The organism is Rhodococcus ruber (assembly GCF_027270735.1).
Taxonomy (GTDB): domain Bacteria; phylum Actinomycetota; class Actinomycetes; order Mycobacteriales; family Mycobacteriaceae; genus Rhodococcoides; species Rhodococcoides rubrum_A.
Map to the genome: position 1 here is coordinate 288358 of NZ_JAPWIJ010000004.1, position 57172 is coordinate 345529.

Genomic DNA, 57172 nt, shown 5'->3' on the forward strand with positions numbered 1-57172 from the left:
CTACCGTCGTCAGGACGAGATCGGTACCCCGTTCTGCATCACCGTCGACTTCGACACTCTCGACGATCATGCCGTCACCATCCGCGAACGAGACACGATGGCGCAGGAGCGGGTAGCTCTCGATCAGGTCGAGGGATACATCGCGTCCCGACTGATCGGCGCATAGAACTCACCACACGACAGGGCCCGATCTCCTCGAGAGATCGGGCCCTGTGGCATATCGGGGTCGAATCAGAAGCGGCCGCCGCCACCGCCGAAGCCGCCGCCACCACCACCACCGCCGCCGAAGCCCCCGCCACCACCGAAGCCGCCGCCGAATCCTCCGCCACCTCCGCGCAGCACGCTGTTGATCAGGATTCCGCCGAGCACAGCGCCTGCTACGTTGCCGCCGCTACCGCCGCCGCGTGGTCCGTGACGGTTCTCCCAGTTCTGCACGTCGGACTGGGCGATCTGCGACGCGCGCGAGGCCAACTGGCTGGCGGCATGCGCGTGCTTGAGAGCCTCGTCGGGATTCTCCGGCTCGAGCTGACGAGCCGCACCGAGGTGCCGTTCCGCTTCGGACAAACGCGTTCGAGCATCGGCACCCACGCCGCCTCGCCGCGTCGAGATGTAGTCCGCAGCAGCGGTGATCTGCGCCTGAGCAGCCGCGATATCGCGTTCCAGACGCGCCCGCAGCTGGTCCTCGGCCGCCTTCTCCGCCGACGCTTCGTCGACGATCTTCTCGAGTTCGGAATCTGCTGCGGCAAGGGCGGTGTAACTACCGAGCGGATCGCTCGACTGCGCCGTCTCCGCATTCTTCAACGCCGTCTGTGCCGCGGCCATCGCCGCCTGCAGTTCGGCACCGCCGTGTTCGGCCAGTCCGCGGGCCTGCTCGATGTCGCGCCGGACGTCGGCGATGGCGTCGGGCAGGGTGGCTATTGCGTGCCCGATGTCGTCGCGGGCGTGGTCGACTCCATCGAGCAGAGACTTCGCCTGATCGAGGGCTCGTTCTGCGGTCCGAATGGCGGTGACGGCCGGCCCCTGCTTTCCTGGCGGAAGTGCTGCGGCCTTGCGGCCGGCTTCGATGTTCTCCTCGGCCAGCGCAACTCGATCCTTGGCCATCGTGACGTTGTCGGCTATCGACTTCAGTGCGGTCTCGGAGAATTCCGAATGCAGCTGAGCGAGTACGGTTTCGGACTGCGGAATGCGCACTGTCAAGCCGATGATGGCTTGGGTGAGCTCGTCGAGATGCGAGTCTGCATTCATGACGAGGTCGCGAAATCCGTCGAATTCCTCGACCCGAGAATCGAGCTCGCGATCCGCCTGGCCGCACGAGGAGATGATCTCGACGAGCATCGCTCGCCGCTGATCGGGGGTTTCGGGAATGGCGTCGTCGAGGCGCTGGCGGATCTCGAAGGCAGAGGCCAGAGCGTTCTTTGCGTTGTCGTACGCGGTGATGAACGGAGCGGCTGCCGAATCGCCGAATTCGCCTCGGGCGAGGGTCAATTCTTCCTCGCTCGCCCGCACGGCGTTGTCGGTCTCGATAAGAATTTCCTTGGCGCGGGTGTCGAGAACGTCGATCGGGAAGCCAGCCAGTGCGGCCGGGTCGCTCGGGTCGATCTTCGCCACGGCTTCCACCTCCGCGGCCACCCTGGCCTTCTTGCGCCGCGAGGAGTAGACGACAGCGCCGCCGCCTGCAACCGCCAGCACACCGACCCCGATCAGCAGCGGTGCCGACGATCCACCGTCGCCGCTCGACGCATAGGCCTCGCCGAGCGCACCGGCAGCCGCGATGGCAGCTCCCGACCAATCTTCTTCGCCCAGTGCGGGTTCGACGTCGTTGACGCGAATGTCGTCCTGCTCGGACGTGGTGATCTGCGAGAGACCAGTGTTGACAGCGAGGTAGTAGGAGCGGTCGACGGTAGCCACGGCGAGTAGGACGTCACGCTGACCGAGGTCGCTCCTCACGGCCGTCTGCTCGGCCCAGCTCGCGGCCGACATGTTGTCGAAATCCGCAACGTAGGTGACCCACAGCCTGAGCTGGCTGCTGCCGTAGAGATCGTCGATGGAGGTCTGCACCTCGGCCAGCGAATCGGGGTCGAGAGCCTGGACGTTGTCGGTGATCTGGGTGGCCAGCCGCGAGGGAGCCTCGGCGGATGCAACCCCCGGCGCGAGCAGAACCGCGGCGAACAGGGTCAGAGCACCCGTAGCGGCGAGACGACGAAATCGATGAACCGACCTACGGACTGCGGCGCTGGAGTGCCGCCGGTGCTGGACTGCCATGCGGTGAAATCTACCGGCTGGGTCGTGTCCGAATCGAGCAGGTCGATCCATGACAGTTGTCATCGTGCAATCGTGACGCTCGGTCGAGGTGGATGTGCTCGGACCGCAGCAGAGTAACTGTCATGACCACAACGAAGGCAGTCGAACTGCGAGGCGTCACCAAGACATACGGATCGGTCCGTGCGGTGGACGGGATCGACCTGTCGATCGAACCCGGCGAGGTCGTCGCATTCCTCGGGCCCAACGGAGCCGGAAAGACGACGACCATCGACATGATGCTCGGCCTGGCAACACCCACCACCGGGACGGTGTCGGTGTTCGGAGGAACGCCCGCCGACGCCATCGCCCAGGGGCGAATCTCGGCCGTCATGCAGACCGGTGGGTTGCTCCGCGACCTGACCGTTCGCGAAACCGTCGAGCTGACGTCGGCACTGTTCGCCCACACGCGGTCGGTGAAGGAAGTGCTGACCCGGGCCGGCATCGCCGACATCGGCGACCGGCGAGTGGCGAAATGCTCCGGCGGCCAGCAACAGCGACTGCGATTCGCACTCGCACTGCTGCCCGACCCGGACTTGTTGGTGCTGGACGAGCCGACCACCGGCATGGACGTCGAGGGCCGTCGCGACTTCTGGAACGCCATTCGCCAGGACGCGAGCACCGGCCGAACGGTGCTGTTCGCAACGCACTACCTCGACGAGGCCGATGCCTACGCCGACCGGATCGTGCTGGTGCGGCACGGCAAGATCGTCGCCGACGGCAGCGCCGCCGAGGTGAAGAACCTGGCTGCAGGACGCACCGTCACCGCCACGCTGCCCGGCGTCGACCGGTCCATGTTGCTCGCTCTGCCCGGAGTCGACCGCGTCGAAACTCGCGGCGACCGGGTGATCGTGCACGGCCGAGATTCCGATGCGGTGGCTCGATACCTGCTCAACGACGCGCATGCGACCGATCTGGAGATCGTCTCGCGGAACCTCGAGGACGCATTCCTCGCCCTGACCACCGATTCTGAAAACGACCCAGCCGAAAACGACCTCGCCGGGAGCATCCGATGACCACGACCACGCCGTCCGCAACCGCCCGCACATCCGCCAGAGCCGTTGCCTGGGGCGGATTCTCGCCCACCTTCCTCGGACTCGAAATCCGCAGACTGTTCCGAAACAAGCGGACGCTGATCTTCACGTTGGTGATGCCGCCGGTGTTCTTCGTCATTTTCGGTACGCAGTCGGACTTCAAGACCGACTACTCCTTCGCGCACGGCAACGTCACGGGCTACATCGCCATCAGCATGGCCGTCTACGGAGCGATGCTCGCCACGACCAGCGGGGGAGCGATGGTATCGGTCGAGCGGGCGCAGGGGTGGAGCAGGCAGCTGCGGTTGACCCCGCTCAAGCCCGTGGCCTACATCATCACCAAGGTCCTCGTGGCCATGACGATGGGTGCCGCTGCGATCGTCGTGGTGTTCGTCGTCGCCAAATTCTTCGGAGCCGATATGCCGATCTGGGTGTGGCTCGCCTGCGGTGTGATCGCGTGGCTCGGATCAGCGGTGTTCGCCGCATTCGGGTTGTTCATGGGGTACCTGCTGCCCTCGGAGAACGTCATGCAGATCCTCGGACCTGTACTGGCCTTCCTCGCCTTGGCCGGCGGATTGTTCGTCCCGCTCGGCGACAGCGGCTGGTTCCCGATGCTGGCCAAGTTCACCCCGCTCTACGGCCTGGCCACGGTGGCCAGAGCGCCGTTCACGTCCGCCGACGCGGGCACTCTGGTGATCGCCGTGGTGAACCTGGTGGTGTGGGCCGCGGTGTTCGTAGCCGGAGCGGCCCTGCTGTTCCGAAAAGACACCAAGCGTGCCTGACGCGGAAACCACCGATCATGTCGCCCACGGAGATACCGTGGGCGACATGACCACGTTCACCGCCGATCTGCCGGAGGGGCGGGTCTGGCGATACGGCTGGATGTTCGGAGCCATCTGGCTGATCTACCTGATCTATCCGTTGAACGACATTCTCGGTCTGCCGTCGGTGGCGGCTCGGTCCGCCGGAGTCCTGACGATCGTCGGTTTCTGTGTCGTGTTCACGACCACCTTCTGGCGGTTCCGCAACGGTCACCGCCGCGGAAACCCGCTGCCCACGTCCCAGGCGTGGATGGCACTCGGTGCGATGGTCGCCCTGACCGTCGCGATGAGTGCATTGGTCGGAACAACCGGGTTCGGCGCGACCGTCTACATCGCGGTCCTGGCGATGATGACGTTGCCAGTCCGCCAAGCATGGTCGTTGGTTGCGGTGATGGTGGTGATCGTCGAATTCGTACCCCGCGCCGTTTCGTCCTGGGAGCCCGACAACTTCTTTGCGTTTCAGTTGCTGATCAGCTCGGCCGCCGCGTGGGGCATCACTCAGGTATTCCAGCGCAACCACGAATTGGCCGTGGCCAGGCAACAATTGGCTGATCTGGCGATCGTCGCCGAACGTGAGCGGATGAGCCGGGACGTACACGACATTCTCGGTCACTCGTTGACCGTCATCACCGTCAAGAGCGAACTGGCCGGACGGCTGCTCGAGATCGATGCCGCCCGAGCGGCAGTCGAGATCGCGGAAGTGGAAACCCTTGCCCGGCAAGCACTCGCAGATGTTCGTAGCACCGTCGGCGGCATGCGGCAGATCGATATCGGAACCGAATTGGCCAGTGCACGAACAGCACTGGTGGCCGCAGCCATCGATGTCGAGCTGCCTGCGGATGCCGACGTCGTTCCACTGAGACACCGCGAACTGTTCGGTTGGGTCCTACGTGAAGCGGTGACCAACGTGGTTCGACACTCGCACGCGCAACACTGCCGAGTGACGCTGACGTCGTCGAGCATTGCCATAGTCGACGACGGACGCGGACCTGCCGAGGACACCTGCGGGGGAAACGGGCTTCGCGGGTTGGGTGAACGGGTGAGCGCCGCTGGTGGTTCATTGACGGTCGCCCGGGTTCCGACCGGCGGATTCAAGGTGGAGGTCGCGGCGCCATGAGTATCAGACTGTTGCTGGCAGACGATCAAGCTCTGGTGCGTGGAGCCCTCGCGGCACTGCTCGGTCTCGAGCACGATCTCGACGTCGTGGCGGAGGTGGGGCGAGGGGACGAAGTGGTTGCGGCTGTGCTGGAGCATCGACCCGACGTCGTATTGCTCGACGTCGAGATGCCGGGCAAGAACGGAATCGACGTGGCCGCCGAGCTGACCTTGGTGGCACCCGAGTCGAGAGTGCTGATCGTCACCACGTTCGGCCGTCCCGGATACCTACGCCGCGCGATCGATGCAGGTGCGTCGGGTTTCGTGGTCAAGGACACTCCAGCCAAGCAGCTGGCCGATGCAGTTCGGCGGGTGCACATGGGGCTTCGGGTGGTCGATCCGACGCTGGCGACCGAGACCCTGACCGACGGCGTCTCGCCTCTGACGGCCCGTGAGCAGGAAGTCCTTCGGGCAGCAGCGCAGGGTGGAACGGCAGGATCCATCGCGGCCCAGGTGCACCTGTCGGAGGGGACCGTGCGCAACCACCTGTCGTCCGCGATAGGCAAGACCGGTACCACTACTCGGGCGGAAGCGGTGCGAGTGGCCGAGGACCGTGGGTGGCTGTAGCTCCCATGGGGCGCGCCGTGACCGAGCCGATGCACGGGCCTGGCAAACTCGAGGGGTGAATTCAACTCTCGACCGAGACCCGTACGGCGACCCGTACGACGATCGGTATGCCTCGGACCCCGGTCCCGAGCGCCTCGGCTTCTTCGGAACGCTGGGACGTTGGACCGGTCGGCTGGTCGCGGGAGTGGTCCTGATGGCGGTGGTGCTGGTTGCAGGTACTGCGGTCCGGGTGTGGCAGGTCGCTCGTATCGACGATTACTCCAGGGCCGACGCCATCGTCGTGCTGGGTGCGGCGCAGTACAGCGGGACGCCCTCGACGGTGTTCGAGGCCCGACTGTCCCAGGCCGCGTCGCTGTACGAGCGGGGCATCGCCCCCGAGATCGTCACCGTCGGCGGCAAGCAGGAAGGCGACCTCTTCACCGAGGCCGCGTCGGGTCGCAACTATCTGATCGAGCAGGGAGTGCCGGCGGACGCCATCGTGGCCGTCGAGACCGGCTCGGACACTCTCGAAAGCATCGAGGCCGTGAGCGACACACTCCGCAACGAGGGCAAGTCGTCGGTGGTGCTGGTCAGTGACCCGTGGCATTCGTTGCGCACTCGAACCATGGCGCGTGACGCCGGGCTCGATGCATGGACGTCACCGACGCGTACCGGCCCGGCCGTCTACACCAGAGAATCCCAGGCACACGGAATTGCCAGGGAGACAGGCGCACTGCTGTGGTACCAGCTGACTCATTTCACGGCAGACTTCTCCTACACGGCAGGCCAGTGACATGACCGGCACCTACTCGGCGCACGACGTCGAACGATTCGTCACCGAACCCCCGAAGACCGCAGGCCTGAAACCGGGAACGAACAACGCCTCGCATCGAAGTGCCTTCGCACGCGACCGGGCGCGGGTGCTGCACTGCGCTGCACTGCGCCGACTCGCAGACAAGACCCAGGTGACCGGGCCTCGGGACGGAGACACGCCGCGGACTCGGCTGACGCACTCGCTCGAAGTCGCGCAGATCGGACGCAGCATCGCCGAAGGCCTCGGCAGCGACCCCGATCTGGTCGATCTTGCGGGATTGGCCCACGACATCGGCCATCCGCCGTACGGCCACAACGGGGAACGGGCCCTCGACGAAGTGGCCGCGGACTGTGGTGGGTTCGAGGGCAACGCGCAGAACCTACGCATTCTCACCGGCCTCGAGCCGAAGATCCTCGACGCCGACGGGCGCAGCGCGGGATTGAACCTGACCCGAGCATCTCTCGATGCTGCGACCAAGTATCCATGGATCCGGCCGGCACCAGGCGCGAAATTCGGTGCCTACGACGACGACTCCGCGATTCTGGGCTGGGTACGTGACGGTGCACCGGACAAGCACAAGTGCCTCGAAGCGCAGACCATGGATTGGTCCGACGACGTGGCCTACTCGGTGCACGATGTGGAGGACGGGGTCATCGACGCCCGCATCGATCTCCGCGCGCTGTCCGACCCGATCGAGCAACGCGCCCTCGCCGAACTCGGCGTCTCGGAATTTCGCGGACTCGATGTCGACGAGTTGATCGACGCTGCGAGCCGGTTGTCGAGGATGCCCGTCGTGATCGCCGTCGGACGCTACGACGGCACCCTCGAAGCATCCGTCGCACTCAAGCACATGACGAGCGAACTGGTCGGGCGCTTCGCGACAGCCGCCATCGAGGGGACCCACGAGAGATACGGCACCGCGCCGTTGAGCCGGTACGACGCGGACCTCGTGGTGCCGTCGATCGTCGGCTCGGAAGTTGCCTTGCTCAAGACCATGGCGCTGCGGTACGTGATGTCCGACGCCGGCCACAAGATCCGCCAGGAGCGCCAGCGTGATCGAATCCACCGCGTCGCCGAGTGGTTGCTGCGCTCGGCTCCAGGAGAGTTGGACCCCATCCTGGTCCCGGCCTGGCAGCGTGCAGACAGCGACGCCGAACGAACCCGAGTGGTCGTCGATCAGATTGCCTCGTACACCGAAAGTCGACTCGAACTGATCGACAAACGTTCTCTGGGAGCGCAGGCCAGCTGGGGCTGATCGCTCCGTCGATGATTCGCTACTAGACTGCCGTTCGTGGCCGGCCGAATCCCTGAACGCGACATTGCCGCCATTCGCGAACGCACACGGATCGAAGACATAGTCGGCGACTACGTCTCCCTCAAGCGCGCGGGCGGCGACTCCATGAAGGGTCTGTGCCCCTTCCACGACGAGAAGTCCCCCTCCTTCCATGTTCGGCCCAACCACGGTCACTATCACTGCTTCGGTTGCGGCGAGGGAGGTGACGCCTATTCCTTCCTCCAGAAGATTGAGCACATCTCCTTCGTGGAGGCCGTCGAGCAACTCGCCGATCGCCTGAACTACTCGATCTCCTACGAGGGTGGCGGACCGTCGGTTCAACGTGACCGTGGCACCCGTGCACGCCTGATCGCCGCGAACGCCGCAGCGCAGGAGTTCTACGCAGGCAGGCTCAGCGGCCCCGACGCCCAGACCGCACGTGACTATCTCACCGAACGCAACTTCGACGGCCATGCCGCACTGGCCTACGGCTGCGGATACGCACCCGACGGCTGGGACACCCTCACCAAACACCTGCTGGGCAAGGGGTTCGAGGCCAAGGAGATAGTCGACGCGGGCCTGGCGACACCCGGCAAGCGCGGCACACCCATCGACCGTTTCCGGCGTCGACTGGTGTGGCCCATTCGCAGTCAGAGCGGCGACGTCATCGGTTTCGGCGCCCGCAAGCTGTTCGACGACGACACGATGCCGGGTAAGTACATCAACACCCCGGAAACCATGCTGTACAAGAAGTCTCAGGTGTTGTTCGGTCTCGACCTGGCGCGCAAGGAAATCGCGAAATCGCATCAGGCCGTCATCGTCGAGGGCTACACCGACGTCATGGCCATGCATCTGGCCGGGGTCAAGACGGCGGTGGCGTCCTGCGGTACCGCATTCGGCGAGGACCACCTGGCCATGCTGCGCCGTTTGATGATGGACGACAGCTACTTTCGCGGCGAAGTGATCTACACCTTCGACGGAGACGATGCCGGGCAGGCCGCCGCCATGAAGGCATTCGAGGGTGATCAGAAGATTGCCGGACAGACCTTCGTCGCCGTCGCGCCCGACGGAATGGACCCGTGCGACCTGCGTTTGAAGTCCGGCGACAACGCGGTTCGCGATCTGGTCGCCCGGCGTACCCCGATGTTTGCCTTCGTAGTCAAATCACTACTGCGAGAACATGATCTGGACACGCCCGAGGGGCGCGTCGAGGCGTTGAAGCGAACCGTGCCCGTGGTTGCCCGCATCAAAGACGCGTCGCTTCGGGACGAGTACGCACGGCAATTGGCCGGGTGGACCGGGTGGGACGACACCGCCATGGTCCTCGCACGCGTGCGCGACGAAGCGAAGAAGGGGGCTCGGGGCGACACCAGCGGCAAGCGTGTGCCGTTCGAGAAGCGTCAGGCGACGCCGACCGAGGCCCCGGCCGGGCCGCCGCGTCCGAACCCCACCGATCCGTCTCTGTGGCCGCAGCGGGAGGCTCTCAAGGCGGTACTGCAGATGCCTGCCATGGCAGGCACGGTGTTCGATTCACTCCCGCCGGAGAGCTTCCATCACCCGGCGTACTCGGCCGTGCGCGACGCGGTGGCTGCTGCTGGAGGCACCGCCGCAGGACTGGGCGGAGGGGAATGGGTCGATGCCGTGGCCAAGCAGGCCAAGGACGCGGTAGTGGTGTCGTTGGTGACCGAGCTGGCTGTCGACCCGATGCGTGTGGCCGACGACGCACTGACGCGCTACATCTCGGGCGTACTTGCGAGGTTGCAGGAAGTGTGGGTCGGCCAACAGGTGGCCGAACTCAAGTCGAAGCTGCAGCGCATGTCGCCGGTGGAGAAACCCGACGACTACAACGCGCTGTTCGGCGATCTCATCGCCCTCGAGCAGTACCGCCGGAGTCTGCTCGAGCTCGCCGTCGGAAGTGTCGCCGAGGTCGGTTAGCGACGCAGCTGATCGCGCGGAACGTAGACCTGGGTCTCGTCGTCGATCGGCTGCATCGGCTCCAGCCGCGGCTGGGTGTTGAGGGAATCGGAGAGCTTCTGACGGCCGACTTCGATGGCCTTCTTGGTAGCCGGAGACGACGCAACAGCGCTTGCCGTCTTGCGAATCTGCTCGTACCGGCCCCGGCCGGCCTTGGCACCGAGCACATATGCAGCTCCAGCCGCCAGTACCAAACGAATCATCAGTGGGTCCTTCCGTAGAGCGTGCGGCTGTACCTCCATCTTGCCCGACGAAGCTTCGATGAAGCTCGAGCAGGGCGATTTGGTACTCACCAGGGTGTGTGCGCTATTGTTTCCAACGGCTCGCACGAGAGTGTGAAGCCGCGAGGTAATCCCCCATAGCTCAATTGGCAGAGCATTCGACTGTTAATCGAAGGGTTCCTGGTTCGAGTCCAGGTGGGGGAGCGCAATCCCCGTCCGGTTCTCCGGGCGGGGATTTTTGTCGTCATGGTCGGTGGTACCACCGGTCCCGGTCAGTTATCAGATCGTGACGCTGTTGGCTGTATATCGATTGAATGAATCCCTCCGACGGATGCCGGTTTTGTCGGTCGGCCGCGACATACTGAACGAGCGGTCCGGGAGGCTCAACAGTGCTATAAAAAACCGGATCGGTCGGTTTTAAGGGGCTTCATGAGTTTGAGTTACGCAGCAACCGTTCCTCGTCACCTCGTGCATCGGCGTTCGCCGGCCGACGTGCTGTTGACCGATTACGAAACGGTGGACGGAACCCATCGCGCGGCTGTTCAGCTTCCGACTTCCCATCGGATGTTCGCTCCGGTTCGTCGAACCCACGACTCGCTGATGGTGGCCGAGGCTCTGCGCCAAGCGATCAGCCTGTTCTGCCACGTCAATCACGGAGTGCCACTCGACCATGTCGTCTTCATCGAGCACTCTCGCTTCGAGATTCTCGATCCGCTGTCGGTCGACGAGATCGACGATTCGCTCGTCGCCGAGTCGATCACGACAGACGTGACGTTCGACGACGTTTCGATGGACAACATGAAGTTGTCGGCCAAGCTGTTGAACGGCAACCGACTCGTTGCGTTCGGAACGGCGTCGGTACGATCGCTCGGCCCCGAGGTCTACTCGCAATTTCGCACCTCCTCGATGGCCGACCCCCACTTCCGGTATCTGCCGGCCGGCACCGAAGTGGTCGAGGCCCCCGCCGTAGGACGGCTCGATCCATCCGACGTCGTGCTGGCACGGCACACCTCGGACGGGACGATCGTCGTCGCACCCGATCCTCGTAACCTGGCGATGTTCGACCATTCCGTCGAATATCTTCCCGGCGTGACCATGCTCGAAGCCGCCCGTCAGGCATTGCGTCTGGCGACCGGAACGCCGATGCTGGACTTCACTTCGTGCGAGGTGCGCTTCATGGGGTTCGCCGAGTGGGCGAATCCGTGCTCGGTCATCGTCGACACCGACCCAACGGACGGCGTTCACCGCATCCAGTTCGAGCACGACGGTTCCGTGCTGTCGGCCATCTCCGTCACGGCGACATCGGAACCGTGGCTGGTACCTAGTGAACGTTCCAGTCGATAAGCGGCCCGTCGACCACAGACCGGAGCCGGGGGAGCCGTCGGCGCGGTACCACCGAGGGCAGTAGTAAGTGCCACATCTCGGTCATGCGCAGCTGTAGGTCGGCGCGGCCGGTGAGCATCTCCGAGACGGTCTGCACTCCGGTGAACGACGCGACGATCAGCCTGGCGAGCGCCACGACATCCACATCGTCGGTCACGTCGCCTTCGTTCTGAGCGCGGCCGGTCAGTGTGGCGATCATCTCGATCCAATCGTCGAACGATCGAGCGTTCGGATTCTGCGCCGTTGTCGATTCCAATGTCAGCCGCATACCGCCACGCGCGATCGATTCCGTCTGCAGCTGACGCGCCAGTTCCTTGGTGATGAGGATCAACGCATCGAACGCCTTCGGTGTGTGTTCGATGATGGTGACGGTGGCGGCCGTCGCCAGGGCGAGCTGCGCGTCGATCACCGCCTGTGCGAGCTCCTCCTTGGAAGAGAAATGGAAGTACATCGCGCCCTTGCTGACCCCGGCATGGGCGATGATGGTGCTCAAACTTGCTGTGCCGTAACCGAACTTGTCGAAACTGGCAGCGGCTCCCTCGAGTACGGCCTGCCTGGTGGATGCTGCACGCTCTTGCATCGGTCGACAATAGCTGTTACGCGGGTTCACGGCACAGCGTGTGGAGTTACCGGCGATTCACCGGTAGTCGGTGTCGGAACCCATGGGGCGAACCTCGCGCACCCGATCGAGTCGATCCTGAAGGTAGGTCTCGATCCACTCGAACGACGTCGCCCCCAGCGGCAGGCGCAGTGGGGGAGCGTCCGAGGAAATTGCAGCCAGGACGGCATCGGCGCCGCGGCGCGGGTCGCCGGCCTGCTTGCCGTGGGTGGCCTCGAATGCGGTTCGGGCCGGTCCGATCAGCCCGGCGTAATCGTCCAGCGGCGTTCCCCACTGCATCGATCGGCCGCTTGCGTCGGTTCGGAACGGGCCGGGTTCGACGATGGTCACGCCGATACCGAGATGACGCACCTCGTCGGCAAGCGCTTCCGAAAATCCTTCCAGTGCAAATTTGCTCCCGGCATAAGCGGTTCCGCCGGGACCGGGTACCACGCCGATGACCGAGGACATCTGCACGATGTGGCCGCGTCGTCGCGCCCGCATCGAGGGCAGTACCGCCCGAGTGACAGCGAGCGGGCCGAAGAAGTTGACGTCGACGTTGTCGCGGAATTGCCGGTCGTCGATCTCCTCGAATGCGCCGAGCAGACCGTAACCCGCATTGTTGACCAGGACATCGATACGTCCGAACCGTCCGAGAGCGCGGGCGACGGCAGAATCGACCGATTCCTGGTCGGTCACGTCGAGTCGAGCGTGGAGCAACCGGTCGCCTTCCGGTCCCTCGAGGTCGGCAACGTCGCGGGCCGTCGCGACCACCCGGTCGCCTGCGTCGAGCGCGGCACGAACGAATTCGCGGCCGAAACCCGAGCTGGCTCCGGTGATCAACCAGACCCTGCTCGATAACGTCGTGTCCATCTCGGTATGCCTTCCGGGGGTGGTATCGATCGTGAGCCGCGATAACGGTAGTAACGGGAGACGATGGTGAGCAAGCGAATTGATGGCACCCTGTTTGCCATGGTCAATACGAGTGCAGGAATCCTGTTGTATCGCGTCGGTGCCGACGGTCCGGAGGTCCTGATCGCACACCCCGGCGGACCGTTCTGGGCGCGTAAGGACGACGGAGCGTGGTCGATCGTCAAAGGGCTACCGATCGAAGGCGAGGACATGTGGACTGCGGCCCGCAGAGAGTTCCGGGAGGAAGTCGGGATGGACGTGCCCGCCGGAGAACACGTGGAGCTCGGCACCGTCACACAGCGCGGTGGAAAGATCGTCACCGCCTTCGGCGTCGAAGCCGATCTGGACGTCTCGAATGCGGTGAGCAACACATTCGAGATCGAGTGGCCACCAAAATCCGGCGTAATGGCCTCGTTTCCCGAGGTAGACCGCGTCGAATGGTTCGGGCTCGCACAGGCGAGGGAGAAGCTGCTGGCGGCGCAGCACCCGTTTCTCGATGCTGTGGAGGCGGTTGTCTCAGCGCGATAGTTTCGGCATGCGGGCCCGGGGTATCCAGCGGCCGTAAAATGACGAGATTCGCAGATGCAGGGTGGGGAAGTGGATCATGATGCCGACGGATGCGTCCAGCGCACAGACCATGATGGAAACGTCTCCGGTGGAAACGGCTGTGGTGGACGCCTCGCTCCTGGAGACACGGTGGGGCGGACGCGTCGTCGCGTCGGCGTTCGTTGTGTTGACCGCGGGGCTGTCGTGGTTATTCGCGGCCACCGCCATGATCGGCTAGCCTCCATCGGTCGGTTGGCCGATACTGCTCAGCTACTACTACGAAGGGCAGCACAGTGACCGACCGCAGTGTCTCCGCAACTCCACCGGCGATCGAGGTGCCCAGGCGCGCCTGGCAGGCGCTGGTGGTTCTGTTGCTGGGCATGTTCATGGCACTGCTCGACACCACCATCGTGAATGTGGCTCTGCCGACTATCAGCACCACGTTGGACGCGTCGGAATCGGTTCTGTCGTGGATCATCTCGGGGTACGCACTGGCCTTCGGCCTGGCTCTGATTCCTGCGGGCAAGGTAGGCGACCGCGTCGGTCACAAGTGGGTGTTCTTCACCGGCCTCGCGCTGTTCACCGTCGCGAGCTTCGCGTGTGGTCTCGCTCAGGACGACCTGCAGTTGGTGGTTGCCAGGGTGGTACAAGGTCTGGCCGGCGGCATGTTCGTACCCGCGGTCACGGCATTCATACAGCTGCTGTTTCCGGGGCCTGTGCGAGGCAAGGCTTTTGCCATCATGGGTGCCGTCATCGGAGTGTCGACTGCGCTGGGACCCATCGTCGGAGGCCTGATCATTCAGGCGTTCGGCGACGAGAACGGCTGGCGATTGGTCTTCTGGGTCAATCTGCCCATCGGAATCGTCGGTCTGGTCGCTGCGGCTGTGTTGCTACCGGGCAAGGAAGATTCCGCTCCCACGTCCCGCCCCGGAATCGACTGGCTCGGACTGGTTCTCATCTCCGCAGGACTGATAGCCCTGCTCGTTCCGTTGATCGAGGGCCAAGAACTGGGCTGGCCGCTGTGGACCTACCTGACGATCGCTGCGGGTCTGGGGTTGATCGCAGCGTTCGGATGGTGGGAGGTGATCCACACCGGCCGTGGACGCAGTCCGCTGGTGCCACCGCGGCTGTTCACCCGTCCGGCGTTCACCGGAGGTGTGATTCTCGCCCTCGTCTACTTCGCGGCCTTCACCAGCATCTTCTTCACCATCTCGCTGCTGTGGCAGACCGGACTCGGCAATACGGCTCTGTCGTCGGGACTGGTGTCGATACCGTTCGCGATCGGCAGCATCATCGCATCGTCACAGAGCAACAAGTTGACCGTCCGTCTCGGTCGCACCGTTCTGATACTCGGAGCGTCACTCGTATCGATCGGGTTGATCTGGCTGTGGATCATCCTGGCGACCAGCTCGGCCGACACCATCTCGCACTGGACGCTGTTGGTTCCGCTGTTCATCGCGGGTCTCGGCAACGGTGCGTTCATCGCACCCAACGCACAGTTCATAGTGGCGACTGTCGATCGCGACGACGCAGGCGCAGCAAGCGGAGTCATCTCCACGATGCAGCGTGTCGGCTCCGCGATCGGTATTGCCGTGATCGGCAGCGTGCTGTTCGGGAGTTTGGACATCACCGGGCCCGACACCGTCGGATCGGGTTTTCTGCACGGGGCGGCCATGGCAATGGCGGTCAGTGCGGCGTTCAGTGTGGTGGCGCTGGCGCTGGTCTTCGCACTCCCCAAGAAGGTTCAGGGCGCGCGCTGAGCACACTTGCTCAGCTGTTCAAGCCTTTGCTGTGCCGATCGACGACAGACGCTGCGAGGTCGGCAATCTTGACGTTCAAGTCCTGGGAAGACTTACGCAGTAGGGCGAACGCCTCGTCGCCCGACACGTCGTGCAGAGCCATGATCAAACCGATGGCTTTGCCGATCTCCCTGTTGCTTTCGAGCCCGTCACGGAGCGTCGACGCTTCCTGTCCGTTCATGACCGCGGCAACGGTGACCGCTGTGAACGCAGTCAGAATGATCGCCTTGCTCGCGCTGTCGGTGTCGAAGACACCCGGCTGGTCGGTGAACAGGTTGAGCGCGCCCACCTTCTGATCGTCCACCTTGAGCCGAAATCCCATGGCACCTCGCACCGGCGTGCGGTTCAACACACCGCGAGCCATCGCAGGCCACTGGGTGGGGGTGCGAAAGTCGGCTTCGAGCTGGGCTGCCTCGCTGGTGATCGCGTCCAGACAGGGGCCTTCGCCGGTAGCGCGCTCGATGTCGTCGACAACGCGGGCGATGTCGTCCGAGGCTGCGACGGTGACGGGCTTTCCGTGGCGCATCAACATCAGGCTGGCGTGATCGCAATGCGGAACGATCAGTACGGCAGCGTTGCAGATCGCAGTGTAGATCTCCTCGGCGCTGCTGCCTCGGTACACGATGTCGGCCAGAGCGGCGAACACCGTGGCCGGATCGGTCGACGGGCTGTCGTGCTGCGAGACGTCGTTCACTTACAACTCCCGTCCTGTGTGATCGTTCGAGCAACCGATATTCGATGTGAAGCAACCGTACCGCCACGGCATGGGGTGTTCGAACGGGCGGGTACCGGCAGTAGCCTCAGGTCGTGAGCGATGCGCAGGAGTCCACGGGGTTCGAGTACGGCCACGACGGACCGAAATCGATCGTGGTGGGAATAGATGGGTCGGATTCGTCCTGGCGTGCCGCTGCCTACGCCGCAGGACTCGCCCGCAGACAACGATCGCTGCTCGTGCTGGTGTACGTGCAACCCATTGCGACGGCCTCGTGGGGCCAGGCCGGTATATCGCTGGTCGAAACCGGTCAGCAGATCGCCGACGAGTTGCTCGAGTACATCAGAACGTCGGCGGCCCGATTCGGGGATCGGGAGCACGTGCGGTGGGAGTTCCGCACCGCACAGGGTGATCCGTACAACGGGCTGATCGCCGTTGCGGAACAACTGCGTACCGACGCCGTTGTCGTAGGGGCGTCCGAGAACGCAGGACATCGAATTGCCGGCTCGGTTGCGGTGCGGTTGGTCAAAGCAGGCCGCTGGCCGGTGACCGTGGTGCCCTGAACGAGGCGAAATCGAGCCGATCCCCGGTCCGCACTGTAAAAATAGGCAGTCACCTCGTCGGATGCGAGGCGCACGTGGTGCAGATCTCGGATCCGAGGAGTTCCATGACCGGGCTTTCGCGTAGACAATTCGTGGCTCGCGTGGGGACTCTCGCGGCGGTGTGGGGAATAGCACCCCAGGTGCTCGGTCAGGCTTTGGTCGCCCGCGCCCAACCTGCGGACGCGGCCGCGACCGGAACTCTGGCGCAGACGATTCTGCGCTCCTCGACCGGGCCTGGGCAGTACCGCGTCCTCGGTGCCGGTCCCGGCGAGCCGTACGTGCCGCGATTGGACGTTCTCGGACGAGCGCCGAGTCCGGCTCGCATGCAGTCGCGGCGGTCGTTGCTCTACCTCGGGCACCTGTCGGACCTGCACGTCATCGATGCGCAATCGCCCGGCCGGATCGAGCCCATGATCGTCTCCGATCATGCTGCGTGGGGTTCGGCCTTCCACCCGCAGGATCCGCTCACCGTGCACGTCACCGCCGCGATGGTGAAGGCTTTCGCCGACGCTCGGATCAGCCCGGTCACCGGCGCACCGATGGGAGCTGCGGTGGTCACCGGAGACAGCGCCGACATGCATTCCCATCTCGAACTGCGCTGGTACATCGATGTTCTCGACGGGGTCCCGGTGAGGCCGACGAGCGGCGCGGCGGACGTATTCGAGGGTGTTCAGGCGTGGCCGGAGGCGCAGTGGGCCTACCGGCCGGGGGATCCGTCGGGAGGGTCGTTCGGTGATTACGGATTCCCGACGCTTCCCGAGCTTCTCACCCAGGCAATGACGGGAACCGTCGAGTCGGTGGGGCTACCCGTGCCGTGGTACTCGGTCTACGGAAATCACGACACTCTCTTGCTCGGCACGTTCGATCTGTCCTCGCAACTGCACGCCCTCGCCGTCGGTGGTCGCAAGGCGTACACCCTGGAGGCGACGGCCACCTCGGCACTCGCCGGCTATGCGTCGACTGCCAGTCCGTTGCAGCGAATGATCGATGCGCTCGGCGTCGGATCCGGTGCGCGACCGGGCTTTCGCGCGGTGTCGGCCGATCCGGCGCGCTACCTGTTCGAGCAACGCGAGTTCATGGAGGAGCACTTCGAGACCACTCCAACGCCGGGTCCGATCGGCCACGGCTTCACCCAACACAACCTCGACTCGGGCGAGACCTGGTGGACGGCTGACCCCACCCCGAACATCCGCACGTTCGGACTCGACACCTGCAACGCGGTCGCCGGGCCCGACGGCGCGGTCCCGGAACAGCAATTCGACTGGTTGGCAGAGCAATTGGAACGGGCGCAGGCCGAGAACAAGCTCGTGCTGATCTACACCCACCACAACAGCCTGACTCTGGAGAACCGGGCGCAGCGGCCAGGGCAATCGGTGAAGCTCTACGGCGCAGACGAATTCGTCGATCTGCTGTTGAAATACCCGGTGGTGATCGGCTGGCTCAACGGCCACACTCACCAGAACCAGATCCTGGCGCATTCGAGTGAAGGTCGCGGATTATGGGAGATCACCACCGCGTCGTGCATCGACTTCCCTCAACAGCAGCAGGTGGTCGAGATCGTCGACAACCGGGACGGGACTCTCTCGTTGTTCACTACTGTGCTCGATCATGCGTCGCCGATCACGCCCGGAAGCAGTGGCAGCTACCTGGATCTCGCGTCGCGCAGCCGTGAACTGGCGGCCAACGACTGGGCCGAGAATCCGCTGATGCGACGAGGTTCGCGACTGGATCGCAACACCGAACTGCTTCTGCCGGCCCCGTTCGATCTGAGCACCATCACCGATGCGGCGCTCGAGCAACAGCACCTCGACGAGCACGCGAGACTGATCGCCTACGAGACGAGGCAGGGCCGATGAACAGTGTTCGCAGGAAGATCTTGCTCATGTCTGCGGTGGTGGCGTGCGCTGGGTGCTCACAGACCGCAGCGCTTGCGCCGGTAGGCGGGGCCGAGCTCGGCAATCTGCGCTACGCAGTCAACGACGTCCTGCTCGAGCAGGGTATCGAGATACTGGTCGCGCCTGTGTGTTCCGGTACCGGTGCCGATATCGAATGTGCCGGGGAGACAACCGGTAACGAGGCGATTACCGGTTCGGCTACCTCGGACGACGCGAGCACCGTCGAAATCAAGGTCGGTACGAAGGTTCTCTACTCGGGCTCCGTGCAGGACGTGCTCGATCGCAATTCGACGGTCGGTGCGCCGTGAGGGGGAGTGCGGTTCTGGCTGCCGTGGTGGTCGTGTCGGCACTGATTCAGGCGCTGACGGTGCTGGGTGATCCGGTCCCGACATCGTCTCTCGGTTTCGCGGCATTGGTTCTGGCTTCTGTTGCCGCGGTGGTACTTGCACTGTGGATCACCGCGTCGACGGCACTCGATGTGGTGGACGGCAATGCATCCGGTGCGCTGAGTCGGGCCTGGCGACGGCCGCGCGTCCTGGTGTGGTGCGTGGTGCTGACCGGGGTTGCCGTTGCACTCGCGATTGTTTTCCCGCTACTCCCGGCTATCGTGATTCTGGTTGCGTTGCTGATACTTCCGGCTGCGGTCGACGGTCATCGAAATCCGTTCGTCGCTGCGTGGCATGCAGTCCAACGGTCCCCGGGGCGTTGCGCAGTCGCGGCTGTCGTCACGGTTCTGGCCTATGTGGTCGCCTGGGTCGTGGCACTGGTCCTGGGCTTCTTCGTCACCGGTGTGGTGGCGGCGTTCGTGACGTGGTTGTTGTTCGGAGCCACTGCCGCTGCGCTGCTGGTGTACTGGTCGAGGCTGTACCGAAGGGCAGCACTGCTCTGACCGCCGGCACTCGGACGCTTCAGCCGCGAGCTCGTCGACCGGCCGCGGCCTCGGCGACGACCTGAGTGATTCGACCAGCGCGAGTGTCGTCTCGCACGGCGCTGACAATCCACCACAGCATCTGCTTGCGGGCACTGGGCGGAAAACCGTCCCAGGTGCTCCGAGCGGTCGGGTCTCTGTTCAGCGCCGTTGTCAGCTCGAGTGGTTCCTGGAGGTCTTCGACCTGATCGGCAATAGTCCACCAGCCGTTGGATTTTGCGGCAGCGATGGCCCGGCGACCTGCTTCGGTCATGAGGCCGCTGTCCTCCATATCGGCTGCGCGTTTACGGTTGAGGCGGGTCCACGGGCTCTTGGGCCTGCGCGGCGTGAACAGCTGCAGGCTGCGCTCCTCGTCGAAATTGCTGCCGGTGGAATCGATCCAACCGAAGCAGATGGCTTCCTCGACGGCGTCGGGGTACGGGCAGCGCGGTCGGTCGGTGGTGTTGCGCCACGAACACAGCCACACACCGCGGATCGAAGCGTGATTGCGATCCAGCCAGGTACGCCACTGCGCGCGAGTCTCGACGTGAACGATCGGGTAGTCGAACTTCCACGTCGCCGGGTGGTCGGATGCAGACGACGACGATCTATCAGCAGTCACTTGCGCGCTCCATCTACTCGTCGTGGTGTTGCACACTGCGATTTCGCATGTGTTCAGTGTGCCCACAATCGAGGACGTCGGACGTCCGCAATGGCGCCGAGATATCGATGGTTCGGCACGAACATCAGGGTTCGGCTGTCGACACCGTGGTGGGGCGGGCGGGGCTCGAACCCGCGACCAATGGATTATGAGTCCACGGCTCTAACCGACTGAGCTACCGCCCCATGCCCGTACTAGGTACGAGCCTGCAGAATCGTACAGAATCGCGTCGCCTCGACGGTGCATCGGGGGAGCTATTTGGCTCGGACCTGCACCGGGACACCGTTGAGGATCGCATTGGCCGAGACGGCGTCGACTCGGCCCGGGTCGGTGATGTCGTTGACACTCGGTCCTTGCACCGTCGTGGCGACCGACAATTGGACACCGGGGCGCTGGTGGCCGAAGCCGTGCGGCATGCTCACCACGCCCGGCATCATCTTCTCCGATGCAGCCACCTCGATATCGACGGTTCCGGCAGCGGAGGTGACCGACACCATCGACCCATCCTCGATACCGCGGTGCGCAAGATCGTCCGGATGCGCCAGAAGCTGATGTCGCGCTTTGCCTTTGGTGAGCCGGGCGGTGTTGTGCATCCACGAGTTGTTGCTGCGCAGGTGGCGCCGTCCGATCATCAACAATTCGTCACCACTCGGCACTGCGCTGGAATGCATCAGATCCACCAACGCGGGAAGTTCGGTGACCACCACGTCCTGAATCAACTGGACACGCTTGTCCCGCGTTTTCAACTTCTGCGGAAAGCCGGGACGTAGAGGACCGAGATCGATGCCGTGCGGATTGGCCCGAAGCTTGCGCAGCGACAACCCTTTTCGTCGGCTACGGAGCAGGATGTCCAGAGTGCGAGCAGGGGACAGGCGAAGGCGGGCCTCGCCGATGATGCTCTTCGGGCTCACTCGTGCTTTCAGCCGATCGACGGTCGAACCCGCCATGCGGTTCTTGTAGCGGAGCGAGAGGTCCCGGAAGATCTCCCAATCATGCTTGGCGTCAGCCTGCTTGGGCAGAACCGCGGGCATGTATTTCGCGGTGTTGTGTACCGCGAAGGAATTGAAGATCAGGTCGTAGTGGTCGCGTTCGAGCGACATCGTCGGCGGCAGAATCACGTGTGCGTGACGCGAGGTCTCGTTGATGTAGAAGTCGAACGACACCATGAAATCCAGGGCCGCGAACGCGTCGTTCAGGGTGGTGCCGCCGGGCATCGACAACACCGGATTTCCGGACAGCACCGCCATCGCGCGGATCTGGTCTTTTCCCTCGGTGGTGATCTCGTCGACAAGCGTCGAACAGGGGTATTCGCCTGCGAACTCGGGAAGATCCCGAACGCGGCTGCGCCACTTGTCGAAGTGGCCGCGGCCGACGATGCCCTGCGAGATCAGGTCGATCGCGGGATCGGTCACCATCGCGCCACCCGGGCGGTCGAGATTGCCCGTGATGATGTTGAGCACCTGAATGGCCCACTGACACACGGTGCCGAACTGTTGGGTCGACACCCCCATGCGGCCGTAGGCCACGGCAGATTTCGCTGAGGCGAAATCACGAGCGAGAGTCGAGATCTCGTCCGCCGAGATTCCGACCACGGGGGCGACGGCCTCCGGGGTGAACTCAGCGACGAGATCAGCGAGTCGATCGGCCCCGTCGACGTAATCGGCCACGTTCACCGCGCCGTCCGCGACGATGGTGTGAATCATCGCGAGCAGCAGCAGTGCATCGCTGCCGGGCCGAACGAAGAAGTGTGTATCGGCGATGTCGGCGGTCTCGGTCTTGCGCGGATCGACCACGACCAGGCGGCCTCCGCGTTTGCGCAGTGCCCGCGCCCTCTTGGCGAAATCGGGCACCGTCATCATGCTGCCGTTGGACGCCATCGGATTACCGCCGAGGACGAGAAAGAAATCGGTTCGATCGATGTCGGGGATCGGCAGCAGCAGCTGATGGCCGTACAGCAGATGGTCGACGAGCTGATGTGGGAGCTGATCGAGCGAGGTGGCGGAATAGCGATTGCGCGTCCGCAGCAGCGAGGTGAACGGAATTCCGTGCGTCATCGCGCCCATCGAATGGACGTTGGGGTTTCCCTGATAGACGCCGACCGCGTTGCGCCCGTACTTCTTGCGCGTCGAGACAAGACCCTCGATTACGAGGTCGTATGCCTCACTCCACCCGATCTTCTCCCACTTGTCGCCCACCCGCTTGACCGGTGTGGTGAGTCGATCGGTATCGGCATGAAGATCGATCAACGACAGTGCCTTGGGGCAGATGTGGCCGCGTGAGAGTGGATCCTTCTCGTCACCCCGGATCGACACCACTGCGTCGTTCTCCACGGTGAACTCGAGCCCGCAGATCGCCTCGCACAAATTGCACGATCCATACACAACCGACATCGCATCTCCCATTCCTGTGGACCGAGAGTAGCCCGGCGGGGGACCGGGGCACCGTCATCGGCCGACAATTAGGCTCTGGGGTGTGCCTACTCTCGATCTCACAGCCTCGTGGCCCGTCGATCATGTCAGTGCCGTGGTCGTCACCGAATCCGGTGTTCGGGAGGAAGTAGGCGACACCGATCGCGTCTACGAACTCGCCTCGGTGACCAAGCTGCTGAGTGCATACGCGGTCCTCGTTGCCGTCGAGGAAGGCGCAGTGGAACTCGATCAGCCCGCAGGGCCGCAAGGTTCGACGGTGCGTCACCTGCTGGCACACGCCTCGGGGTTGGCGTTCGGCGACCGCACAGTCCAGGCACCGGCCGGCACCAAGCGGATCTATTCGAGCGCCGGGTTCGAGGTGCTGGCCGAACTGATCGAAACCGAGGCAGGCATTACTTTCCCCGACTACCTGGACGAGGCCGTGTGCAGGCCGCTGCAGATGACGAACACGTCGCTGCCGGGATCGGCCGGTCACGGCGGCCGCTCCACACTCGCCGATCTGACGAGGTTCACGACCGAGTTGCTCGCGCCGACGCTCCTGGCGTCGCAGACACTGGCCTCGGCGACCGAGGTGCAGTTTCCCGGTCTGAACGGAATTGTGCCCGGCTACGGATCACACAAGCCCTGCGACTGGGGGCTCGGGTTCGAGCTGCGCGGCGACAAGTCTCCGCACTGGACCGGGAGCAACAACGCGTCGTCCACGTTCGGTCACTTCGGGCAAGCCGGAACGTTTCTGTGGGTGGATCCGGCGGTACGGACTGCATGCGTGGTGTTGACCGATCGGGCGTTCGGAGACTGGGCCAAGCCGCTGTGGCCGGAACTGTCCGACGCGGTGCTGGCAGGGTGAAACTCGTCTGTTCACAGATTGCACTGGCGCAACAGGGGCAACTCGGGGCACACTAGTACACATACGCATTGATTCACTGCAGCCAGTCGAAGCATGTCGAGGTCGTTGGGGAAGACGTCCCTCGTCGAAGCTGGAGGTAGTGCAATGCGTGGATCGAATCAGTTCGCAGAAGCGACGTCGGGTGTTGTGTACATCCACTCGTCGCCCGCTGCTCTGTGCCCGCACGTCGAATGGGCGTTGACCGACGCCCTCGATTGCCGTGCGAATTTGAAGTGGTCGGCGCAGCCTGCCTCCGACGGTCAGCTTCGCGCCACCACCGACTGGGTTGGCCCGGTCGGTACCGGAGCCAAGCTCGCCGGCATCCTGCGCTCGTGGCAGATGCTGCGGTTCGAGGTGACCGAGGACGCCAGCGAAGGCGTCGACGGCGAACGGTTCTCGCATGTGCCCGGTTTGGGCCTGTGGCGCGGTTCGACGAGCGCGAACGGTGACGTGGTACTCGGCGAGATGCGACTGCGCGCATTGATGGAAAACAACCAGGGGAATTTCACCGCAGCCGTGGAGCATGCCCTCGGCTCGGACTGGGACGCTGCCCTGGAGCCGTTCCGCACCGGTGGTGCCGGCGCGGAAGTGACGTGGTTGAGCCGCGACGTCGGCTAGCCGACAGGGTTGCTGGGGCCCGAGTGTCGCGGTAGTTTCGCGGGCGTGCCTGGGTAGGCATGTGGGAACGACCGTGGAGTGGTGAGTTCGATGTTGTCGACTGGAAAAGTGATTCGATTCGACGAGTTCAAGGGGTACGGATTCGTAGCGCCGGACGAGGGCGGCGAGGACGTGTTCATTCACGTCAACGATCTGGACTTCGACAAGAGACTGTTGGCACCGGGGGTTCGAGTCGAGTACGTCGCTGTCGAAGGCGACCGAGGCCTCAAGGCCACCCAGGTACAAATCATCGACGGCCCGGCGTCGACCGCACTGGTCACCCGACACAAGCCGGATGTGCCGTTCCACAACGTTGCGATCACCGAACACGAGCAACTCGAAGACGTCATCTGCGACGTTCTGTCCGAGGGGGACTTCACCGCGGAACTGACCGAGGTTCTCCTGACCGCCAACGGCACCTTGTCAGCGACGCAGATTCTCGACATTCGATCGGCAATTCTGCGTCTGGCTCACGACCACAAGTGGATCGAGAGCTGACCGACGCGTAGCCCGCTCCATCCCGTCCGGTTCCGGTGCCCGCTGGGTTCCGGATGAATGTGGCTTTGTTGCACTCAGAGCGCCTCGAAGTCGCATTGATCCCAACCGGGGCAGGGTATTGGATAGGGGCCGCAGGCAAAGCCCAACGATCAGCGCCGACCGATCAGAGCGGAATGTTCTTGTGGTTGCCCCGTGCCGCGGGAGCAGCCGCGAGTGCTTTGGTGACCGTGCTGCGAGTCTTGCTCGGCTCGATGACCTCGTCGACGACACCGATGGCCACGGCGCGCTCGACACCACCGGCGATGCTCTCGTGCTCGACGGTGAGGCGATCGTGCAGCGCCTCGCGCTCTTCTTCCGGCGCGGCGGCGAGGGCCTTCTTGTGCAGGATGCCGACGGCTGCCTTGGCACCCATCACAGCGACCTCGGAGCCGGGCCAGGCGTACACAGCAGTGGCACCGAGTGCGCGCGCATTCATGGCGATGTACGCACCGCCGTAGATCTTGCGCGTGACCAGGGTGACGCGAGGAACGGTCGCTTCGGCGAAGGCGTGCAACAGCTTTGCGCCGCGGCGGACGACGCCTTCCCATTCCATGCTGACACCGGGGAGGTATCCGGGAACGTCGACGACCACGATGAGGGGGATGCCGAATGCGTCGCACAGGCGCACGAAACGGGCTGCCTTCTCGGCACTTTCGGAGTTGAGGCAGCCGCCGAGACGAATGGGGTTGTTGGCGATGACGCCGACGGTGCGGCCGCTGATGCGTCCGAGACCGATGACGATGCTGCGGGCCCAGCCGCCCTGGAACTCCTCGAAGGTCGATTCGCCTTCGACGTTGTCGAGTAGCTCGTGGACGATCGGGTGCACATCGTAAGCGCGACGATTGGATTCGGGCATCAGAGCTCGGAGATCGGTGTCGCCGTGCTCGGCGGCGGCGATGTCGAATTCGCCCTGCTCGCAGAACATGGACACCAGACGGCGGGCGCGAGTGAACGCGTCCATCTCGCTGTCGGCGACGATGTGGCAGACACCGGACTTCTTGTGGTGGGTGTCGGGGCCACCGAGCGAGGCCATGTCGACCTGTTCGCCGGTGACGCTGCGGACGACGTCGGGACCGGTGACGAACACGCGTCCCTCGGGAGCCATGATGACGACGTCGGTCAACGCAGGACCGTAGGCGGCACCGCCGGCCGCGAAGCCGAGGACGACGGAAATCTGGGGGACGAGGCCGGACGCTCGAACCATGGCCTCGAAGACGAGTCCGACGGCATGGAGAGCTTCGACGCCCTCGGCGAGGCGAGCGCCACCGGAGTGCCACACGCCGACGAGCGGAGCGCGCTGTTCGATGGCGGTATCGATGGCGGCGACGATGTGCTTGCAGCCGTCGACGCCCATGGCACCGCCCATGACGGTGGCATCGGAGCAATACGCGATGGTGTGGACTCCGTCGATCTCACCGGAGGCCGCGAGAATGCCGGACTTGTCCCGATCGTGCAGGGGGACAGTGGTTCCGGTGTCGAACAGGTTCTCGAGGCGGGCGAGTGGATCGCGGGGATCGGTAGAAGTACCGGATCGAGTGACGGGAGCCAGAATTGTCATCGCTTGTCCTTCTTCAGGGCCCCCGTGGGGGCGAGGCCCGAACCGGGGCCGTTCACGAGGAACGGTCCCCGGTTCGGATCATGCACTGCGAGAGCGAGATTCGCTGAGTCGAAGTGATCGACTCAGTGCATCACGCCTTTCCGAAGGCGAGCGCTACGTTGTGCCCACCGAATCCGAACGAGTTGTTGATCGCGTAATCGATCTGTCCGACGCGGGGCTCGCCCTTGACGACGTCGAGATCGATCTCGGGATCCTGATTCTCCAAATTCAGTGTGGGAGGGATGATTCCCTCGCGCACTGCCAGCACCGTCAGAACCGACTCGAGGGCACCGACGGCGCCGATCGAGTGGCCGAGAGCGGATTTCGGTGCGTACACCGCTGCGTGATTTCCGACGGCCTTGTTGATCGCCAGCGCTTCTGCGGTGTCTCCGATGGGAGTTGCCGTTGCGTGGGCGTTAACGTGGGTGATGTCGGACTTCTGCAGGCCTGCGGTCTCGATGGCGCGCTGCATCGCACGCGCGGCACCCTTGCCCTCCGGGTCGGGAGCCACGAGGTGGAACCCGTCGGAGGTGATTCCGGCACCGAGCAGGCGGGCGTGGATCGTTGCGCCGCGAGCCTTGGCATGCTCCTCGGTCTCGATGACCATGAGCGCACCCGCTTCACCGAAGACGAAGCCGTCACGATCCTTGTCGAACGGACGTGACGCACCCTTCGGATTGTCGTTGTTGGTGCTCATCGCCCGCATCATGGAGAAGCTGGCGATCGGAACCGCGTCGATGTAACCCTCGACGCCGCCGGTGACGACCATGTCCGCGTCGCCCATCACGATCATTCGCCATGCGTGAGCAATGGCTTCCGATCCCGAGGAGCAGGCCGAGACAGGAGTGATGACGCCGGCCTGCGCTTTGAGCTCGAGTCCGACGACCGCTGCGGGGCCGTTCGGCATGACCATCTGAACGGCGAGCGGAGACACCTTGCGGTAGCCGCCGGCCTTCATCTTGTCGTTGGCGTCGATCAGCGAATCGCCGCCACCGAGGCCGGTACCGATCGACACACCGAGGCGAAGGGGATCGACGTCGGGGGTCCCGGCGTTCTTCCATACCTCACGACCGAGCACGGTGGCCAGCTGCTCCACATAGCTCAGGCGACGAATCTCGACCCGTGAGAGCAGGCTCTGCGGGTTCACCGCGAGGTGTCCGCCGATCCGTACGGGCAGGTCGTACTCGGCGACGAAATCGTCTTCCAGAGTTGCAATTCCGCTGTCGCCGTTCAGCAGACCCTTCCACGTGGCATCGACGTCACCCGCAAGTGACGTGGTCGCAGCGAGGCTGGTGACGACGACACTGGGGAAGCGTCCGTTGGCGGTGGATGGGTTGGTCATGGGCCGTGTCACTCGCTCGCGGAGTCGTCGAGCTTAGCCTTGATAGCTTCTGCGGCTTCGGGGTTCTCCGCTTCGAGCTTCTGGATGTAGTTGACGGCGTCACCGACGGTGCGCAGGCCGGCGAGGTCCTCGTCGGGGATCTTCACGCCGTACTTGTCCTCGGTCTGCACTGCGATCTCGACCATGGAGAGCGAGTCGATGTCGAGGTCGTCCACGAAGGACTTCTCGATGGTCACCTCGGACGGTTCGATGCCCGTGACCTCTTCGATGATCTCTGCAAGTCCGGCGATGAGGTCTTCCTGGCTGGCCACTGTTGTGGGTCCCTTCTCTTCTGTGTCGAACGCCGAAGTCATGTGCTTCGAGACGCGGTTGTGCATTTCTGCCACTCGGGGAGTGGAAGTAGATCCGCAGTGCTGAGACTGCGGTGTGGGTTTGCCGAGCTATCCGAGCTCGGCCAGTGCGGAAATGTCCGCCGGTGTCTTCAGGCCGAGGTTGGCGACGCCGCGCAGTTCACGCTTGGCGATGCCGACCAGTGCGCCTGCCGGGGGCAGTTCCACAAGTGCGGTGACCTGCGCCGTGCGCAGGTAGGCGTTGCACAGATCCCAGCGCACGGGGCGAGTGACCTGAGCGGCAAGTTTGTTCAGTGCGTCGGCACCCGAGCTGACCGGCTGACCGTCCGAGTTGGACAGCAGGGTCCGCGACGGCTCCGACGGAGTAATGGCAGCAGCAGCTGCGGCAACGGTGTCGCCCGCCGACGCCATGTACTTGGTGTGGAACGCGCCTGCGACCGGGAGTGCGCGAACCCGAGCCTTCTCGGGCGCGCTCTCGGCCAGTTCGGCGAGTTTGGTCAGCAGCCCGGCAGCGACGATCTGCCCGGCGGCGTTGACGTTGGCCGGCGCGAGGTCGAGTTCTTCGAGTCGGGCGAGTACGGCCGCCTCGTCGCCGCCCAGGACGGCAGACATGCCGGTCGGCTCGAGCGCACAGGCTTTGGCCATTGCAGCGCCACGAACGGCGGCGAGTGAGACTGCGTCGTCGGAGGAGATGACGCCGGCGATGGCAGCGGCAGCAAGCTCGCCCACGGAATGTCCGGCGATGACGGCATCCTCGGGGAACAGGCCACGTGCTGCGATTTCCTCGAAAGCGAGCAAGGCCGACGCCACGACCAGCGGCTGTGTCACCGCGGTATCGGTGATCTCCTCGGCGGTAGCCGTGGTTCCGAGGCGGACGAGGTCCAGGCCGGACGCCTTCGACCACAATTCGAGCCGGTCTGCCGCACCCGGCAATTCGAGCCAAGGCAACAGCATGCCGGGAGTCTGGGAGCCCTGACCGGGCGCAAGCAACGCAATCACAGGGTTAAGAGAACACTGTCGGGGCCCGTCTGAGTGATGTCGCGCTCGATGAACTCTCGACAAGCAATTTGTGGGAACCCTACAAATTGCCTCGTGGGGATCCGCTATCGCCGGAGGGTGGCTGCACGTTACGTAACTACTTCTCCGAATGTGACCTGTGTGACAAATGGGGCAGGATGGGGCGGTTCGTGATGGGTTCGAGCCAACCTTCCTACTGTTGCTGCAACCCGGAGCACGTACGCATCGCGCGGGTTGGTGGGATCGCGCCCGGTCACCTCGGCAATGCGCTTGAGGCGATAACGGACGGTATTTGGATGAACAAACAGCTGCCGTGCGCAGGTTTCCACGGCACCGCCGCAGTCCAGATAGGCATCGAGCGTGTCGGCCAATCCGGAACCCGCCGCAGCCAACGGAACGACCACATGATCGTTCAACGCAGATATCGCCGCACCGTCGTTCAGCAGCGCACGCTCGGGTAGCAGCTCACCGGCATGCACCGGACGCGGTGCGCCCCGCCAACCCGCCACGGCCTGCATCCCTGCGAAGGCCTCGACGGCGCTCGAGTGCGCCGCTCCCAGAGTGCGGGTGGTGGGACCGATGACGACGGGCCCGTCGGAGAAGTTCTGCAGCATCTCGTCGATGAATGCGTGGTGGGCGGACGAATCGGTGATCTGGCCACTGACCACCATGACCAACCGCGTCCCCTGGACGACGGCCAGTGCTGCGCGTCCGTGCTTCTGCGCCACCGCGTGCACGGTTCCGACGACGGATACGCCCCGATCGTCCGGTGGAGTGCCGACCAGAACAGTCGCGGGCGCGGTGGCGTCCCAGTTCAACGTGGCGGCGCGGGAAAGCATGTCCGAGCCGGTGTCTCCGCGCACGACGGCGTCGACCACGAGGGCTTCGAGGCGGGTGTCCCAGGCTCCACGGGACTCGGCGGCACTGGCGTAGACCGATGCGGCCGCGAAGCCGAGCTCGCGTCCGTATCGCAACACGGCTTCGGTCAGTGCGACCAACTGCTGGTCGTTGCGTGCGAGAGCCGGGAGCCACTGCTCGAAGAACTCCATCGCCACGCGGACCATGTCGACCGTCTGGCGCAAGGTGAGGCGTCGGGCGAGGTCCTGGGGGATCACCTGAAAGGCATCGAGAGAGAAACGAATATCGCTGTGGGGATTCTTCAGCCATTCGAGAAAGTTGTCGACTGCTGTCTGAATGAGCAGCTGGACACTCGCACGTTGAGCTGCGTCCAGATCGCCGAAGAACGGCAGCTGGCCCTGCATCGTCGTCACGGCCTCGGTCGAGAGACGGCCGGAGAACTGCTTGACCCGTCGCAACAGAGCGTCGGGCAGAGGGTCGCGCTTCTGGCGGGAGGGCGCAAGTGAGGCGACCGGGAGGTGCACCTCGTTGTCCGACGTCAGGGAATCGCGGGTCAACGATTCACGCAACGCTTCGCGATAGGCGTCGCGTCGGGACACATCGCGTGCGGACGCGCTGCCCGGTGGGTCGGGTTTCGCATCGGACATAAGGAGAACCTACGCCCGACCCCCGCCCCTATCGCGACGGACATGCTTCGCGACGTGGGACGGGGGTCGGCCGAACAGGCGTGGAACCTACGCCGAACCGGTATCGGCGAACGACGTCGGAGCTGCAGTGACGTCGTCGATCTTGTACTTCTCCGCGGCTTCGACGGCCTTGGACTTGTCGATCTCACCGGATGCGGCAAGGGCGGACAGCGTGGCGACGACGATCGACTCGGCGTCGACGTTGAACACCCGACGCGCGGCCGGACGGGTATCGGAGAATCCGAAGCCGTCGGTGCCGAGGGTGACGTAATCGCCCGGAACCCACTGGCGAATCTGGTCCGGCACTGCACGCATCCAATCCGAGGACGCGACGACCGGGCCGTTGGCATCGGCCAGCGCGGAGGTGACGAACGGAACGCGCTTGTCCGCACCGGGATTGCGCAGCGACTCCCGCTCGGCGTCGACGCCGTCGCGGCGCAGCTCACCCCAGGACGTCACCGACCAGACGGCCGAGCGCACGCCCCACTCCTCGAACAGCAACTCTCGGGCCTTGCGGGCCGAGACCATGCCGACGCCCGACGCCAGCAGCTGAGCTTCCGGTCCGTCGCCTTCCTGGGGAGCGGCGAACCGGTAGATGCCCTTGAGCAGACCCTCGATGTCGAGGTTCTCCGGCTCGGCCGGCTGCACGTACGGCTCGTTGTACAGGGTGATGTAGTAGAAAATGTTCTCGCCGCCGAAGCCCTCGACACCTTCGGTGCCGCCGTACATCCGTCGCAGACCGTCCTTGACGATGTGTGCGATTTCGTACGAAAACGCCGGGTCGTAGGCCACGGCCGCCGGGTTGGTCGACGCCAGAAGCAGCGAATGCCCGTCGGCGTGCTGCAGACCCTCACCGGTCAGGGTGGTGCGGCCTGCGGTGGCACCGAGCACGAATCCGCGGGCCATCTGGTCTGCCGCTGCCCAGAGACCGTCGCCGGTGCGCTGGAAGCCGAACATCGAATAGAAGATGTACAGCGGGATCATGACCTCGCCGTGCGTGGCGTACGAGGTACCGACCGCGGTGAACGACGATGTGGAACCGGCTTCGTTGATGCCCTCGTGCAGGATCTGGCCGACCGAGCTCTCCTTGTAGGCGAGCATCAGCTCCGAGTCCACCGAGGTGTACAGCTGGCCGTTGCGGTTGTAGATCTTCAGCGACGGGAACCACGAGTCCATACCGAACGTGCGGGCCTCGTCCGGGATGATCGGCACGATTCGGTGGCCGATCTCCTTGTCTCGCAACAGCTCTTTCATGACGCGCACGAGCGCCATGGTGGTGGCGACTTCCTGCTTGCCGGAGCCCTTGCGGAGTGTCTTGTACGTGTCGTCGCTCGGCTGGGGAAGCGGCTTGACGCTCACCCGACGCTCGGGGACGAAGCCGCCGAGCTTGTTCCGGCGATCGAGCATGTACTGGATCTCGGGAGCGTCCGCACCGGGGTGGTAGTACGGCGGCATGTACGGATCCTTCTCGAGCTCCTCGTCGGAGATCGGGATGTGCTGGAGATCGCGGAACGTCTTGAGATCGTCGAGCGTGAGCTTCTTCATCTGGTGCGTGGCGTTACGGCCCTCGAAGTGCTTGCCGAGGGTGTAGCCCTTGATGGTGTGCGCCAGGATGACCGTCGGCTGGCCTTTGTGCGACATCGCGGCCGCGTAGGCAGCGTGCACCTTGCGGTAGTCGTGACCGCCGCGCTTGAGGTTCCAGATCTCGTCGTCGGACAGATCCTTGACGAGCTCTTTCGTGCGCGGATCGCGGCCGAAGAAGTGATCGCGGACGTAACTGCCGTCGTTGGCCTTGTAGGTCTGGAAGTCACCGTCGGGGGTGGTGTTCATCAGGTTGACGAGCGCGCCGTCGCGGTCTGCGTGCAGCAACGCGTCCCACTCACGGCCCCAGACGACCTTGATGACGTTCCAGCCGGCACCGCGGAAGAACGACTCCAGTTCCTGGATGATCTTGCCGTTACCGCGCACCGGGCCGTCGAGACGCTGCAGGTTGCAGTTGACGACGAAGGTGAGGTTGTCCAGACCCTCGGTGGCAGCGACGTGCGCAAGTCCACGTGATTCCGGCTCGTCCATCTCGCCGTCGCCGAGGTAGGCCCACACGTGCTGATCGGTGGTGTCCTTGATGCCGCGGTCGTTCAGGTAATGGTTGAAGCGAGCCTGGTAGATGGCGTTCATCGGGCCGAGGCCCATCGACACCGTCGGGAACTCCCAGAAATCCTGCATCAGACGCGGGTGCGGGTACGACGGCAGTCCGCCGCCCTCGGTCTCGTGGCTTGCCTCCTGGCGGAAGCCGTCCATGCGCTCGGCCGGGATGCGGCCCTCGAGGAAGGCGCGGGCGTAGATGCCGGGGGAGGCGTGACCCTGAATGAAGATGTGGTCGCCGCCGCCCGGGTGATCCTTGCCGCGGAAGAAGTGGTTGAAGCCGACCTCGTAGAGCGCTGCGGAGGACGCGTACGTGGAGATGTGTCCGCCGACGCCGACGCCGGGACGCTGCGCGCGGTGCACCATGATGGCCGCGTTCCAGCGGATCCAGGCACGGTAGCGGCGTTCCATCGACTCGTCGCCGGGAAACCACGGCTCGTTCTCGGTGGGGATCGTGTTGACGTAATCCGTCGACGTCAAGGACGGCAGCGCAACCCGGCGCTCGCCGGCGCGCTCGAGCAACCTGAGCATCAGGTAGCGAGCGCGGTTTGGGCCGGACCTCTCCAGCAAGCCGTCGAACGATTCGATCCACTCGTTGGTCTCGTCGTTGTCGATATCGGGCAGGTACGACGCGACACCCTCACGGATGACGCGGACCCGGCCGTCCGAGCCCTTCTTGCCTGCAGACGATGTGTTCTGCCGTTCGCCGCTGTTCACTTCGGACAACGTGTGCACTCCTCAATGTGGCGGACGCTCGGTGTGGCGCCCGGTCCCGGTAGACCCGCCCCTGTGACGGCGGTCTACTTTCCTCGTTCTCGTGATTCCTCCCCAATCCTGCTACATCTTGTTGGTTCTGGTAGTACAGAGGTCCAATACCCACCAGTAGAAATTTATGTACTCAATTTCGGCGCGGTCAGCTTGCGCGAACGGCTTCAACACTGTTCGCTTTGACTACTGCACCCACAATTCAAGGAGGTCACCACCGTGGTCGCCGCGGCGGACGCTCAGAACTACGCTCAGAAACTTGGCATAACTCGCGACATGGTCGTACAGGAGCTGGGCTGGGACGAGGACACCGACGATGATCTGCGCGCCGACGTAGAAGATGCGATCGGTGGGGAGACCCTCGACGAGGATTCCGACGAGGTGATCGACGTTGTGCTGCTGTGGTGGCGCGACGGAGACGGTGACCTGGTCGATGCGCTCATGGATGCAATCGGTCCGCTCTCGGACGATGGCATCGTGTGGGTCCTCAGCCCCAAGACCGGCATGTCCGGTCACGTCGAACCCAGCGAGATTGCCGAATCCGCCCCGACCGCAGGATTGACGCAGACCTCTGCGGCAAACCTCGGCGACTGGATCGGAAGTCGATTGGTACAGCCCAAGACTCCCGCTACCAAGCGGTAGGGGAGATGCTCGACACAGGAAGACGGTTCTAGATGCCGATCGAGGTTGGCGCGATTGCGCCCGACTTCACCCTCAAGGACCAGAACAATCAGCTGGTCACGTTGTCGTCGTACAGGGACGTGAAAAACGTTCTGCTCGTGTTCTATCCACTGGCGTTCACCGGCACGTGCCAGGGCGAGCTGTGCAAAGTGCGCGACGAGCTACCGACGTTCGAGAACGACGAGACTGCGATCCTGGCGATCTCGGTCGGTCCGCCTCCGACCCACAAGATCTGGGCCGCAGAACAGGGTTACACCTTCCCGCTGTTGTCGGACTTCTGGCCACACGGTGAAGTGGCTCAGGCGTACGGCGTCTTCAACGACAGCGCCGGATTCGCCAATCGCGGAACGTTCGTGGTCGACAAGTCCGGAATCATCAGATTCGCCGAAATGAACGGACCCGGGGAAGCCCGAGACAGTTCATCGTGGTCCGAGGCGCTCGCACAGGTGAGCTGACCTGCGGAATTGTAGTTAGAGATCAGACACGATAAATTTCTCCAAGCGTTCCGGTGGCCCGGGGTTGTCCCCAGGCCACCGGTACTCGGGCGCATAGCTCAGCGGTAGAGCTCTGGTTTTACACACCAGCGGTCGGGGGTTCGAACCCCTCTGCGCCCACCATCGATGTTCGGGTTCGATCTGGCCGTCACCTCGCCATGACAAGGCGGCCCGGAACGCGGCCCCGCCGGGCGTTTCGCCCTCGGGCTGTTTGGATAGGGCAGTCATGTTCCGTTCCATCAACTCCGAGTGGTAGCGATCTGTGACTAACTGCCGACCTCGATGGTGTCCTGCGGATCGGTTCGGATCGACGATTGCGTTGCCGCAGAGCGGCAACAGGGCGCGGTGCGCTGCCCAGCAGGGTGCTCGGCGAAGAAGTCCGGTCGAGGTGTCGGCACTGTCCCTCGGCCACACCACCTCTCGCACCTGTCGACGACGTGGGCGACGGAACCTGTAGGCCCGGCAGGCTCGCTCGTTCGCCATTTTCGGCGGGTTTATCGCCCGATGCTGCATCGCCCGGTGGCCCTGTGGCGCTGACCGATAACCGGAATCGGTCTGAGGGTTTTGCGTATATCGGTTGGATCGGGCCGGGCATAGCGTCGTGGAGAACCGGTCCGTCCGTGACTCGGTGCACCTAGGAGACATAAATGACCGACGCGACCATTGCCAACCTCGTAGCGCGACTGGAGGTGCTCGAGGCAGAGGCCGACATCAGACGCATCCAAGCGCGATACATGTTCCTGTGCGATACGCCGTGCCCGGAATTCGGGGTGAACGACGACGCTCGTCGAATCGAACTGGTACTGGATCTGTACACCGCGGATGCAGTCTGGGAGGGTGTCGGCGAATACTACGACGGCCAGTTCGGTCGTGCGGAGGGTAAGGATGCCATTCGCGCACACTTCGGGCGCTTCTGGGGCGAGAAGAAGGATCCCGCGCTGTTGCTCAACGCGCACTACCTCACTTCCGAACAGATACACGTCCGTGGTGCTGAGGCCGAGGGGCAGTGGATTCATATGCAGCCCTGGCTTTTTGCCGACGGCAAGAGCTTGTTGCGCTCGAGTCGTCTGAACAACGCATTCCGAAAGGTCGACGGGCGGTGGCTCATTTCCCGTACTCGTACCGAAAACGTCTTCGTGGCACCACTTCCGAACCACTTCGCCGAGGCGTACCCCAGTGCATCTGTGTTGCTGAAGCCCTGACCTAACGATGAGGGAATGTCAATAGGGATATGGAATTGCGGGCGTACGGGAACCTTTATTTCGGTCAACTTGCGCTGATTTTCTCTCGTGGATGGTCGAAAGTGATCTCCACAGCGCCGCGAGAGATTCTCTGGATACCGGCGGTCGTCCAATCGAACAGAATCGAGCAACGATGTCCGAGAAAACTTCTGCAACCGAAATCGAATCGCCACCTGCGCGTTCGAGTCTGACTCGAATCGCGTTCGCCAGCGGTGTCGGGACCTCGCTGGAATTTTATGATTTCGCCATTTACGGTACCGCCACCGCACTCGTGTTCACGGATACATTCTTTCGGACGGGTAACGCGTGGTTCGGAACGTTCATGGGACTGGCAACGTTCGGTATCGGATTTCTGATGGCACCCTTGGGGGCGGTATTCTTCGGCTGGGTCGGCGATACATACGGTCGACGGCGTGCATTGCAGCTGACGTTCCTCGGAATGGGAGCGGCCACCTTGATCATCGGATTGTTGCCGACCTATGCGCAGGTCGGCGTCGCTGCTCCGGTCTGTTTGGTGTTGCTTCGGCTGGTGCATGGGCTCAGTCGCGGCGGCGAGACAGGTGGTGCCGCCGTGCTGGCCATCGAGCACGCGCCGGACGAGCAACGGGCCCGGTACGGCGTGTTCACAGCACTCGGATCGCCGATCGGAACCATCCTCGCGAACGTGTCCTTCGCCTTGGTTCTGCTCTTACCTGCTCAGACGGTTCAGGACTGGGCTTGGCGACTTCCTTTCCTCTTCGGCGGCTTGGTGCTGGTGATGGGGTTGTGGGTTCGCAAAGGCGTCCACGAAAGCCCGGTCTTCAAGCAGATGGTGGCCGAACGCGGCGAGGAGGCCGTGCGCGCTCAGATGCCGTTCAAGGCTGTGGTGAAGAGCAATTGGCGTCGGCTTCTGCTCGCCGCTGGGGTGAACGTCGGGCTCAACTCGACCACGTTCGTGCTTGCCATCTTCATGCTCTCGTACGCCACAGCCAAGGCTCCCGAAGGGCTCGGTCTTCCGCGCACCGACATCGTGTTCGGCAGCATCGCGGCATTGGTGCTGCATGGCATCGCTGTTGTGATCGCCGCTCTTGTGTCCGATCGAATCGGTCGCCGCCCGGTGATGATGGGCGGCGCGGTGGCCACCATCGGCGCTGCACTGACCATCTTTCACATGGCGCAGTGGGGCACCGTCACTTCGGTGGTGCTCGGATTGATGATCGGGTTCACCACCACAGGTTTCCTCTTCGGACCCATGTACACCTACTTCACCGAACTGTTCCCCAAGGAGCAACGCCAGACGGGAATGGGCATCGCATTCCACGTGGGCGCCGTGCTCGGTGGCGGTATCGCGCCGCTGATCGCGAATCGAATAGTCGCCTTCACCGGCGATGCGTCGAACATCGGCTACTACCTGGCCGGTGCGTGCACCATCTCGCTGATATGCCTGTGGATTCTCCCGGAGACCGCTCCGGTTCGACTGGCACGCAACCGACCCGACCCCTCGGTCGTTGTTCGTACATCGTAAGTTCCCGTCCGGCCGTCACCGGCCACAGACACCGAGGATTCTGATGACCTACGCCGATTCGGTCTACTTCAACGGTCGCGTCTTCACCGTGGACGCAGGCTTTCGCGTTGTTTCCGCCGTCGCTGTCCTGGCCGATGTCATCGGACACGCCGCCGTTGTCGTTGGACGTGGCGTACCCGACGGTGAGTTCGATCGCGGATGTGGTTGCAACGGTGCGCGAGGCGGTGGACGCGTCGACCGAGGGTGATTGTGTCATCGGAACAGGCTGGGACGCAGGGTATCTCGACCAATGCCGTGGAGACGAGGGACGGTCTCCAACCCGCTGGGACCTCGACGCAGTGTCTCCGAACAACCCGGTCTTGTTGCAGGACTTCTCCCTACACACGTCCTGGGTGAACTCGGTCGCGCTGCGGCTCGTCGGTGTCGGCGAGAACACCGTCGTCCCCGAGGGTGGCCGCGCGGTGAAGAACGCCGAGGGAGAACTCACCGGCATCTTCAGGGAAGGTGCCCAGGCCCTGGTACAGGCAGGGCTTCCACTTCTCGACGACGAACGGCGCGAGAAGGCCGACCGATCTGCCATCGCGTCACTGCAGCGCGAGGGCATCACGAGTTTCACCGATCCGGCCCTCGGGCCCGGAGGAGAGGCGCTTGCAGGCGGTGCCATGGGCAGTGGGGGGGGGGGGGGGGGGGCAGTGGGGGACTAGCCACCTACGCGAAACTGGCAGCGACCGACGATCTCGGCATTCGCGTCTCGGTGCTGCTTCTGCCGTGCGGAATAAGTTGCACAGCAGACGAATTCGCCACCAACCTCGCATCCATCGAGCCTCCGATCGGGCCCGACCCGCGTAAGTTCCGCGTCCTGGGTGTCAAGGTGTTCGCCGACGGAATTCCCTCGAGCAAGACGTCGTGGATGCACGAGGAATATGTGGGCGGCGGCTGCGGATCTCTCTGCGTCGGTGGTGAAACCGACGAGAGTCGCGTCGAGCAGATGACCGAGATGATTCGACGAGGCCATATCGAGGGCTACCAGGTAGGCGTGCCCGTCACTGGTGATCGGGCGATCGACACGGTGGCGTCGGCGCTGATCGCAGCACAGCGCGATCATCCGAGGTCCGATCCACGGCACTACCTGATCCACGGAGATTTCATTACCCGGCAGACACTGGACAGGTTGGCCGAAGCGGGGATCGGCGTCAACATGAATCCGACCATCAAGTGGACCATCGCCGACCTCGAGCCGGAATTCGTCGGTGTCGAGCGTGCCGCCTACGAATTCCCATACCGAAGTGCCGTGGACTCCGGTGTTCGACTCATGAGTAGTTCGGATGCCCCTGTCACGATGCCGAATTGGCGGCAAGGTTTGTCCACCATGCTCCTTTGTGAAAGCAAGGCGTCGCAGACCGTGAGTGGTCCCGATCAGACCATCTCTTTGGAGCAGGCGCTGCGCAACTACACCATCGATGCGGCATGGCAGGACTTCGCCGAGGACTGGATGGGGTCGATCGAAGTGGCAAGGTTGCCGATCTGACCATCGTGGAGGGCGATCTCGAAAGAGTCGATCCGCACGATATTCCCGCAATGGCAGTGTTACGCACCGTGGTCGGCGGCGCGGTCGTGTACGAGAGGTCCCACCGGTAGCGCGTCATGGACACCGCCCCGCCTTGGTACGGTTGACGCCCAACCGCATCCGAGACGAGGACACCATGCCGAAGGTGGTCGATCGCGACGAACGAAGACACACGATCGTCGCTGCCGCATGGCGTCTGATCGCAGCCCGCGGCATCGACGGGGTCAACATGCGGGATCTCGCAGCGGAAGCCGGTTACACCAACGGAGCACTGAGCCGGTATTTCTCCGGTAAGGACGAAATTCTCCGTGCTGCATTCGAGCTGGTGCTCGAGGAGACGAATGCCCGAATCGAACGATCGGTGGGAACGCATCGCGGGCTCAAAGCGCTGCGCAAGGTGTGCGTCGAGATCATGCCGTTGACCGAGGAGACTCGTCTCGAAGCGCGGATTGCCATTTCGCTGTGGCAGCGAGCGCTGACCGACAGGGACATGGAACAGTCCAATAACGACATCGTCGGCCAGTGGACTTCTCGAATCGCGGCCCATCTGTCCGAGGCGGTCGAGGATGGTGTACTCCAAGACATCGACGTCGAGGTGCACGCGAGCCTGATCATGACGACGATCATCGGCCTTCAGGTCACCGCGGTGCTCGGGCACTCGGGGACGTCTCGAAAAGCGCAGCTATCGCTCATCGACGCAATTCTCGATGGATGCCGAGTGATTCCACCGGCGTAACTCGCTCGGCGTCTCGGGACCGAGCGATGCTCCAGTCGCGAGACGCCGATGACCCAGGTCAGCCCCCGCTGGAGGGCTCGACCTTCTTCAGGTCGGCAATCAGCGTGCGTGCAGTGGTGATCCCGGTTTCGATTGCTCCGTCGACGACCACTCCGTTCCACCCCCGCGCGATGTCCGCACCCGCGAATCTGAGTCGAGTCTCATTGCCGTGAAACGACTTCCATCCCTGGGTGAACTGTCCGGACCGCAGTGTCGCCCACGTTTGACCCGACCATTCGTCTGCGGCCCAATCGTGCCCGCCGCAGTCGAGGACCTGCATCCCGGTGTTCCAGACATCGAGCGCCTTCTGCGCGGAGGTCATGTCGTCGAGATCGATTGCGGTGTGGTCCGATCCGAAGCCGACGAGGATCGTGGCGTCCTCGTCCTCCAGGAAGTACTCGCTGCGGAGCAGCGAGATCGGGTGCTCACCGGGTGCTCCGGCGATGACGGAGTGGTGACCGGCAACCTTGATCCAGATCTTGAACCCGGTGGAGTTCGATCCGTCGCGGATGAGGGTCTGCTGTTCTGCTCCGAGCGGCGGGGAAAAGGTGATGTTCTTCAGCGCGCCGATGGGGACCGTGACGACGACGGCGTCGGCGGTGACGACGGTGCCGTCGGACAGTGTCACCGAGGATGTCGTCGGGCCGTGCTCGACGCGGGTCACAGCGGTGTTCAGCGCGATAGTGCTCCGTATGTCGGCCGCCAGTGCCTCGTAAAGCCCGCGCATACCGTCGACGAGCTTGAATCGGAGAGTTTGCTCGTCCATGAGTGAGCTTCGATGATCGCTCAACGACGCCCAGTGCTTCGCCATCAGGGGCGACGCCGTTGCGGTCGAACCTTGATATCCGGCGGACCAGTACGAGTCGGCGAGATCGATCTGTTCCTGGGTGAATTCGCCGTTTCGGAGACAGTCGAGCACGCTGCCCCGATCGGCCGCGAGGAAGCGTTCGCGTAGTTCGTCCGGCGTATTCGGATCTTCGAGCACCTTCAACGGCTCGTGCGGGAAGGGAAAGAAGTCTCGGGACCCTTCGAATATCTTCTCCTGAATGGCACTGAGAGCGACGTCGAGATCGTGCTCGGTCCCGGAATGAACGGTGCCCTCGCTGACCCAATAGGCGTGGTCGATGTCGGGACTGGGATAGATCTTCTGGTCGTAGCGAGTGATCTCGGTCCATACGAACGGCTGCATCCAGTGCACCCACGTGGCACCCATCTCCAACTGATGGCCGCCCAGTAGGGAATTGGTCCACGCGCGACCGCCGATCCGGTCACGGGCTTCGAAGACGGTGACGTCGTGTCCCGCATTCTCGAGCTCTCGGGTTGCGGTCAAGCCGGCGAATCCGGCTCCGACCACGATGACCTTTCTACGGTCGGAGTCGACCGAGCGAGGAGTGTGGGTAACGGAGGTAGGTGAACTCATGTCGTGTGAACTCTCTGTGTGTTTCCGTGATCGTGATTCGAAAGTCGTTGTGATGAAGCGGTGTCGGCGTTCTCGTCGTGCTACTCGCGCAGAATGTCGCGGACGGTGGGTAGAACCTGCTCGCACAGCAGTCGAATTCCGGTGGCCGTGGTCAGACCGAAGGGGGTGTCGAACTCGACTCTGTGTGCTCCGGCTCGAATGATGTCCGCCGCCTGATGGGCAACCTGCGTCGGTGTCCCCGCGAACGCGAACTTGTCCAGCACGTCATCGGGGATGAGCATGCCTGCGCCTCGATGGTTGCCATCGCGACACATAACCCGGATGCGGGCCAACAGTTCCGGATCCAGCTGAACCGTCGGATCATGTGCGGCAACAACATCGAAGTACGGCGCGGCGGCAGTCCTGGCCGCAACGCGTGCGGCGTTCGAGTCCTCGTCGACCACAGCGATCGCGTTGAGGCAAATGCCCGGTGTCTTGCCTGTACGTCCCGCGCTCGACATCTTTGCCAACCGCGACACCATCGCGGGGTTGGCACTGCCGCCGGCTTGCAGTTCGTCCGCGATCCGCCCGGCAATGGCGGCCAACCGAGGACTCCACGAGCCGATGAGCAACGGAACGTTCGGGCGGTGTACGGGGTACATCACCGTGGTGCCGGCTGTGAGCGAATACACCGTGCCCTCGTACCCGGACGCATCCCCGGCCAACAGCGCTGTCACGATCGACGCTGTATCCACGATTGCGGCAAGGGCTCGGCTCGAATCGATCTTCAGTTGTTCCATCCATGCGCCTCGGACCAATCCGTAGAACGCTCGGCCCCCGGACGCGGCGTCGAGGTGCGCCACTTGCCCCGCGATTTCGACCGGATGCTGGGTCCAGGGCGTGTATGCGGCGATTCCGAGCCGCACACGGGATGTCGACGAGGCCATGGTGTGCAGCACCAGAGCCGGGGGCTGGTACATCAGATCGCCGAAAACCGTGACGGCATCGAAGCCCGCGTCTTCCAGGCGTGCAGCGAGTGGAGCGTAGTCCTGTGGCACGAAGTTCCCCGCCAGACCGACGCCCACTTCGTACTGCCCGATGGCGGTCATGAGCCGTATCCGAGAGAACGCAGTACGGGCAGCACTCGGTTACCGAGTAGATCGATTCCGCCGGACTCGGTGACACCGAACGGCGAATCGAATTCCACGCGGGTGGCTCCCGCGTCGTACGCGGCCGCAGCCTGTTCGGCGACCTCGGTAGGTGTACCGCAGAAGGAGAAATGTGTCAGCAGGTCGTCGGGAATCAGCAGTCCCGCATCCTCGTAACGGTGTTCTCGAAGCAAGGTTCCCATGCGCGCGAGCAGATCCGGATCGAGGGAGACGGTTCGATCCAGAGTTGCGATTGCGTGCATCGGTAGGGCGGCGTCGGTGCGGGCGCGTCTGCGTGCGGCGTCGCCGTCCTCGTCGACGACGGTCACCGCAGTCAGAACAATTCTGGTGGACCCAGGATCCTTCCCGACCGCTGTCTCGCCCACCTCGGCCCATCCGCGGATCAGCGGGACCATAGCAGCGTTGGCGCAGCCCCCGACCTGGATCTCGTCGGCGCGGCGACCGGCCAACTCCGCAAGTTTGGGGCTCCACGTCCCGATCATGAGCGGCAGTACTCGTCGCAGTACGGGGTAGTAGGGACGAGTACCGGCCGCTACCGAATATTTCGTACCGTCGTATCCGCGACCGTCACCGGCCAGCACGGCCTCGACCACTCCGAGTGTGTCTTCTATGGCAGTCAATGCTCGAGTGGTGTCGATTCCCAACTGATCCAACCAGGCACCACGGACTATGCCGAGAAATGCCCTGCCACCGGACAGTTGATCCAGATACGCCATCTGGCCCGCGATCTCGACCGGATGCAAGGTCCAAGGCGTGAAGCAGCCGATGCCCAGACGCAGTCGAGAGGTGGCCGTAGCCATTGCGGCCAGCACCATGGCTGGGGGTTGCATCATGAGATCGCCGAAGGCGGTAGCGACGTGAAATCCATAGTCCTCCAACGCACGAGCCAGTTCGTGGTAGTCGCCGGGCGGGAGCGTACCGCCGAACCCAACGCCGAATTCCGTGTAGTGCGCCATCAGGACAGATCCTCGGTGCGCATGGTGACTTCGCCGATACGGTCGATGCGCATCAGCAGCCCCTCCTCGGGATCGGGACAGCACGCCATGGTGTCCTGTTCCAACCAGTCGGATGCAGGCAGTCGGCGCATCTTGGCCGGAAGCATCGGCAAAACTGCTTGGATTGCCCAGTAGCAGAACGCTTGTCCGTCGGGGAGCGAGAGGCGGTCACTGTTGCGCACCTCGAAGAAGTCGCCTTCTTTCATTCCGCACACCGATCGGCCCTTGATTTCGCACACGGTCACTCTGAGGTCGAACAGGGTCATCTCTTCGTCGGTCACAGTTTTCACCTTTCACAGGATGTGAGCTCTGGGAACGTCGGTCGGCGCGAGATCGTTTTCGGCAACGGCAAGTTCGGGGAGTGTGTGCCGTTTGCCGATGCCGTGATAGACGCCCCAACCGATACACAGCACAACCAGAACCAGTGCAGCGAAGACTCCGTAGCGGGATTCGTCGGCGGGAAGAGGGAAGATCGACCCGGCGATTCCTGCGCCGACGGTCAGAACTGCGGCCGCAACCGCGATCCATCCGGCTGTGTGCCATTCACGCTCGAGCAACAGCTTGATTGCAGCGATGATCAGCACGAAATAGGCACTCATGACAAGTAATCCGCCGAACGTGGCACCCACCGCGAAGCCTACGTACGGGTTCATGTCCGTGCGTGAACTGATCAATGCCACCAGGGCGATCCCGAGGATGGAGACCGTCGCAAACACCCCGATGCCAGTCGTCGGTGTCTGCCACCTGCTCAGGCGGGATGCAGACCGGGGGAGAAGGCTTCCGCGGGAGAGTGCAAATATCCCGCGAGAGGATGCGACCATGAATCCGATTGCCACCGCGACCATATCGAGGACCAGCCCGAGCTGCGCCAGCGGAGCGATCCAGTCGCCCACATACGTCGTTCCGAGGGTCGACAGGCCGAGCGGATCCGAGGCCCAGTCCTGCGCGACGTTGTCCGCACCGAAACCGATGGTTCCTGCGTATTGCATGAGTAGGCAGAATCCGGCGACGATCAGGATGGTCGCAATGATGGCGCGAGGTATGGACTTTCGCGCGTCCTTGGCTTCCTCACCCAGCGAGGCCGACGACTCGACACCGACGAACAGCAATGCGCAGAAGATGAACGTGGGGAGGAATTGGCCCGCGGTGGGAGCTGTCGGGTCCAGCACGACAGCGGTATTGCCGTCGGCACCCCCCTTTGCGATCACAGTGACAGCGATGATCAGGTAGGGCACAACGGACAGTACGAAGATGGTCAGCTGCGCACGTACCGACAGATCGACACCACGAATGTTGACCAGCGTGACGAACAGCAGTACGCCGAGGGAGATGAGCCAGAACGGTACGTCGACATCGGCGTACGCCACCATGAGGTCATGGCCGAGTACACCCGCACCGATCAGCATGGTCGGTCCGCCGAGGATGATGTAGGCGAGGTAGTAGAAGCCCGCCGTGGAGATGCCGGCAGTAGGCCCGAGTGTGCGGCCTACATATTCGTACATAACGCCCGCGCTGGTGTAACGACGCGCGAACATGACGAGCACGGCACCGAGTCCCAGAATTCCCAGGAGCACGACGATCAGGTAGAGCGGCCCTGCGCTGCCGCCTTTTGCGGCGATGATGCCGCCGAGGAGAGCGGCGGAGGTGATGGGTCCGACAGCCAGTGACTGAGCGACCAGGTCTATCGTGCCGAGCTTTCCGCGCGCGAGGGTTCCGGCCGGAGACGTGTCGATCGATCCGCGCTCGGCGGCCGGGAGAATTTTCTCAGCAGTCATTCGATGTCCTCGTTTGGGGCTACAATTGTTGACTAATAATTGATGTGCGTCGTTGCCTGCTCGATTCCGCAATGTAACGAACTGAAGTCGTGTGACGCCTGTCGAGAGGGCGTCTGCCCGTTCCGACCGCGAGAGTGATGCTGTGGACCGACTGTAACCACTGTGCTCCGAATCACCTTTGATTGTCAACAGTGGTAGATAAAAAATCCCCCACCGGCGGGTGGGGGAGTGGTCGGTTGGGTTCCGGTCAGTACAGTTCGATGACCAATTTGCTGGATTTGGCACGGGAGACGCACAGTGCGATCTGAGTGCCCGCGGTCTTGTCGGCAGCCGAAAGGCAATTGTCTCGGTGCTCGGGTTCGCCCTCGAGTACACCGGACACGCACGACCCACAGATGCCTTCTTCGCACGACTTGAACACCTCGATGCCGTTCTCCTCGAGCACGGAGAGAATGGATCGGTCGGCAGGTATGTGGAAGGACTCACCGGTGTCCATCTCGACGGTGAATTCGGTGTCCCCGGAGGTGTCGATGTCGGAGGCGACGAAGTGTTCGATGTGAATGTTGTTCGGCCCAACGACAGGTGCGAAGATCGAGGATACCGAATCCATGAAACCTACTGGACCGCAGGTATATACGGCTGACGATGCGCCCGTCGAACCGGCCAGTCCAGCCAGTACTGCCTTCTGTTGCGCGCGGCTGATCCCGATGTGTAGGTGGACGCGGTCGCGAAATTCGGACCGCTCCTCCAACAATTCGCGGAACGCAGTGTGCTCCCGGCTGTGCGAGAAGTAGTGGAGTTCGAAGTTCGCGCCGCTATCGTGCAAGTGATACGCCATGCTCAGCAGAGGCGTGACGCCGATACCGGCCGCGATCAACAGGTGGGTGTCGGCATCTGCTGCCACCCCGAGCAGGTTCCGTGGTTCGCTGATCTCGAGTATGTCGCCTTCCCGAACGCGGTGCAACGCCTCGGATCCCCCGCGCGAGGCAATTTCGTGCTTGACCGCGATGAGCAGAGAACTCGGTTCGGAAGGGGGCCCGCACAGTGAGTACTGCCGAAGGACACCCGTCGGACCTGTCACGTCGATGTGGGCCCCGGCTTGATATGGGCCGAGGGCACCCCCGCCGTCACGAACGAGACGGAGCGAACGAATGCTGGGGGTCTCGTTCACGATGTGCGAGACAACTACTTTGACACTGGACACGGCGTCTTCCTAACGCATGTAGAGTCCGCCGTTGGCATCCCAGCATGCACCCGTGACCGACGCGGCCGCCGGAGATGCGAGAAGGGAAACCATTTCGGCGATGAATGCCGGGTCGCCCAGGCGACCGACGGGGATGGTGTGGGCGAACGAGTCGAGATTGGCGTCGCCGACGATCTCTCGAACGATCGGTGAGTCCTGCGGTCCCGGTGACACCGCGTTCACGGTGACTCCTGCCGAGGCCAGTTCTCGCGCGAAGACTTTCGTCAACGACATCACGGCACCTTTTGCCGACGCGTAGTGCCCTCCGGTGGCCGTGCCCCCGTTCTGTCCTGCCAGCGAGGCCATGTTCACTATTCGGCCGTATCTGTTGCCGGCCATGTAGCTACCGAAGACTTGGCAGGCGGTGAATGTGCCCTTGAATCCGACGGCCATCACCGAATCCAGTTCTTCGGCAGTGATGTCCATCAAGGAACGTGCCTGAGTCTTCGCGGCATTGTTGACCAGTACCTCGACCGATCCGAAGTGGTCGACGACTTCGGACAGAAGGCACTCGAGCGCAGACCTGTCACTGACATCGACCTGGAAACCACGGACCCGATCGGCGGAGCCGAGTTCGGTCGCCAATACGTTCGCGGAGTCCAGGTCGATATCTGCGACGGCGACTCGGTGACCGGTGGCGTGAAGCTTGCGCACGATGAGTTCACCGAGGCCGTGGCCGCCGCCGGTGACGACGGCAACTGGGGCGTTCACAGTAGGAACCCGGCTGCGGGAACAGCGTCTTCGCTGTCGACGAGCCGAATCACCTTGAGAACGATTCGGTCTGCGTTGCCTTCGTCGCCGAGTCGGATGCGGTATTCCACGTCTCCGGCCCACAGGTCGTGCCTACCGCGTTTGAACGCAACGATGATCTGTGAAGCGCGGAGATGAATTTCGTTGTTCGCGAACGAATCGACGACGAAACGGGACACTGTTCGGGTGGTGACGGCGGCGTCCACAGCCGCGATCGCGTAGCCCTCGGTCATACGCACCACGCGCATGTCGCGCATGCGCGCGTCGTCGTAGATCATGTTGAGTCGGTTGTCGAAGTCGTCCCCGGTGGAATCGATGGGAACCACGTACCGACCGTCCTCGGAGTACAGATCCTTCCACGTCTGGTATTGCTTGCGATCGAGTAGATCGGCCTCGCGCCAGATCAGTTCGATGGCACGCACGACACGGGTGTCTGCGATCGACAGTGCGGCGACGGCGGTGTCAGCCATTGCTCATCATCTCTTTCCACTGTGCGTAGGCTGCTCGCATACCGGTTTCGTCGGTCACGTGCGAGGTCGGCCACCCTTCGACGCTCGGCTTCTCCCGAGCGCCTCCGCGATTGACAAGGATGGGCATGTCGGGTGCGCCCTGAGCGCCGCGCTGGACTCGATCCCAGCCTTCGGCGTCGTCGGGTGTACCGAAACCGAACGGACCTTGGAAATGCTCATGCACCCGCAGTCGGGTTCTGTTGACCGGATCGACGATCTCGGCTGGGCCGTCCGGTCCGATCGCGAGGTGCTCGATGGTTGTCGCATCGACCGCGGTGGGCTCGAGTACGCGGAAAAATGCCGCCGACATCGAGACGTTGGGAAAGAGATTGAGGTTGAAGCCGGTACCGTGCATGGCGCGGACGATCTTGCGGATCGCCGGCTCGTCGAGCCCCGCAGCGGACAACTCGGCGACGAGGCCGTCGAAACGTGCTTGAAGTGGCTCGGTTCCGTCGTCGGCATCCAGGTCGGAGTGCTCGGGCACCATCTGCATCACGCTGTGCCCGTTGCCGAGATCGTGGGTGACGGCCTCCGGGTTGGTCATGAACGACATCATGTCTGCCGTTTCGGCGTCGACCGATGCCATCCACGATCGATGCACGATTGGGAAATGGTATCCGTCCGTGGTGTTTTCGAGCTGAATCTTCCAGTTTCCGTTGAAGCGGAATCGGTGCGTACCCAGAACCTTGATGGGATAGCCGCCGCCCTGCTTCATGAATCGGTCGATCCAGAGTTTGGCGTCGCCGAGAAAGTCCTCGAGTGATTCGATGTCGGAACTGAATGTCGCGAAAATCAGGCCGCCGTAGGACTCGGTGCGCAACTTCTTGAGAGAGAGTTCGCCCTTCTCGATGACACCCTCGTAGCCCTCCGGGTAGGGGATGCCTCGCAATTGTCCGTCCAAGCTGTAGGACCACGCGTGGTAAGGGCAGGTGAAACCGTTTGCGACTCCGGTCTTCTGTTCGCAGATGCTGGCCCCGCGGTGCCGGCAGCGGTTCAGCAGCGTGTTGAGCTGGCCCTTGCGGTTCTTCGTCACGATGACCGGTTGCAGGCCGACATGTGTGGACTTGAAACTGCCCGGCTTGGGCAGTTCGGACTCGTGAGCGACCCAAATCCAGGTGCTCTCGAAGATCTTGGTGATCTCCTCGTCGAATACGTCCGGGTCGGTGTAGATCCGACCCGCAACACGATCGCCCATCACCAGATCGGACGCCGGGGACTTCTGTGCTGTCTCTTCGGTGTCGTGCACGGTCATCGATATCTCCATGGCTCTTACGTTGTCCAGATTGCGAGTGGTAGCCACCGAATGACGAAGCTGAACAACGTCATTCGGTGGAGAATAGGTGCGCAGTGTTCAGTACGTACGCGGAGTGAGCGCGCGGCCGATTCGGGCTTCGATCTTGACGTACTTCCACAGCTTCCAATCGCTCGATCCGACCTCGATCGTTCGCAGGAAGTTGCAGGCTTGCTTGACGGTGTCGTGCGAATCCACGTCGGCAAGTAGGTAACAGGTCCACGGCCAGGAATCCGAGGGGCCGACCGTCGTGGCATCGTCGTCGATATCGCCGATGAAGTCGACACCGTCGAGGCCTTTGATGCCGTCGGACAGCGCGACGAACGCCGTCCAGACGTCGCCGGCCGTCACTCCGGACTCGGGGAGGTCGAAGAAGTTCTGGTTGATGCCGATACAGAACAGGACGCGAAGCGGGGTGCTGGTCATGTGTTGTCCTTCGAGGGTCATTTGAAGCCGGGGACGGTGGGCGGCTGGCCCATCAGCACTGCGCCTGCAGCGTCGTACATGGCGGGTCCGAGGAAGGCATGTTGTTGGGGAACGAGCGCGTCACCGGCCCACTGCTGGAGGGGATGCGCGGCGAAAATGGTTCCTGTGCCGGAGATTTCGATGATCTTCGTAATCGTCGATGCCGCTGCTTTCGCCAGGTGTGTCGACGCAAGCCGCAGGTGCGCGTTCTGGGTGTCGGTGGCGTCGTCGCCGCGCAGCACGGATTCCCACACTTCATCGGTCGCCTCGTAGAAGTACGCGCGGGCTGATCGCAGCGCTGCTTCCGCTTCGGCGACGGCGATGCGGTAGTACGGCCGGTCGGCCAGCTTCGGCGCTCCGGTGATGCCGGACTTGCCTGCACCGACCTTTGCTGCGTAGTCGAGCGCACTTCGAGCGACGCCGGCGCCGACCACCGCGAGAACCTGTGCAGCATAAGCGATCGTGGGGTAGTGGTAGAGGGGCTCGTCGATGGTGGCTGCTCCGCCGCGGATGAATGTCCATTCACGCGCGACCTCGACCTTGTTCACCACGAGGTCGAACGACCCGGTTCCGCGCATACCGACGACGTCCCATTCCTGAACGATGTCCACGTTCTGCGGGCGCAACAACGCCGTTCGGGGTTTTCCGCCGGTCGAGTCGTCCCCGGGAATTCCTACGCCGAGAATGTCCGCACCCATCGATCCGCTGGCAAACTTCCAGCGGCCGTCGACCAGGAATCCGCGGTCGGTTGCTGCCGCTGGCTGCACCGGAAACAGCCCGCCTGCGAACACGACATCAGGGCCGTCGGCGTACAGCTCGGCCTGGGTGTCGACCGGTAGCGCCGCAAGGTAGATCAAGGCGGAACCGAAGCTCGCGACCCAGCCGGCCGATCCGTCCACGACGGAAATCTTCTCGATGGTGCGTAGAAAATCCGCCGGGGCCTGGGGATCACCGCCGAAGCACCGAGGGGTGGCAGCCCGGTAGATACCGACTTCCTTGAGACGCTCGACGAAGTCCGTGGATACGAAACGCTGATCACGAAACTCCGTCCGCCGCTGCGCTAGTTCGACCAGTACGTCGTCGAGAGTCGCGGTCTTCTCTGTCTCGGGTGGGGCGTGCTGCGTAAGTGTCATGGCCGTCTCCTTGTGCCTCGAGCCTCGTGCCCTGTTTCGTTGTCTCCGACCGTAATGCGAGTCACGTCACGCCGAAATCGGTAAAGAGTGCGGTCGGCAGGGGGTGCGTCCATCACACCCATAGGTAATTTCTTCAGTACCCCGGCAAGTGCGCGTTTCCGCACACCGATCGATCGGCCACGCATACGCTCGGAAATATGTCCATCGATCCACGTGCACCGGAGATGGTGCCGGCCGATTTCGTCGAGATGATGAATGCCGCACAGGTATGCGTGCTGGTTCACGACGGGGCCACCAAGAGCATCCTGTGGGCCAATCCTGCCGCGTGCGCGATGCTGGAATTCGACCTGGACGAAATTCGTCCACTCAAAGCCAACGACATGAGCAGCTCTGCGCAGCAATACGACCGGGTGGTGGGTCGCGCATGGTTGCACGAGGCAGTGGAACGGGGCGGCAGTCGCATCGAGTGGCACTACCGATCGAAATCGGGCCGCATCATCCCGACCGACGCGATCGCGACGCGGATCGAATTGGCGCGGGGTCCTGCGGTGTTGGTGCAATTTCGGGACATCGAAAGTGAGCAGCGCACCGAACGTGCCTTGAGGTCGACGACGACATACGTCGACGCTCTGGCCAGAAACACCTCGACGATCGTCTTCGTGTTGGACGACACGGGCTCGATCGAATTCGCCACCGACACTGCGATGAAACACCTCGGGATCGATCCGGGCGTGGAACCGCCGGCCGGCCGATCGCTCGCTTCGTATGCGTCTTTCCACATAGCCGGCCGCCGAGCGACGTGGAGCGAACTCGTCGTCGACGCAAGTCCGGTGGCGTCCGTCCGGCTGGAAGTGCCTGACGGCGACACACGAACACTGTGGCTGGACGGTAGCGTCGAGAGGCTGCAGGAGAACGAGGTGAACTCATACCTGATGCTGCTGCACGACGTGTCCGACCGCGTGCGTACAGAAGAGATGCGCGGATTGGAATTGCAGCGAGAGAACTACCTGGCCCGCTACAACGCCATGGGGGACATGGCAATGGCCATCGCACACGAGTTGGGACAGCCCCTCGCAGCCGCAGGAAATTTCCTGGCCGGAATCGAAACCATTCTGAACGGTCACGGCCCGCTCGACACACGGGTGCAGTACGGCCTCGCGTCCGCGCGCCGGCAGATCGAGAGGGCGGCAACGATCGTCGCCACGTTGCGGGCTTTCGTCGGACACCTCGAGCAGATAGAACAGACTGCCGACCTCAACACCGTCGTCACCGAATGCCTCTACTTCGTTCGCCTACGCGCAGAACAGAATTCCGTGCAGATCAGGTTCGAGCTCGCGGACGAGCCGGTGCAGGTGCTCTGCGAGCGCGTCTTGACGGGTCAGGTCATCATCAACCTCTGCTTCAATGCGATCGACGAAATGGCTCAGTGCGCGCTCGAGGACCGAACGATCACGCTGTCGACCAGCAACCGCGAAGACGGAGGTGCCTTCGCGGTGAGCGATCGCGGAAGGGGGCTGCAGCGTAACCCCTTCGAGGAATCGTTCACCACGAAGCGGTCGGGCAGCGGAATCGGTCTTGCGCTCAGTTACCGGATCATCACCAGGCAGCACGGCTCCATCTGGTACACCCCAGGAGCAGAGGGTGGTTCGGTGTTCGGTTTCGTGCTTCCGACGGTGGGACCGGACGCAGAGTCCTCGGGGGCAGACGAGCATTCGATGTAGGGGAATTCTTCAGGCCCAGCAAGGAACTCTTCATTCCGGTTCCTCCGCCCAGCTCGTAGCGTCGACCCATGATCTTCGGTAGCTGAGTACGCCGTGGCCGGACCTATCTTGGAGAGCGACGTATGGACGACACACGCGAGCACATGACTTTGATGTGCTACAACGACACTCACGGGTATGGATGGCGGCACGTCGACCTGTTCATGCACGATCACGACGGCAACGAGCTGAACTGGGTGCACTGGCAGGTCAAGGCGGACGGACCGGATGCGGCAGATCTGGCGACCGCACGTGCCGAGCCGTACCTCCGGCGTGTATCGGACTGGCGGCATTTCGTCAGCGCGAGCGGCATGGACTACTGGACTGCGGACGCCGTCTGGGGCGAAGCGTGAACGTCAGATCATCGCTGTACCAGCCGTGGTCGCTGGCCGATCTCGTCGATGACCTCGAAGCCGGGCGGATCACCGGAGCGGACGTCTGGAACCGCTCTCGATCTCGGATCGACGAAACCGAAAACGATGTGGCGGCGTGGGTCGTACACGCGCCGCCGGCCGAGTCCGATGGTCCGGTAGGTCCACTGGGCGGAATCCCGTTGGGCGTCAAGGACATCATCGACGTCGAGGGCATGCCGACCAAGTGTGGAACGGATTTGTATGCCACGCGAGGGCCCGAAACATCCGATGCGGCCATCGTCGGCGCTTGGCGCAGTGCTGGTGCCGTGCCCGCAGGCAAGACGGTCTCGACCGAGTTCGCTTTCTTCGCTCCAGGGCCGACGCGCAATCCTGCTGCTCCGAGCCGCACTCCGGGGGGTTCTTCGAGCGGTTCGGCAGCAGCGGTAGCGTCCGGGCAGGTGCCCCTTGCGCTCGGTTCGCAGACCGCCGGATCGGTAACCCGACCAGCGTCGTATTGCGGCGTCGCATCGATGGTCATGACCCGGGGGCTCCATTCGACCGACGGCGTCACCGGTCTGAGTGCGAGCTTGGACAGTCACGGACTCTACGCAGCTCGAGTACGCGATCTGGCATGCGCCTGGTCGGCATTCGCCGCGAAGAAAGTCGTTCTGGGTTGTCTGTCTCACCGCCCGCGGGTTTTGCTTTGGGATGCTACCGAACTCGGTGTGGTCGAGCCGCCGATGTCCCACGCCGTCGACGAACTCGGTCGGGCAATTCGTGCAGACGGAGCGCAGCTCGCGAAACCCTCGTCGACCGATGCCGTGTTCGATGCCACCATTGCCCATGCGGTGGTCATGGCCTACGAGGCGGCGCTGGAAAGAAGTGCGCTCTTCGCAGACATCGACCGGCTCAGCGAGCCGTTGGCTGCACTCCTACGGCGTGGAGCGGCAACCACCACCGCCGACTACTACGCCGCCGGCACGGTCATTGCCGAGTCGCGAGAACGCATCATCCGCCTCTTCGACAACGCCGATGTCATCGTGGGGCCGGCTGCGCCGGGTGTAGCTCCGGCGGGTTTGACCGCAACCGGGGATCCTGTGTTGAGCCGGGCATGGCAGGCCTGGGGGCTGCCCGTCGTCACAGTGCCGGGACTGACCGACTCCGTCGGCTTGCCCCTGGGAATCCAGGTCATCGGCCCACCGAATTCCGAGTCGCAACTGCTGGCAAGTGCCTGGTGGATCTCCGAGGTGATCGCGTCGTCGGCCTGAACGTGAACTCCGAGGACATCGATTTTCCTTTCTGCATCGATCACAATCAATTCCACCGAACACAGGAGGCGGCCATGACCGCAGTATCGAATTTCACCACTGAACTCTTCATCGAGGGAGGTTGGAGCGGCGGTGGCGCAGGAACATTCGAATCCTTCGACCCCTCGACGGGTGAGAAGCTTGCCGACATCGCCTCTGCCAGTGCGAGCGACGTCGATCGCGCCGTCTCCGCAGCGCAGGCCGCGTTGACCGGATCCTGGGCGGCCGTTCCGCCGTCACACAAGGGACAGTTGTTGAACAAGCTGGCCGATCTGGTCGACCGCGATGCCGAAATTCTGGCCCGGCTCGAGTCGCTCGACATGGGCGGATTGTTCTTCCTCGGAAAGATGATGTTCGTCCCCAATCTTGTTGCCTCGCTGCGGTACTACGCAGGATGGGCTGACAAGATCAACGGTGAGACGCTTGCGAACGACGGGTACATGGGCCGTCCCACCTTCGCCTACACACGCCGCGAACCGGTCGGCGTGATCGCCGCCATCATCCCCTGGAATGCCCCGCTGATGATTCTCGGGTGGAAACTGGCTCCCGCACTCGCCACGGGTAACACGGTCATCGTCAAGCCCGCCGAGGATGCGTCCCTGTCCATCCTGCACCTTGCGAAGCTGATCGAGGAGGCCGGGTTCCCGGCCGGCGTCGTGCAGGTCCTGCCGGGTATCGGAGCGGTCACCGGTGAAGCACTGACGACGCATTCCGGGATCGCCAAGGTGTCGTTCACCGGATCCACTGCCGTCGGTCGTCGAATCCTGGTCAACTCCGCAGCGGACTTCAAGCGCACCACACTCGAACTCGGCGGCAAATCGCCACAGATCATCTTCGGAGATGCCGACCTCGAGTCCGCGGTGGGTGGCGCAGCAATGGGGCTCTTCACCAACTCGGGCGAGGTGTGCGCGGCGGGCACGCGGATCTTCGCTCACCGGTCGGTCTACGACGATGTGGTGGAAGGCCTCGGTGCTGCCGCTGAGGCGCAGGTTCTGGGCAACCCCTTCGAGGAGACCACGACGATGGGTCCGCTTATCAATGCGAAGCAGAAGGATCGCGTCCTGGGCTACATCGAGCAGGGCAAGTCCGAGGGGGCGCGCCTGGTGGCGGGTGGTACAGAACGCGGCGGGGAAGGTAACGACCGTGGCCATTTCGTCCGGCCGACGGTGTTCGCAGGGACCAACGATCTCACGATCGCGCGCGAGGAGATCTTCGGACCGGTGGGGATAGTCGTTCCGTTCGATGACGACGCAGAGGCGATCGCACTCGCCAACGACAATCAATACGGCCTGGCGGCCACGCTCTGGACAACCGATCTGAGACGGGCCCACACCGTGTCGGCTGCTCTGCAGGCCGGCGCCGTTGCAGTCAACGGATGGTCGCCGTTGGCACCGCAATTGCCCTGGGGCGGAGTCAAAGCCAGTGGTCTGGGACGAGAACTCGGGTACGAGGGAATCCTGGCCAACACCGAGGCGAAGACCGTCACGATCGTTCTATGAGCGACCCCGCCGAAGCCGTCGACCCACCGGTCGGCGGCTTCCGCTGTGCGGGTGGCGATCCACGGCTAGGCTCGGAACTCATGGAAGCCGCGAAGCCCACCGTCGTTCACGTGGTGGACGACGACGAAGACCTCAGGCAATCACTTGCGTTTCTACTGCAGAGTGTGGGAATCGAGGCGTTGACCTATCCGACCGCCACGGCATTTCTCGAAGAAATGGACGCGGCCGAACCCGGTGTCGTCATTGTCGATGTGAGAATGCCGGGCATGAGCGGTTTCGAGTTGCAGGACGAGTTGGTCAGACGCGAATATCCGGCACCCATAATCTTCTGTTCTGCGCACGGAGATATTCCTATGTCGGTACGTGCTCTCCGCGCGGGTGCCGTCGATTTTCTCGAAAAGCCGTACGAGCCTCAGCGCATGCTCGAAGTCGTCCAGGAGCAATTGCGACTGGCTGCCGGTGTGTTCACAGAGCGTGAGGAACGTGCCCGCGTACACCGACGCCTCGATACACTCACACCCCGGGAGCGAGAGGTATTGCGACTGGTGGTCGAAGGCATGGCCAGCCAGCAGATCGCGCGTCGTCTGGGCACCAGCGTCAAGACCGTCGATGTGCACCGCGCTCGTATCAAGGCCAAGACCGAGGCCGAGAGTCTGGGAACCCTCGTCCGCGATGTGTTGGCGTGGCGAGTGACTGTCTGATCGATTTCGGCGATCGCTCGACACGGTAGGGCTAAAGGTTTCCCGCCTACCTGTAAGTGAGTACGGGAAATTAATTTGGAGTCATACCAATTCGGTTATCCGTCGAGAATGCTCAGGAGATCGACATGCCCAACGCAGTGGCAATAGAGGATGCGCAGAGAACGTTTCGGGAAGTGACGGGGCACTACCCGACGGGAGTCGCGGTGGTGACCGGTGTCCATCCCACGGGCGAATTGCTTGCGCTCGTGGTCGGCACATTCAGTTCCGTTTCGCTGGATCCACCGCTGGTGTCTTTCATGCCCATGAAGACCTCGCGCACCTTCACGAAGATGGAGGAGTGTTCTTCGCTGTGCATCAACATCGTCGGCGGCGATCAGGAACGCGAGGTGATGTCGATCGCCCAGCGCTGGGAGAACAAATTCGACGGAATCGATTGGTACCCATCGCCACACGGAAGCCCGGCTCTCACCGACGCGATCGGATGGATCGATACCGAGATATGGAAGACCGTCGACGCCGGCGATCATTGGATCGTGCTCTGCGAGGTTCAGGACATGGCGATCACGAACCCGGTGTCCCCGCTGATCTTCTTCCAGGGCGGCTACGGCAGCTTCGTCTGTACTTCGTTACTCGCCCGGATGGACCACGAAATTCTCCCGGCCATTCACGCCGCCCATGCTGCACGCTCCGAGGTCGAAGCTCTCGCCGCCGAGATCGGTTGCGAAGTATCGGTTTTGACTGCGGTCAGTGCCGACGAGATGGCCACGGTGCTCTCTGCGACAGCACCGGGCGTCGATCGCGATGCTGCTCTGGCGCAGCGGATACCGATCGTCCCGCCGATCGGTGACTCGTACGTCTTCGCTCTCCCGGAAGCCGAGCAGAATCGCTGGATCGACAAGCTGAAGGGTGACGAGAAGGACACGCAGGTTCACAGGAACCGGCTCGACTTCATCCGCGAACACGGGTACGGGATCTCATTCCTTCCCTCCGAGGGCTCCGCGGCGTACACGGAGATGCGTCAGGCCACCAAACAGTACGAGTCGGGCCGCCTTACTCCCCGGCAAGAACGAGACATCCGTGCCCGAATCGGTAGGACCTCGGTCGACTACCGGCCGCAGATGCTCGACGCCGAGGGCTCGTACAA

At 63.4% G+C, this 57172-nt stretch carries 57 protein-coding genes and 3 tRNA genes (2 of these 60 running past the window's edge); 35 read left to right on the top strand and 25 right to left on the bottom strand.

What is annotated here, in order from left to right; all coding sequences use genetic code 11:
- Positions 1-166: the 3' portion of a glycine--tRNA ligase gene (locus O4220_RS11310; protein ID WP_269604153.1), read on the top strand. Its footprint begins 1220 nt before the window's first position; only the last 166 of its 1386 coding nucleotides appear in the window; its start codon lies off the left edge, out of view; the stop codon is at positions 164-166.
- Between the two features lie 65 nt (positions 167-231).
- On the opposite strand, the gene O4220_RS11315 is transcribed toward O4220_RS11310, so the two are convergent.
- Positions 232-2262: a TPM domain-containing protein gene (locus O4220_RS11315; protein ID WP_269604155.1), complete on the bottom strand. Its 2031-nt coding sequence runs from the start codon at positions 2260-2262 to the stop codon at positions 232-234.
- Between the two features lie 122 nt (positions 2263-2384).
- On the opposite strand from O4220_RS11315, the gene O4220_RS11320 reads away from it, so the two are divergent.
- The 7 genes from O4220_RS11320 to dnaG are packed head-to-tail and all read left to right on the top strand — an operon-like array spanning position 2385 to position 9876.
- Positions 2385-3314, top strand: a complete 930-nt coding sequence (locus O4220_RS11320; RefSeq protein ID WP_269604157.1) for an ABC transporter ATP-binding protein — start codon at positions 2385-2387, stop codon at positions 3312-3314.
- Positions 3311-4114 (top strand): ABC transporter permease, encoded by an 804-nt coding sequence (locus tag O4220_RS11325; protein ID WP_269604159.1) that lies wholly within the window; start codon positions 3311-3313, stop codon positions 4112-4114. Before O4220_RS11320 ends, O4220_RS11325 begins: the two co-directional genes overlap by 4 nt.
- A 46-nt stretch (positions 4115-4160) precedes the next feature.
- Positions 4161-5270, top strand: coding sequence for a sensor histidine kinase (locus O4220_RS11330; protein ID WP_269604162.1), 1110 nt, complete (start codon positions 4161-4163; stop codon positions 5268-5270).
- Positions 5267-5875 carry a response regulator transcription factor gene (locus tag O4220_RS11335; RefSeq protein WP_269604164.1) on the top strand — a complete coding sequence of 203 codons (609 nt, stop codon included), beginning with the start codon at positions 5267-5269 and terminating at the stop codon, positions 5873-5875. The genes O4220_RS11330 and O4220_RS11335 overlap by 4 nt, the downstream gene beginning before the upstream one ends.
- A 55-nt stretch (positions 5876-5930) precedes the next feature.
- The gene (locus O4220_RS11340; protein ID WP_269604166.1) at positions 5931-6647 is read left to right on the top strand and encodes a YdcF family protein; all 717 of its coding nucleotides are present in this window, start codon (positions 5931-5933) and stop codon (positions 6645-6647) included.
- 1 nt (position 6648) lies between these two features.
- The gene (locus O4220_RS11345; protein WP_269604168.1) at positions 6649-7923 is read left to right on the top strand and encodes a deoxyguanosinetriphosphate triphosphohydrolase; all 1275 of its coding nucleotides are present in this window, start codon (positions 6649-6651) and stop codon (positions 7921-7923) included.
- Positions 7924-7959: 36 nt separating this feature from the next.
- Complete coding sequence (gene dnaG, locus O4220_RS11350) at positions 7960-9876, top strand: DNA primase (RefSeq protein ID WP_269604170.1); 1917 nt, start codon at positions 7960-7962, stop codon at positions 9874-9876.
- Here the strand turns inward: dnaG and O4220_RS11355 are convergent.
- On the bottom strand, positions 9873-10118 hold the full coding sequence (locus O4220_RS11355; RefSeq protein ID WP_032379567.1) for a hypothetical protein: 246 nt from the start codon (positions 10116-10118) through the stop codon (positions 9873-9875). The genes dnaG and O4220_RS11355 overlap by 4 nt on opposite strands.
- Positions 10119-10267: 149 nt before the next feature.
- Between O4220_RS11355 and O4220_RS11360 the strand changes: the two genes are divergently transcribed.
- A tRNA-Asn gene (locus O4220_RS11360) sits at positions 10268-10340 on the top strand.
- A 225-nt stretch (positions 10341-10565) separates the two neighbouring features.
- On the top strand, positions 10566-11480 hold the full coding sequence (locus O4220_RS11365) for an AfsA-related hotdog domain-containing protein (RefSeq protein ID WP_269604173.1): 915 nt from the start codon (positions 10566-10568) through the stop codon (positions 11478-11480).
- Here O4220_RS11365 and O4220_RS11370 read toward each other — a convergent pair.
- Both O4220_RS11370 and O4220_RS11375 read right to left on the bottom strand, forming a co-directional pair.
- Positions 11458-12099: a ScbR family autoregulator-binding transcription factor gene (locus tag O4220_RS11370; protein ID WP_269604175.1), complete on the bottom strand. Its 642-nt coding sequence runs from the start codon at positions 12097-12099 to the stop codon at positions 11458-11460. The genes O4220_RS11365 and O4220_RS11370 overlap by 23 nt on opposite strands.
- A 57-nt stretch (positions 12100-12156) precedes the next feature.
- Positions 12157-12990 carry an oxidoreductase gene (locus tag O4220_RS11375; RefSeq protein WP_269604178.1) on the bottom strand — a complete coding sequence of 278 codons (834 nt, stop codon included), beginning with the start codon at positions 12988-12990 and terminating at the stop codon, positions 12157-12159.
- Between the two features lie 99 nt (positions 12991-13089).
- On the opposite strand from O4220_RS11375, the gene O4220_RS11380 reads away from it, so the two are divergent.
- The 3 genes from O4220_RS11380 (at position 13090) to O4220_RS11390 (ending at position 15335) form a co-directional block, all read left to right on the top strand.
- A complete protein-coding gene (locus O4220_RS11380; protein ID WP_269604180.1) occupies positions 13090-13557 on the top strand; it encodes an NUDIX domain-containing protein in 468 nt (155 codons plus the stop codon).
- A gap of 76 nt (positions 13558-13633) precedes the next feature.
- Positions 13634-13813: a hypothetical protein gene (locus O4220_RS11385; RefSeq protein ID WP_269604182.1), complete on the top strand. Its 180-nt coding sequence runs from the start codon at positions 13634-13636 to the stop codon at positions 13811-13813.
- Positions 13814-13868: 55 nt separating this feature from the next.
- A complete protein-coding gene (locus O4220_RS11390) occupies positions 13869-15335 on the top strand; it encodes an MFS transporter (RefSeq protein WP_269604184.1) in 1467 nt (488 codons plus the stop codon).
- Positions 15336-15345: 10 nt separating this feature from the next.
- On the opposite strand, the gene O4220_RS11395 is transcribed toward O4220_RS11390, so the two are convergent.
- Positions 15346-16068: a GAF and ANTAR domain-containing protein gene (locus tag O4220_RS11395; RefSeq protein WP_269604186.1), complete on the bottom strand. Its 723-nt coding sequence runs from the start codon at positions 16066-16068 to the stop codon at positions 15346-15348.
- A gap of 113 nt (positions 16069-16181) precedes the next feature.
- On the opposite strand from O4220_RS11395, the gene O4220_RS11400 reads away from it, so the two are divergent.
- The 4 genes from O4220_RS11400 (at position 16182) to O4220_RS11415 (ending at position 19472) form a co-directional block, all read left to right on the top strand.
- Positions 16182-16649, top strand: coding sequence for a universal stress protein (locus O4220_RS11400; RefSeq protein ID WP_269604188.1), 468 nt, complete (start codon positions 16182-16184; stop codon positions 16647-16649).
- 104 nt (positions 16650-16753) lie between these two features.
- Positions 16754-18544, top strand: a complete 1791-nt coding sequence (locus tag O4220_RS11405) for a TIGR03767 family metallophosphoesterase (protein ID WP_269604190.1) — start codon at positions 16754-16756, stop codon at positions 18542-18544.
- A complete protein-coding gene (locus tag O4220_RS11410; protein ID WP_269604192.1) occupies positions 18541-18891 on the top strand; it encodes a hypothetical protein in 351 nt (116 codons plus the stop codon). The genes O4220_RS11405 and O4220_RS11410 overlap by 4 nt, the downstream gene beginning before the upstream one ends.
- Entirely contained in the window at positions 18888-19472 is a 585-nt protein-coding gene (locus O4220_RS11415) for a hypothetical protein (RefSeq protein WP_269604194.1), read from the top strand. Before O4220_RS11410 ends, O4220_RS11415 begins: the two co-directional genes overlap by 4 nt.
- Positions 19473-19491: 19 nt before the next feature.
- Here O4220_RS11415 and O4220_RS11420 read toward each other — a convergent pair whose 3' ends face one another.
- The 3 genes from O4220_RS11420 to O4220_RS11430 form a co-directional block, all read right to left on the bottom strand.
- A complete protein-coding gene (locus O4220_RS11420) occupies positions 19492-20112 on the bottom strand; it encodes a YdeI/OmpD-associated family protein (protein WP_269604196.1) in 621 nt (206 codons plus the stop codon).
- Positions 20113-20259: 147 nt separating this feature from the next.
- Positions 20260-20336 (bottom strand) — tRNA-Ile (locus tag O4220_RS11425).
- Positions 20337-20405: 69 nt separating this feature from the next.
- Positions 20406-22541: a molybdopterin-dependent oxidoreductase gene (locus O4220_RS11430; RefSeq protein ID WP_269604198.1), complete on the bottom strand. Its 2136-nt coding sequence runs from the start codon at positions 22539-22541 to the stop codon at positions 20406-20408.
- Positions 22542-22623: 82 nt separating this feature from the next.
- Between O4220_RS11430 and O4220_RS11435 the strand changes: the two genes are divergently transcribed.
- The 3 genes from O4220_RS11435 (at position 22624) to O4220_RS11445 (ending at position 24621) form a co-directional block, all read left to right on the top strand.
- Positions 22624-23427, top strand: coding sequence for a serine hydrolase domain-containing protein (locus O4220_RS11435; RefSeq protein ID WP_269604201.1), 804 nt, complete (start codon positions 22624-22626; stop codon positions 23425-23427).
- Positions 23428-23571: 144 nt separating this feature from the next.
- Entirely contained in the window at positions 23572-24084 is a 513-nt protein-coding gene (locus tag O4220_RS11440; protein ID WP_269604203.1) for a DUF3145 domain-containing protein, read from the top strand.
- Positions 24085-24174: 90 nt separating this feature from the next.
- Positions 24175-24621, top strand: coding sequence for a cold-shock protein (locus O4220_RS11445; protein ID WP_269604205.1), 447 nt, complete (start codon positions 24175-24177; stop codon positions 24619-24621).
- Between the two features lie 163 nt (positions 24622-24784).
- Here O4220_RS11445 and O4220_RS11450 read toward each other — a convergent pair whose 3' ends face one another.
- From O4220_RS11450 to aceE, 6 genes are all read right to left on the bottom strand, one after another.
- Positions 24785-26218, bottom strand: coding sequence for an acyl-CoA carboxylase subunit beta (locus tag O4220_RS11450; RefSeq protein ID WP_057476035.1), 1434 nt, complete (start codon positions 26216-26218; stop codon positions 24785-24787).
- 130 nt (positions 26219-26348) lie between these two features.
- A complete protein-coding gene (locus tag O4220_RS11455) occupies positions 26349-27599 on the bottom strand; it encodes a KasA/KasB family beta-ketoacyl-ACP synthase (protein WP_032403883.1) in 1251 nt (416 codons plus the stop codon).
- A gap of 8 nt (positions 27600-27607) precedes the next feature.
- Positions 27608-27952: a meromycolate extension acyl carrier protein AcpM gene (gene acpM / locus O4220_RS11460; protein ID WP_052058428.1), complete on the bottom strand. Its 345-nt coding sequence runs from the start codon at positions 27950-27952 to the stop codon at positions 27608-27610.
- An 87-nt stretch (positions 27953-28039) separates the two neighbouring features.
- Complete coding sequence (locus tag O4220_RS11465) at positions 28040-28948, bottom strand: ACP S-malonyltransferase (protein ID WP_269604209.1); 909 nt, start codon at positions 28946-28948, stop codon at positions 28040-28042.
- A 128-nt stretch (positions 28949-29076) separates the two neighbouring features.
- Positions 29077-30471: a PucR family transcriptional regulator gene (locus O4220_RS11470; RefSeq protein WP_269604212.1), complete on the bottom strand. Its 1395-nt coding sequence runs from the start codon at positions 30469-30471 to the stop codon at positions 29077-29079.
- 87 nt (positions 30472-30558) lie between these two features.
- On the bottom strand, positions 30559-33378 hold the full coding sequence (aceE, locus tag O4220_RS11475) for a pyruvate dehydrogenase (acetyl-transferring), homodimeric type (protein ID WP_269604215.1): 2820 nt from the start codon (positions 33376-33378) through the stop codon (positions 30559-30561).
- Positions 33379-33636: 258 nt separating this feature from the next.
- Between aceE and O4220_RS11480 the strand changes: the two genes are divergently transcribed.
- From O4220_RS11480 to O4220_RS11520, 9 genes are all read left to right on the top strand, one after another.
- Positions 33637-34059: a DUF3052 domain-containing protein gene (locus tag O4220_RS11480; protein WP_032379129.1), complete on the top strand. Its 423-nt coding sequence runs from the start codon at positions 33637-33639 to the stop codon at positions 34057-34059.
- A gap of 32 nt (positions 34060-34091) precedes the next feature.
- Positions 34092-34553, top strand: a complete 462-nt coding sequence (locus O4220_RS11485) for a peroxiredoxin (protein WP_269604217.1) — start codon at positions 34092-34094, stop codon at positions 34551-34553.
- 87 nt (positions 34554-34640) lie between these two features.
- Positions 34641-34715: transfer RNA gene (locus O4220_RS11490), tRNA-Val, on the top strand.
- A gap of 524 nt (positions 34716-35239) precedes the next feature.
- On the top strand, positions 35240-35794 hold the full coding sequence (locus tag O4220_RS11495) for a nuclear transport factor 2 family protein (protein ID WP_269604219.1): 555 nt from the start codon (positions 35240-35242) through the stop codon (positions 35792-35794).
- A gap of 172 nt (positions 35795-35966) precedes the next feature.
- Positions 35967-37337, top strand: a complete 1371-nt coding sequence (locus O4220_RS11500; protein ID WP_269604221.1) for an MFS transporter — start codon at positions 35967-35969, stop codon at positions 37335-37337.
- Positions 37338-37380: 43 nt separating this feature from the next.
- Entirely contained in the window at positions 37381-37584 is a 204-nt protein-coding gene (locus O4220_RS11505; RefSeq protein ID WP_269604224.1) for a hypothetical protein, read from the top strand.
- Positions 37550-38041 (top strand): amidohydrolase family protein, encoded by a 492-nt coding sequence (locus tag O4220_RS11510; RefSeq protein WP_269604226.1) that lies wholly within the window; start codon positions 37550-37552, stop codon positions 38039-38041. Before O4220_RS11505 ends, O4220_RS11510 begins: the two co-directional genes overlap by 35 nt.
- 14 nt (positions 38042-38055) lie before the next feature.
- Positions 38056-38865 (top strand): amidohydrolase family protein, encoded by an 810-nt coding sequence (locus tag O4220_RS11515; protein WP_269604595.1) that lies wholly within the window; start codon positions 38056-38058, stop codon positions 38863-38865.
- 175 nt (positions 38866-39040) lie between these two features.
- A complete protein-coding gene (locus O4220_RS11520; RefSeq protein WP_269604229.1) occupies positions 39041-39640 on the top strand; it encodes a TetR/AcrR family transcriptional regulator in 600 nt (199 codons plus the stop codon).
- A 58-nt stretch (positions 39641-39698) separates the two neighbouring features.
- On the opposite strand, the gene O4220_RS11525 is transcribed toward O4220_RS11520, so the two are convergent.
- The 11 genes from O4220_RS11525 to O4220_RS11575 all read right to left on the bottom strand — a co-directional run bounded on the left by O4220_RS11525 (position 39699) and on the right by O4220_RS11575 (position 50408).
- Entirely contained in the window at positions 39699-41099 is a 1401-nt protein-coding gene (locus O4220_RS11525; protein ID WP_269604231.1) for a flavin monoamine oxidase family protein, read from the bottom strand.
- Between the two features lie 80 nt (positions 41100-41179).
- A complete protein-coding gene (locus tag O4220_RS11530; protein WP_269604234.1) occupies positions 41180-42187 on the bottom strand; it encodes an LLM class flavin-dependent oxidoreductase in 1008 nt (335 codons plus the stop codon).
- Positions 42184-43203 (bottom strand): LLM class flavin-dependent oxidoreductase, encoded by a 1020-nt coding sequence (locus tag O4220_RS11535; protein WP_269604236.1) that lies wholly within the window; start codon positions 43201-43203, stop codon positions 42184-42186. The genes O4220_RS11530 and O4220_RS11535 overlap by 4 nt, the downstream gene beginning before the upstream one ends.
- Complete coding sequence (locus tag O4220_RS11540; protein ID WP_269604238.1) at positions 43203-43523, bottom strand: TIGR04076 family protein; 321 nt, start codon at positions 43521-43523, stop codon at positions 43203-43205. Before O4220_RS11540 ends, O4220_RS11535 begins: the two co-directional genes overlap by 1 nt.
- Positions 43524-43535: 12 nt before the next feature.
- Positions 43536-45017, bottom strand: a complete 1482-nt coding sequence (locus O4220_RS11545) for an APC family permease (protein ID WP_269604240.1) — start codon at positions 45015-45017, stop codon at positions 43536-43538.
- 247 nt (positions 45018-45264) lie between these two features.
- Entirely contained in the window at positions 45265-46221 is a 957-nt protein-coding gene (locus O4220_RS11550) for a PDR/VanB family oxidoreductase (protein ID WP_269604242.1), read from the bottom strand.
- Between the two features lie 9 nt (positions 46222-46230).
- Positions 46231-46971 (bottom strand): SDR family NAD(P)-dependent oxidoreductase, encoded by a 741-nt coding sequence (locus O4220_RS11555; protein WP_269604244.1) that lies wholly within the window; start codon positions 46969-46971, stop codon positions 46231-46233.
- A complete protein-coding gene (locus tag O4220_RS11560) occupies positions 46968-47480 on the bottom strand; it encodes an aromatic-ring-hydroxylating dioxygenase subunit beta (RefSeq protein ID WP_269604247.1) in 513 nt (170 codons plus the stop codon). The genes O4220_RS11555 and O4220_RS11560 overlap by 4 nt, the downstream gene beginning before the upstream one ends.
- Entirely contained in the window at positions 47473-48771 is a 1299-nt protein-coding gene (locus O4220_RS11565; protein WP_269604249.1) for an aromatic ring-hydroxylating oxygenase subunit alpha, read from the bottom strand. The genes O4220_RS11560 and O4220_RS11565 overlap by 8 nt, the downstream gene beginning before the upstream one ends.
- A gap of 99 nt (positions 48772-48870) precedes the next feature.
- Entirely contained in the window at positions 48871-49236 is a 366-nt protein-coding gene (locus O4220_RS11570) for a hypothetical protein (RefSeq protein ID WP_269604252.1), read from the bottom strand.
- 17 nt (positions 49237-49253) lie between these two features.
- Positions 49254-50408 (bottom strand): flavin-dependent monooxygenase, encoded by a 1155-nt coding sequence (locus tag O4220_RS11575; RefSeq protein ID WP_269604253.1) that lies wholly within the window; start codon positions 50406-50408, stop codon positions 49254-49256.
- A 197-nt stretch (positions 50409-50605) separates the two neighbouring features.
- Here O4220_RS11575 and O4220_RS11580 point away from each other — a divergent pair, with 197 nt between their 5' ends.
- The 6 genes from O4220_RS11580 to O4220_RS11605 form a co-directional block, all read left to right on the top strand.
- Positions 50606-52129 (top strand): PAS domain-containing sensor histidine kinase, encoded by a 1524-nt coding sequence (locus O4220_RS11580; protein ID WP_269604256.1) that lies wholly within the window; start codon positions 50606-50608, stop codon positions 52127-52129.
- Between the two features lie 122 nt (positions 52130-52251).
- Positions 52252-52521: a hypothetical protein gene (locus O4220_RS11585; RefSeq protein ID WP_269604258.1), complete on the top strand. Its 270-nt coding sequence runs from the start codon at positions 52252-52254 to the stop codon at positions 52519-52521.
- Positions 52518-53789, top strand: a complete 1272-nt coding sequence (locus O4220_RS11590) for an amidase family protein (protein WP_269604260.1) — start codon at positions 52518-52520, stop codon at positions 53787-53789. The genes O4220_RS11585 and O4220_RS11590 overlap by 4 nt, the downstream gene beginning before the upstream one ends.
- A gap of 74 nt (positions 53790-53863) precedes the next feature.
- Positions 53864-55327 carry an aldehyde dehydrogenase family protein gene (locus O4220_RS11595; RefSeq protein WP_269604262.1) on the top strand — a complete coding sequence of 488 codons (1464 nt, stop codon included), beginning with the start codon at positions 53864-53866 and terminating at the stop codon, positions 55325-55327.
- Between the two features lie 80 nt (positions 55328-55407).
- Positions 55408-56028, top strand: coding sequence for a response regulator transcription factor (locus O4220_RS11600; RefSeq protein WP_269604597.1), 621 nt, complete (start codon positions 55408-55410; stop codon positions 56026-56028).
- Positions 56029-56153: 125 nt separating this feature from the next.
- Positions 56154-57172, top strand: the 5' portion of a protein-coding gene (locus O4220_RS11605; protein WP_269604264.1) for a flavin reductase family protein. The gene runs 199 nt beyond the window's last position; only the first 1019 of its 1218 coding nucleotides appear in the window; it begins with the start codon at positions 56154-56156; the stop codon falls past the right edge of the window.

Excerpts from the sequence above, each read along its gene's own strand:
- O4220_RS11315 (WP_269604155.1), bottom strand. The coding sequence starts at position 2,262 with ATGGCAGTCCAGCACCGGCGGCACTCCAGCGCCGCAGTCCGTAGGTCG.
- O4220_RS11320 (WP_269604157.1), top strand. The coding sequence starts at position 2,385 with ATGACCACAACGAAGGCAGTCGAACTGCGAGGCGTCACCAAGACATAC.
- O4220_RS11325 (WP_269604159.1), top strand. The coding sequence starts at position 3,311 with ATGACCACGACCACGCCGTCCGCAACCGCCCGCACATCCGCCAGAGCC.
- O4220_RS11330 (WP_269604162.1), top strand. The coding sequence starts at position 4,161 with ATGACCACGTTCACCGCCGATCTGCCGGAGGGGCGGGTCTGGCGATAC.
- O4220_RS11335 (WP_269604164.1), top strand. The coding sequence starts at position 5,267 with ATGAGTATCAGACTGTTGCTGGCAGACGATCAAGCTCTGGTGCGTGGA.
- O4220_RS11345 (WP_269604168.1), top strand. The coding sequence starts at position 6,649 with ATGACCGGCACCTACTCGGCGCACGACGTCGAACGATTCGTCACCGAA.
- O4220_RS11355 (WP_032379567.1), bottom strand. The coding sequence starts at position 10,118 with ATGATTCGTTTGGTACTGGCGGCTGGAGCTGCATATGTGCTCGGTGCC.
- O4220_RS11365 (WP_269604173.1), top strand. The coding sequence starts at position 10,566 with ATGAGTTTGAGTTACGCAGCAACCGTTCCTCGTCACCTCGTGCATCGG.
- O4220_RS11370 (WP_269604175.1), bottom strand. The coding sequence starts at position 12,099 with ATGCAAGAGCGTGCAGCATCCACCAGGCAGGCCGTACTCGAGGGAGCC.
- O4220_RS11375 (WP_269604178.1), bottom strand. The coding sequence starts at position 12,990 with ATGGACACGACGTTATCGAGCAGGGTCTGGTTGATCACCGGAGCCAGC.
- O4220_RS11380 (WP_269604180.1), top strand. The coding sequence starts at position 13,090 with ATGGTCAATACGAGTGCAGGAATCCTGTTGTATCGCGTCGGTGCCGAC.
- O4220_RS11385 (WP_269604182.1), top strand. The coding sequence starts at position 13,634 with ATGATGCCGACGGATGCGTCCAGCGCACAGACCATGATGGAAACGTCT.
- O4220_RS11405 (WP_269604190.1), top strand. The coding sequence starts at position 16,754 with ATGACCGGGCTTTCGCGTAGACAATTCGTGGCTCGCGTGGGGACTCTC.
- O4220_RS11410 (WP_269604192.1), top strand. The coding sequence starts at position 18,541 with ATGAACAGTGTTCGCAGGAAGATCTTGCTCATGTCTGCGGTGGTGGCG.
- O4220_RS11430 (WP_269604198.1), bottom strand. The coding sequence starts at position 22,541 with ATGTCGGTTGTGTATGGATCGTGCAATTTGTGCGAGGCGATCTGCGGG.
- O4220_RS11440 (WP_269604203.1), top strand. The coding sequence starts at position 23,572 with ATGCGTGGATCGAATCAGTTCGCAGAAGCGACGTCGGGTGTTGTGTAC.
- O4220_RS11445 (WP_269604205.1), top strand. The coding sequence starts at position 24,175 with ATGTTGTCGACTGGAAAAGTGATTCGATTCGACGAGTTCAAGGGGTAC.
- O4220_RS11450 (WP_057476035.1), bottom strand. The coding sequence starts at position 26,218 with ATGACAATTCTGGCTCCCGTCACTCGATCCGGTACTTCTACCGATCCC.
- O4220_RS11455 (WP_032403883.1), bottom strand. The coding sequence starts at position 27,599 with ATGACCAACCCATCCACCGCCAACGGACGCTTCCCCAGTGTCGTCGTC.
- acpM (WP_052058428.1), bottom strand. The coding sequence starts at position 27,952 with ATGACTTCGGCGTTCGACACAGAAGAGAAGGGACCCACAACAGTGGCC.
- O4220_RS11470 (WP_269604212.1), bottom strand. The coding sequence starts at position 30,471 with ATGTCCGATGCGAAACCCGACCCACCGGGCAGCGCGTCCGCACGCGAT.
- O4220_RS11485 (WP_269604217.1), top strand. The coding sequence starts at position 34,092 with ATGCCGATCGAGGTTGGCGCGATTGCGCCCGACTTCACCCTCAAGGAC.
- O4220_RS11495 (WP_269604219.1), top strand. The coding sequence starts at position 35,240 with ATGACCGACGCGACCATTGCCAACCTCGTAGCGCGACTGGAGGTGCTC.
- O4220_RS11500 (WP_269604221.1), top strand. The coding sequence starts at position 35,967 with ATGTCCGAGAAAACTTCTGCAACCGAAATCGAATCGCCACCTGCGCGT.
- O4220_RS11505 (WP_269604224.1), top strand. The coding sequence starts at position 37,381 with ATGACCTACGCCGATTCGGTCTACTTCAACGGTCGCGTCTTCACCGTG.
- O4220_RS11520 (WP_269604229.1), top strand. The coding sequence starts at position 39,041 with ATGCCGAAGGTGGTCGATCGCGACGAACGAAGACACACGATCGTCGCT.
- O4220_RS11525 (WP_269604231.1), bottom strand. The coding sequence starts at position 41,099 with ATGAGTTCACCTACCTCCGTTACCCACACTCCTCGCTCGGTCGACTCC.
- O4220_RS11530 (WP_269604234.1), bottom strand. The coding sequence starts at position 42,187 with ATGACCGCCATCGGGCAGTACGAAGTGGGCGTCGGTCTGGCGGGGAAC.
- O4220_RS11535 (WP_269604236.1), bottom strand. The coding sequence starts at position 43,203 with ATGGCGCACTACACGGAATTCGGCGTTGGGTTCGGCGGTACGCTCCCG.
- O4220_RS11545 (WP_269604240.1), bottom strand. The coding sequence starts at position 45,017 with ATGACTGCTGAGAAAATTCTCCCGGCCGCCGAGCGCGGATCGATCGAC.
- O4220_RS11560 (WP_269604247.1), bottom strand. The coding sequence starts at position 47,480 with ATGGCTGACACCGCCGTCGCCGCACTGTCGATCGCAGACACCCGTGTC.
- O4220_RS11565 (WP_269604249.1), bottom strand. The coding sequence starts at position 48,771 with ATGACCGTGCACGACACCGAAGAGACAGCACAGAAGTCCCCGGCGTCC.
- O4220_RS11570 (WP_269604252.1), bottom strand. The coding sequence starts at position 49,236 with ATGACCAGCACCCCGCTTCGCGTCCTGTTCTGTATCGGCATCAACCAG.
- O4220_RS11575 (WP_269604253.1), bottom strand. The coding sequence starts at position 50,408 with ATGACACTTACGCAGCACGCCCCACCCGAGACAGAGAAGACCGCGACT.
- O4220_RS11580 (WP_269604256.1), top strand. The coding sequence starts at position 50,606 with ATGTCCATCGATCCACGTGCACCGGAGATGGTGCCGGCCGATTTCGTC.
- O4220_RS11585 (WP_269604258.1), top strand. The coding sequence starts at position 52,252 with ATGGACGACACACGCGAGCACATGACTTTGATGTGCTACAACGACACT.
- O4220_RS11595 (WP_269604262.1), top strand. The coding sequence starts at position 53,864 with ATGACCGCAGTATCGAATTTCACCACTGAACTCTTCATCGAGGGAGGT.
- O4220_RS11600 (WP_269604597.1), top strand. The coding sequence starts at position 55,408 with ATGGAAGCCGCGAAGCCCACCGTCGTTCACGTGGTGGACGACGACGAA.